We start from the raw sequence: 57,671 nt of genomic DNA, 5'->3' as shown, positions 1-57,671 counted from the left end.
CCGCTTCAGTTTCTGTGTTTTTCACGTACACATGACTTTTTGTATTTTCATCTTTTTCTCTGTACGATAGATAGGTGCCGTTTGGTGAAAATTGAAATGAGCTCGCCTTTGGTTTTGCAAAATAGTCTGCCACCGAATACTTATAATTTGTGGGATTCCAATTGGCAAGTTTAGCGAGGTCTTCGTCAGAGGTTGGTAAATCTGTGTTGCCTGGAAGGGTTTTCACTGTTTTTTCTAAGTTTAAGGGGAATTCCATACCGCCTTGGTGAAATGTTCCTGTTAACATGTTATCCTTCAATGTTGCTACATACTTTATACCAGCTTGATTGAATTTAATTGTAAGGGTATCAGCTGTAAAAGTGGTTTCGTCCATGGGTATTCCAGTGGCCCCTTGTGAAGGGCTATCCATAGTCGAAGACAGGTTGTCGGCTTCTGCCTTAATATCGAAAATTAATGGCATTTCCATGCCTTGAACAGATAATGTTCCTTTCCAAGACCCTGTCACATCTTGTGCACTTGAATGTGTAATCATGCCCAAAAATAAGAATAAAGCACTGCTCAATTTTAAAAGATAAGATTTCATTTTAATAGATATGTTTAAGATTAAACTAAAAATTTGTAATGGTTAGTTCATAAGAATAAAAAGGGAACGTTTTGTTACAGTTTTAAATGGCTTTTATGAATTTTTAACATTCTAAGATTAAAATTATTATCAACAATCCATTGGATAACTTTAGAGAAAACAACTTTAATAAACCCAAGAAAGGTGTTACTTTTGCAATTTACTAAACAGTACATATGTCGATTTCTAAAACTGAACTCTTAGAAAGAAAAACCGGAAAAGAGCTCTATAGCTATCAAAAAGGAGCTATAGATAAAATTTTTACCGCTTTTGAAGAGTCTCCAGCAGATTACCATTTACTATACCAATTGCCAACGGGTGGAGGAAAAACTGTAATATTTTCTGAAATTGTTAGGCAATATTTAAACACCAAAAAGAAAAAGGTTTTGGTAATGACACACCGTATAGAATTGTGTAAGCAAACCTCGAATATGCTAACAGAATTTGGTGTAATAAATAAAGTTATAGATAGTAAGGCAGACTTAAGCGACCAAGGTGAATATAGTTGTTTTGTAGCCATGGTTGAAACCTTAAATAATCGTTTGAACGATGATAAACTCGATATCTCTGATATTGGTTTAGTAATTATTGATGAGGCACATTATAACTCTTTCACTAAGTTATTTAAATTCTTTAGTCAGTCGTTTATACTAGGTGTCACTGCAACTCCATTGAGTTCTAGTATGGAATTGCCAATGACAGATAATTATGATGAGTTGATAGTTGGAGAGTCTATAGAATCTCTTATAAAGAGAGGATTTTTGGCACGTGCTGAAATGTTTAGTTACAATGTTGGTTTAACGAGTCTTGTAGTAGGCGCCAATGGCGATTATACGGTAAAGTCATCTGAAGATTTATATACCGATGATAATATGCTCACCAAGCTTTTGCGTGCTTACGAAGAACGCTCTAAAGGCAAAAAAACATTGATATTTAATAACGGAATTAATACATCATTGCATGTATATGATACGTTTAGAAGAGCCGGATATCCCATCGCACACCTAGATAATACTAATACTAAGAAGGAAAGGGCCATGATATTAAAATGGTTCAAGAAAACCCCTGATGCTATACTAACTTCCGTAAGTATTTTAACCACTGGTTTTGATGAGCCTACAGTGGAAAGTATCATTTTAAATCGTGCTACAAAATCTCTAACCTTGTATTATCAAATGATAGGTCGCGGCTCTCGTGTTTTAGAGAATAAAGATACATTTCAGGTAATCGATTTGGGGAATAATTTCCACAGGTTTGGCCCATGGGGCGATAACCTAGATTGGCAGCGTATTTTTAAATCGCCTAATTATTATTTAGATTCCTTGTTGAGCGACGAAGAGCTAGAAAGTAATTTTAGATATGAAATGCCAGATGCTTTGCGTGCAGAATTTGGTAATTCAGAAGAGGTGTACTTTGACATTCAAAAAACCTATGTAGATGCTATAAGAGCAGGAGAATCCACAAAGGTTGTTTTAGAGCGTTCTATCGCACAACATGCAAAAATTTGTATTGAAAACAGTGAGGATGTTTATGATGCTTTGGCGCTGGCCAAAAAATTGGGAGATGATATAGATTTTAGAATTAAACGTTATACCAAATGCATTAGCAAAAGTACCTTTAACTTTGTAGAATGGTTACGTGGCGATTATCGTAAAAAGTTAAATTCCTATTTACGAGTAAATTTTGATGAGGTGTTTGAAGAAATTCACGGATATGCGCCAAAAGAGTAACCTCTTAACCACTAAATTCATTGGAGCTTAAAAAGGCTATTGCATTCATGGTAGTAAGTACTTTATCATTTGCTTGTATGAATGGTATAGTGAAACATTTGGTGCACATGAATGCCTTCCAAATAGTGTTTTTCAGGTCGTTTAGTTGCCTCTTTTTTACTTTCGGCTATTTGCTTAAAAACAATATCCCTATATTGGGAAATAAAAAAGGTCTACTCATCGTCAGAGGGCTGGTAGGTGTTACTTCTATGACGCTATTTTTTATGTCAACTAAATACTTACCAATAGGCACTGCAGTTTCATTGCGCTATATGGGTCCAATTTTTGCAGCAATTTTTGCAGTAATTTTATTAAAAGAAGCTATTCGTCCTATACAATGGCTTTTCTTTATTATCGCTTTTTCTGGCGTTATAGTTTTAAAAGGATTTGATGCATCATTAAGTATTTATGGCCTATCATTAGTTTTTGTTTCTGCTGTTTTTGTTGGTTTGGTTTATGTAATTATTAATAAAATAGGCAAGAGCGACCACCCCGTTGTAGTTGTAAATTACTTTATGGTGATTTCGACAATAGTGGGAGGTTTGTTGGCACTCAATTATTGGGTGACTCCAAAAGGTTGGGAATGGCTAATGGTTTTTGGATTAGGCTTTTTTGGGTATTTCGGGCAGGTTTATATGACAAAGGCATTTCAAATAGTAAAAACGACTAAAATTGCTCCTTTTAAATATTTAGAAGTGGTTTTCACGTTATTGCTGGGTGTAGCTTTATTCAGTGAAATATATTCATTTTGGAGTCTTTTGGGAATCGCTTTAATAATAACAGGACTCGTTTTAAACGTTACCTATAAGTCTAAGCTAAAGGAATAGATTTTTTAAACAACCACCAATTTTTGTAATAACTAAATTTAGATGTATATCCTTTATTTTTAAAAGCTTTTCAACAAAAATTGGGTTATACTAAACTATTCGTAAAAGTATTTTTCTGTGAGTGTAGAATAGCGCTATTTGGTTATCTTTGTTTCTTAATTTTATGTTAAAGTTAACAAGTTGTTATAGGGTACTAATTCTATTAAAACGCTTTATTTCTTTTTCAAAAAACAAACTAAACAAACCAAACCAAAATGAAAATTGGTATTCTAAAAGAAACCCAAAAAGGCGAAAAGCGGGTTTCATTATCTCCAAATATTGCTAAACAATTAATTGCAAAAGGCTTTACGGTAATAGTTGAAGAATCAGCTGGAGAAGCATCTTCATACAAAGACGAGAATTTTACTGAAGTTGGTGCTAATATCGAAAAACGAGGTGTTGTATTTAAGGAAGCTGATGTTCTGATTAAGATTAATCCGTTTGATGAAGAGGATTTAAAATTAGTGGATAAAAGTCACGTTCTAATAAGTCAGCTCTATCATAAGTCGAACCCAAAACTCATTAAAGCTATAGCTGCTAAAGGTGCTTCAGCCTTTTCCATGGACGCGATGCCAAGAATTTCTAGAGCACAGGATATGGATGTATTGAGCTCTCAAAATAACCTTGCAGGTTATAAAGCTGTAATTCTTGGAGCTTATGAAATGACTAAGATTTTTCCGTTAATGATGACTGCCGCAGGTACTATCACGCCATCTAAAGTATTGATTTACGGGGTTGGTGTGGCTGGATTACAAGCAATAGCTACAGCAAAACGATTGGGAGCTGTTGTAGAGGCCACCGATATTAGAAGCGAAACAAAAGAGCAAGCAGAATCTTTAGGTGCTAAATTTATTTCAGTCGACAATCAAGGCGAGCAATCTGAAGGAGGTTATGCTACAGAGGCTTCAGAAGATTATGTAAGAAAGCAAAAGGAAGCTGTAAACAAATCATTATTTCAAGCAGATTTGGTAATTACAACTGCAAATATTCCAGGGAGAAAAGCGCCAACTTTAATCACGAAGGAACAGGTAGAACAGATGAAAAATGGTGCTGTTATTATCGATTTGGCTGCGGCACAAGGTGGTAACTGCGAGTTGAGCAAACTTAATGAAACGGTATTTGTAAACGGAGTAAAGGTAATTGGAACTACTATAGCACCTGAAAGTGTTTCTACCAACGCGAGTGAATTATATGCAAAGAACATCTATAATTTTTTAGTGCATTTAACTGAAGACGCCAAATTTAATTGGGATTTAGAAGAAGAAATAACTGATGAAACTCTAATTATTAAAGAAGGAACTATCCGAAAAAACTAAAATCATGAACGAATTCATTCAATTTATTAGTGATAATCTACAGATTGTTTACATACTTATTTTAGCCATTTTTGTTGGCATAGAGGTTATAAAAAGTATTCCTGCTGTTTTGCATACCCCATTAATGTCTGGCGCTAATGCCTTAAGTGGTGTTGTAATTGTAGGAGCAATATTAGTTATGCTTCATTCTAGTCCTGATGATTATTTAGCATTATCACTTGGGTTTATAGCTGTTGTATTTGGAATTATAAATGTTGTTGGAGGTTTTGCGGTTACCAACAGAATGTTACAAATGTTTAAAAAGAGAAAGTAATGAGTGTTTTATTAAGCGTAATTTATTTGATTGCTACAGTAACATTTATTGTAGGTTTAAAACGATTGGGTCATCCAGATACCGCTAAAAGCGGTAATATGGTTGCAGCTATTGGTATGGGGCTGGCAATACTTGGTACTATTTTTATTCATGATATAAAAGTCGCACCGTTTATCTACATTCTTATTGGGGTTGCCATTGCTTTGGGAGGTATTATTGGCTACTTAATAGCTATTAAGGTTGAAATGACAAAAATGCCAGAACTTGTATCCTTATTTAATGGCTTTGGAGGGGCTAGTGCTGCATTAATCGGGTTGGTAGAATTTAGTAAATCGGTTGACGACACGCTTCAAGCTACCACTATTGTATCCGGTATTATCATCGGTGCCATCACGTTCTCAGGTAGTTTAGTTGCTTGGGGAAAATTGAATGGCTCGCTAAAAAGTGTAGTGAAATTACCTCAGTATAATAGTATTAATAATATTTTCTTTTTAGCTATTATGGCCATTGCGGTATTTATGATAGTTACAGGAAACCACAGCCCTCTGTTTACATATGGTATTTTAGTTGGCGGACTTATTTACGGCGTATTGTTTGTGCTGCCTATTGGAGGTGCCGATATGCCTGTAGTGATTTCGTTATTAAATTCACTTACGGGTATCGCCGCAGCTATTACAGGAATTCTTTATGATAATATGGTTATGCTCGTTGGTGGTATTTTAGTAGGATCTGCTGGAATTATACTTACTGTAGCAATGTGTAAAGCCATGAATAGAACACTTGCTTCGGTGATATTTGGTGCTTTTGGCGGCGATGAGGCTGTTGTTGGGTCTGGTAAAACTCAAGGAACTATTAAGAAAACTACAGCCAGTGATGCTGCGATAATGATGAATTATGCTACTAATGTGATTATTGTTCCGGGCTATGGATTGGCAGTTGCCCAAGCGCAACATGTTATTCATGAATTAGAAGAAATTTTATCGAAAAAGGGGGTAAACGTAAAATATGCGGTACATCCTGTGGCAGGAAGAATGCCTGGGCATATGAATGTTTTATTAGCTGAATCTAATGTAGATTATGATTTATTGGTAGAAATGGATGATATTAACCCTCAATTCACGAATACCGATGTGGTTTTAGTCGTTGGGGCCAATGATGTAGTTAACCCAGCTGCACATAACGATCCTTCTAGCCCTATATATGGAATGCCTATATTAGATGTTGAAAATGCAAAACACATCGTTGTCAACAAACGAAGTATGAATGCTGGTTATGCAGGAATTCAAAATGAATTGTTTTTCAATTCTAAAACATCGATGTTATTCGGTGATGCTAAAGCTGCATTAACCGATTTGGTAAGTGAACTTAAAAACATGTAATGAGCTTTAAAAGTTGGGTTAATCAAAAGCGACGACTGGTAATGAATGCACTTACCAAGAGGGTAGGGAGTTCGTATTTAGAGCCAACGCTTGAGGTTGGTAAAAATATTATTATAAAAAAGGTTTTAATTATAAGACCAAATCATCGTCTAGGAAATCAGCTTTTAACCACACCACTAGTTCAAGAGGTAGAAAATACGTTTCCAGAATGTGAAATTGATTTGTTTGTAAAAGGCGGTGTAGCGTATCCAGTTTTTGAAAATTACCCATCTATCAATAAAATCTATCAACTACCTAGAAAACCTTTTAGCAATTTATTCAAGTACGTCATGTGTTGGGTTTCCATAAAACGAAAACGTTATGATATGGTAATTAATGGCGATAAGGATTCATCGTCTGGTAGATTGTTAACAAATCTAGCCAAAGCTCCACTTAAGGTTTTTGGTGATGTTCACAAGGATATACAGGCAAGGTATGACGATTACCTGCATATTTCTAAATATCCGGTGTACAATTTAAGATGGTATCTTTCTAAGTTGGGATATCCAGAAAATTATAATCCCCTCCCGGTTTTAAATTTAAAGCTCTCTGTTGATGAAATTTCAAATGGCAAACAAGTATTAAATAATTTAGTGAAAAATGAAAAACCAACCATTTGTATTTATACGAACGCTACAGGTAATAAATGCTACTCGGAAGAGTGGTGGGAATCATTCTATGCGAAACTAACTGATAATTTTGCCAAAGCATATAATATTATTGAAATGTTACCCATAGAAAACATTTCAAAAATAAACTTCAAGGCACCTAACTTTTATAGTAAAGATATTCGCGAAATGGGTGGCATTATTGCAAACACTTCAATTTTTATAGCTGCTGATAATGGCGTAATGCACCTAGCAAGCGCAGCGTTAACACCAACCGTTGGTTTATTTTCAAGAGATAATCAAGCTATTTATGGGCCTTATGGCAATGGTAGTTTAGCGCTTCATACCAAAGTGAAATCGCAAGAGGATTGTATAGCATCTATAAGTAGCATATTGAACGCACCCATTTAGTTGAGATGCATCTATCGCTATGAAACATTTAAATAAGTTTTCCTTTGTAAACCCAAAAGCATTTCCGTTTTTCTATGGATATATAATTCTTGTAGTTGGAAGCGCAGGTATTTTGGCGAGTATTCCAGGACAGACCGTTGGTGTTTCGGTTTTTACCGACCCCGTTAAAGATGCGCTAGGATTAACTAGGAATCAGTTTAGTAATGCCTATATGTTTGGTACTTTGTTAAGTGCTTTTTTTGTAGCCAGGGCAGGTGTTTTATTTGATAGATTTGGTGCAAGATACGTTGCTTTTTTTTCTGCCCTATTTCTCTGTTTCTCACTGTTATTATGTTCAAAATCTGTTCATATTAGTGAAGCCATACAATCTATTCTCAATGTTAAAAAATCATGGGGTATCCCTTTCGTAATAATCACGCTACTGTTTTTCGCTATTCGTTTTTTTGGTCAGGGCGTATTAACTATGTCTTCCAGAAATATGATAATGATATGGTTTGATCAACACAGGGGTAAAATAAATGCAATAAGTAGTATTACGGTATCCTTAGGTTTTTCAAGTGCGCCTATTTTCATTAATTATTTGGTGGATAATTATGGTTGGGAAGGTTCGTGGCAAATACTTGCACTTTGTCTTTTTATATTTAGTATAGTAGTAATTCAGTTTTATCGAAATAACCCTGAAGAATTAGGGTTAAAACCAGATGGGAAAATAAAAAAAACGAAGTCTAAAAAAGTAAGCAAAAAAGAAAAACATTTCACTTTAAAGGAAGCTAAACAAACGCGTGCGTTTTGGATGATTGGTTTAGCCTTGGCTTTTAATAGTTTTTTTGTAACAGGATTTACATTTCATGTGATTTCAATTTTTTCCAGTCAAGACTATACAAAACTTCAGGCCATTGCTGTGTTTTTGCCTATATCTGTTATAGCTATTATTGTATCAACAACATGTAATATTTTGAGCGATTATATAAGTCACATTGTGTATTTATACAGTATGTTATTTGCGGGCGTATTGGCTTCATTAGGTTTATTATTTTTAGGACAGCAATTTGGTGTATATCTTTTAATTTTTGGTTTAGGTGTATTTGGTGGTTTATTTGCTGTAGTAAATGCCGTAACATGGCCTAGATATTTCGGCAGAAAACACTTAGGCGCAATTACTGGGAAAGCGATGAGTTTTCTAGTAATAGCAAGTGCTATTGCTCCAAGTTTGTTTAGCTATTGCTATACTATTTTAGGCTCTTATTCCAACATAAGTTATCTTACTTTAGGTTTTTTACTGTTTTTAATCTTAGCATCTTTAAAAGTTAGGAGTCCGCAATAAGTCTATTTAAAATGGACTTCTTTGGGTTTGGTTGATTTTAACTATTATTTATAACAATTGTATTTCTCTATTTCGTAAATTGAAATAAAACTAAAGTTATGAAGCGTATAGGTTTGTTTTTAATCGTACTTATGGTCACAGTAATAGGCTGTAAATCTTCAAAAGAAATAATAGCACCATCTCAAACAAAGGCTTTTAATGATTTGGTAAATTCTCGAGAGTTTACAATTGAAAGCCAGTGGGCTTACCCTCAATTAACAAATGCAATGTCTCAGGTATTATCATCTCAATTGTTAGCAGCTGGAAACAGCGCTAGTGCCATAAATTTAATTGGAAACCCAAACTTTTTAACGATTAAGGGTGATAGTGTCACTTCATATTTACCATATTATGGCGAACGTCAAATGCAGATAGCCTATGACGGTAGAGATGGAGCAATACAGTTTAATGGGGTAATGGATGAGTATAGGATTGAAGAGGGAAAAAGCAACAGTAAAATTATTTCGTTTAAAGCTAAGAGCAATTTAGAAAATTTTAATGTTACAATTACATTATTCCCTAACTACAATAGTGAAATAGTTTTAAGAAGTACTTCACGATTTTTTATACGATATACTGGAGAAGTAGAGCCCATTTCTTCAGAAGACGAACAATCCTAGTTTAGAGTTTAATCTATTTTTTAAGGGCAATAGTGACGTTTTGACACAAAAATAATTACTACAAGTGTCATTTTGACGCATATAAAAAGGCTTTGGCCTTTGGCATTTCATTTGCTTATACTAGACTGAAGTTTAAAACGCTTCACTCGTTATTAAAACTAAAAGTATAACAAAAAAATTATAGAATTATGAGCACATTAATGAATATTCCAAAAAACGGACATGACACTAACAAAAAATTAAGCGTTTCACATGGTAATTGGTCTAACTGGATAGACGATTTATTTAATGTTAATCCATTTCAACCTGTATTAGCAAATACTATTACATCCGGAGTTGCTGTTCCTAAAGTTAATGTAAGAGAAACAAAGGATGATTATTTTGTAGATATGGCTGTTCCAGGAATGAAAAAAGACGATTTTAATATAGACGTAGATAAAGATGTATTATCTGTATCCGCTGAAGTAAAGGAAGAAACTGAGAACAACGAGGATAATTTTACCAGAAGAGAATTTGGCTATAGAAGTTTTAAAAGAACTTTTACCTTACCAGATTCCATCGATGATGATAAGATCAAGGCAAAATATGAAGATGGTATCTTAAGCATTCAGTTGCCAAAGCGTGAAGAAGCTAAGCCAAAACCAGCACGCACGATTAAAATTTCATAATGGAAATTATCTGAAGATAAAAAAAGGGGCCGTAGTGCCTCTTTTTTTATTTGTTTTGATTTACATAAAATGCATGCACCACACCGGGTAACCACCCAACTAAAGTAAGCAATACATTAATTAAAAATTTGCCGCTTAAACCATGTTTTAAAACAACAGCTAGCGGAGGCAAAAGTATGTTTAAGAGAATTGTGAGTATAGACATATAAATACATTTTTATTTTTTGTGAATTTAAAGCTTTTTCATCAATAGCCTTAACTGAAATCATTAAAACCATAACGCTTTAGATAACGTAATCTTAAAATAAGTCTCTCATTTTTTTCTAAAAAGGTAATAGTAAAGTGAACAACTAACATCTAATTTGTATTTTTATTAAAAATTGCACATTTTTTGAAATTAATCCGTTTTACAAAAAAAGGACTGTATTGTATCCCAGGAAGGTTCTATCTCGATCCGTGGTATCCTGTGGATTATGCTGTGATTTCTCATGGGCATGCAGATCATGCACGTTGGGGTATGAAACGGTACTTATGCCACCATCATTCAAAACCTATTTTACAACATCGCATCAATGCAGAAATCAATATTGAAAGTTTAGGGTATAATGAGCCCATAAATATTAATGGTGTTAAAGTAAGTTTTCATCCCGCTGGACATATTATTGGTTCTGCACAAATTCGTCTAGAATACAAGGGCTTTGTCCTTGTTTTTACAGGGGATTATAAAACAACTTCAGATGATGTCACCATTCCATTTGAACCTGTAAAATGTCATGAATTTATTACCGAAAGCACTTTTGGACTGCCTATTTATGAATGGCTACCAGATGCCGTTTTAAAACAACAGATGCGCAATTGGATAGCTACAAACCAAGCAAATAATAGAACGAGTGTGTTTTTTGGATATTCCCTTGGGAAAGCACAGCGTATCATGAAAATGCTAGATGGAGTTGATGATATATACGTACACAGTGCCATTCATAATTTGAATGAAGCTATAGAAAGCACAGATATAACTTTGCCAAAAACAAGCTTAATAACAGCTGATTTCAACAAAACCGATATTCAAAATAAAATCGTGATTTTACCACCAGCTTTATTAGGATCTCGCTTATTAAAACGTATTCCTAATGCAGCGACCGCTGTGTGTTCGGGCTGGATGCAAATACGCGGTAATAGACGATGGCGTGCCGTAGACGCAGGTTTTCCGGTGAGTGACCACGCGGATTGGAACGGTTTAATTGATGCTGTGAAAGCCACTGAGGCAAAAAAAGTATATGTTACCCATGGTTCTCAAGCTACATTCGCTAAATATTTAAATGAAATAGGCATTCCTGCAGCAGAAGTTAAAACCGAATATGGTGAGGAGCAACTAAATGATGCGGAAACAAAAGCTACAGCATGAGAGACTTTGTTGATTTAATTAACGCCATAGAAATCACCAATAAAACCAATGCGAAAATACAAGCATTGGTAGATTATTTTACAAAAGCCTCTGTTAAAGATAAGCTATGGCTCATTGCTATATTTACAGGTAAACGTCCACCACGGCCTGTAAAAACAACATTAATGAAACAGTGGTGCATGGAAATTATTGAACTTCCAGAATGGTTGTTTCTAGAAAGCTACAGCACCGTTGGAGATTTAGGGGAAACACTCGCGTTACTTTTGCCTGAACCAACGCATAGAATAGAGAAAACACTTGACGATTGGATGCAAGATATAATCGCGCTAAAATCAAAATCGGATGAAGTAAAAAAAGCATACGTGTTAAACGCATGGTCTGGTCTTAATATGCATGAGCGCTTTATTTTTAATAAACTCATTGGTGGTAGCTTTAGAATTGGGGTGTCAAAGAAAACGCTCGTCAACGCGCTTTCAAAACTTTCGGGTATCGACGCAAATCAACTCATGCACAGTATTATTGGGAATTGGGATATTAATACGATTTCTTTTGAAGCGCTTTTAAATGGCGACCATATCAATTATGATAATTCTAAACCTTATCCGTTTTGTTTAGCTTATGCTTTGGAAAAGGAGTTGATAGATTTAGGTCAACCTGAAGATTGGCAAGTAGAATACAAATGGGATGGCATTCGCGGACAGGTAGTAAAACGTAATGGAGAAATTTATATTTGGTCAAGAGGTGAGGAACTTGTAACACGTCAATTCCCTGAGATTGAAGCGGTAATGAAAACCTTCAAAGATGATTTCGTAGTAGATGGAGAAATACTTGCATTAAAGGATAGCAACGTTTTGTTATTCAATGATTTACAGAAACGATTAAATCGAAAAAATATTTCCAAAAAACTATTAAAGGAAGTGCCTATCGGATTTTATGCATATGATATTTTGGAGTTTAATGCTAAAGACATTAGAGCGCATCCACTAGAAAAAAGAAGAGCTATTTTAGAGCAGTTATTTTCAAGTATCGCACTGCCAAAAAATATTCAACTCTCTCAAATGATAACATTTGAAAAGTGGGACGCACTTCACAGAATTAGAGAAAATGCGCGTTCGATAAATTCTGAAGGTCTGATGTTAAAACAGAAGAGGTCTTCGTATCATGTTGGAAGAAAAAAAGGCGATTGGTGGAAATGGAAGGTAGACCCGCTAACAATTGACGCAGTTATGATTTACGCACAAAAGGGTAGTGGTAGGCGTAGTTCTAAATACACCGATTATACCTTTGCGGTTAAAAAAGAGGACGGTTTGGTAACAGTAGCTAAAGCCTATTCTGGATTAACGGATAAAGAAATTACCGAAATTTCAAGGTGGGTGAACAAAAACGCTATTGAAAAATTCGGACCAGTACGTACCGTAAAACCTGAGCTGGTGTTTGAAATCGCTTTTGAAGGTATTGCATTGAGTAATCGTCATAAATCTGGAGTTGCGTTACGTTTCCCCAGAATAAAACGTTGGCGGAAGGATAAAACTGCAGACGAAATTGACACCATCACTTCTGTTAAAAACTTAATACACGCGCAGTAATGGGAAAGTTTGAAGACAGCGACGGTTACAGGATTATTCAAAATTATTTTGATGAAAAGGAGCAACACCCGTTTCAATTTCAAACGAAGACTTGGAAAAAATATGCCAATGGGTTTAGTGGCGTTGTAGTTGCGCCAACAGGTTTTGGGAAAACATTTTCGGTGTTTTTGGCTGTGGTGATAGATTATTTAAATCACCCAGAGCAATATGACAAAGGGCTTAAATTATTATGGATTAGTCCGCTGCGTTCTTTAGCTAAGGATTTAGCTAAAGCTATGAAAATAGCAATAGATGAAATTGGTCTAGATTGGGACGTCCAGGTGCGAAACGGCGATACGCCTCAAAACATAAGAAGACAGCAGGAACGTTTAATGCCCGATGTTTTATTAACTACACCTGAAACCATGCACTTGCTGTTTTCCCAAAAGAAGAACTCCAGATGGTTTACTTCATTAAAATGCATAGCGGTTGATGAATGGCATGAACTTCTAGGAAATAAAAGAGGTGTGCTAACCGAATTGGCGGTCTCTAGATTAGCCACAATTGCCCCCAAAGCAAGCATTTGGGGTATAACAGCTACCATTGGTAATCTTCAAGAAGCTATGGATGTTTTAATACCATACCCTAATCATAAAACGGTAATGGTAAAAGCCAAGGAAAAGAAGAAAATAAAAGTGATTTCTGTTTTACCTGATGAAGTTGAAATATTACCATGGGCGGGACATTTAGGCAAATCCATGAGTTCTAAGATTGTGCCAATTATTCAAGAAAACAAAACCACACTTATTTTTACAAACACCCGTGGACAAAGTGAATTATGGTATCAAATTATACTGGAAGCAGCTCCAGAATTAGCAGGTCAGTTGGCCATACATCATGGTTCTATAGATTTAAAACTAAGGCATTGGATTGAAGACAACATTGCAGAAGGCAATTTAAAAGCGGTGATTTGTACGTCTTCTCTGGATTTAGGGGTTGATTTTAAACCTGTAGATTGTATCATCCAGATAGGATCAGCAAAAGGGATAGCCCGATTTATGCAACGTGCAGGCAGGAGTGGTCACTCACCTTATGAAATCTCAAAAATATATTGCGTACCAACACATTCCTTAGAATTAATTGAAGTTGCAGCTTTAAAAGAAGCTATAAAAAACGACCAGGTTGAAGCCCGTCAACCTATGGTGTTGTGCTACGATGTGATGGTGCAGTTTTTGGTCACTTTAGCTGTAGGAGAGGGATTTAAGACTGTAGAAGCATTTCAAATTTTAAAGCAAACACATGCCTTTTCATATCTTACTGAAGATGAGTTTCTTTGGGGCTTACAATTTATAACTCAAGGCGGCTCAACATTAAAAGCTTATGAAGAATTTCATAAGGTTGTTAAGGATAAAGATGGGGTTTACAAGGTAAAAAGCAGACGTATTAGTATGCTGCACCGCATGAATATAGGCGCCATTGTAAGCGATGTCATGCTTCGTGTAAAGTTTTTATCTGGTGGTTATATTGGGATGATTGAGGAATATTTTATTTCAAAACTGAAACCAAAATCTAGTTTTATTTTGGCGGGTAGGGTTTTAGAAATGGTGCATATAAAAGATATGACGGTATTTGTAAAACGCAGTAATGCTAAAAATGCCATAACCCCTAGTTGGTTAGGTGGTAGGTTGCCATTAACATCATATTTAAGTCATTTTTTAAGGATAAAACTAGGCGATGCGTTATCCCCCGGAACTAGAGAACGGGAACTAAAGTTTCTACATCCTTTAATTTCAAGGCAGTCATCGCATTCACATATTCCTGAATCGGACGAGTTTTTGGTCGAACTTATTGAAACCAAAGAGGGCCACCATTTATTTATGTATCCGTTTGAAGGGCGTTTGGTACATGAGGTTATTTCAGCATTAATTGCCCATAGGTTAAGTAAAATAAAACCATTAACCTATACTATCGCAATGAATGATTATGGGTTTGAATTATTGAGCGATCAACCATTTCCGTTAGATGAAAGTAATATACAGGTGTTGCTTTCTAAAGAACACCTCATGGAAGATGTTGCCGCGAGTATCAATGCTTCAGAAATGGCATCTCGAAAATTTAGGGATATTGCTGTTATCGCTGGATTGGTAGTACAATCCAGACCCGGAAGTAGGCAAAATAACAAAAGTTTACAATCCTCTTCTGGATTAATTTTCAGGGTTTTAGAAGACAATGAGCCACAAAATCTATTATTAAGACAAGCCTACACAGAAGTTTTTAATCAGCAGTTAGAAGAAGTAAGATTACAAGCCGCATTTGAACGAATTTCAAAAAGTAAAATTATTTTAAAGCGCGCTAAAACATTTACGCCGTTAAGTTTTCCGATAAAGGCAGATAGTTTGCGAAATTCTATGAGTTACGAAAGTTTAGAAAAACGCATTCAGAGAATGCAACAACAAGCAATGAAAGTTAATTGATATTAATGACCATAGCCACAGAACATATTATTTTACAAGGAGAAGAGCTTATACTTACAAATCAACGTGTTGTATTTTGGAGCAAAACAAAAACTTTAATTTTATCTGATTTGCACATTGGTAAAACTGCCCATTTTAGAAAAAGTGGGATTCCTATCTCTTCAGAAGTTCTTCACAAGGACTTAAAACGTTTAAAGGTGTTAATTTCTCATTTTCAGCCCAAAACACTACTTATTGTTGGCGATTTGTTTCATGCAGAATTTAATGAAGATGTAAAAACCTTTCAAAAGTGGATGCAGCAATTTAATGGTGTATCGATTACTCTGATAAAAGGTAATCATGATAAAAATTCGTTTGAATTATATGAAACTTTGAATATCGATATCAAACCTAATTATTTAGAGATAGCACCATTTACATTCACGCATGACGTAAAAGTCGTTAGTCAAAACGAATTCTACGTTTCAGGTCATAAGCACCCTGGAGTACTTTTAAAAGGTAAAGGGCGTCAACGGATAAAATTACCTTGCTTTCAAATTACTGAGCATCAACTTATTCTCCCAGCTTTTAGCGTATTCACTGGTTTAAATACCAAAACTACAACAAAAAACAGCAAGTGTATTGCATTTACTGAAGACTCAATATTTATGGCTAATGTTTTTTAAGTAGTATCGTTTAAACTAAAAAGAGTTATATAAACCTGACAATTCTCATATTCAAGTATTTAATTCAAAAGTATTTTTAAACACTTGAAAAATGTACACCATTCCTTAAACAGTATATGGAGAAAAGTGATAAGAATTCTTATAAAGAGAAGCGGAGAAAATCTAGTGAATTTGAAAAAAGGCAAGATTATTTAGAGCATGAATTATTAATCATGAAATTCCGTAGATGGAAAGTCCATTTACCGTTTAGAGATTTTCATATTGAATTTGAAGATTTAGTACCTGCTTTAGCTGCCACCATAGGCAAAGTGGTAATGGTAACTGCTATGGTAGCAGCATTTGCTGCACAATTTGGTCTTTCACCAGAATTTGTTGCAGAAAACGTGAGATACGAATTATTGATTGCTGGTGGTATTTTTGTAATTATTTTTTCAGCAATACTTAACCCAAGAGCAAACTTGGCTGGTACTCATGGCCCAATGATACCATTAATCCCAATAATTGCGGCAGCTGGAGGACATCCCTTGGCGTTAGGGATACTAATAGGTGTTTTTGGGCTCATATTAAGTATCACTAAAGGTGGCTCAAAATTAATGACATTAACAGGTGTTGGCGTACGAGGTGGTTTACTTATTTATCTTGGTGCCGTTGGTCTTATTGGGCAAATAACCAAATTAGAATCATGGGCTAGTAATTCTAATGCAAGTGCTGTTTCTTTTGTAGTAATAGGAGTTACAATTATTATTTACGCTTATTTGGCTCGAATTAAAAAACGCTGGTTGGCTATTCCGTTATGTTCTGCAATAGCTGGTATAATAGCTTATGCTATGGGAGTTAATTTTGAATTTACCACATCACCAGGACTTCCACATATGAATCCATTTTGGTGGTGGGGAGAAGATACAGGTTGGCAATTGGGTTGGCCAGATTTGGGGCATTTTATAGCTGTAATTCCTTTTGCAATTCTTGCAGTAGCCATGTGGTCTCCAGATTACTTAGGGCACCGTGTTTTTCAAGAATTAAATTACCCCAAAAAAGCAAAAGATGTACTAATGGATGTGGATGATACCATGACGGTATCTTCAATCAGGCAAATGGTAGGTACATTTTTAGGAGGTGGTAACATTGCTTCATCATGGGGTACATACATGATTCCAGCGGCTATAGCAAAACGGCCAATACCAGGCGGTGCCATACTTACGGCAATATTGTGTGTTCTAGCTTCAGTTTTTGGATACCCAATGGATTTAGCCATGTGGGAGCCCGTGCTTCGTGTAGCATTAATAGTTGGTGTGTTTTTACCATTACTTGAAGCGGGTATGCAAATGGTAAAAAAACAAAACGATTCTTTAAGTGCTGGAACTTGTATTTTTGCTTGCGCATTTGTAAACCCAGTTTTCGGATGGGCTTTAACTATGTTACTTGATAATTTGGGATTGATAGGAGATAAGGAAAGAGCTAAAGAATTATCATTAAAGGAAAGACTAATTATTCCAGGTGTTATGTTTCTTATTTGTGTTACTGCTTTGGCTTTAGTAGGTCAGCTTCCCGGGATTCCAGGTATGTTTTAGTTTTTAGCTAAGATGTAAAATTTTTTATTTCATCGGTGTTTTTTGCAGTTCATATATGTACTCGTTCAATGAACCTGTGATTTGTACTTTTCCCCGATTTTTTATTTAGGCGCTTAGGTACTTAATTAGTTTTGAGGAGATTAAAAAAGTAATGCCCCATGAAACGATTAATTACACTTCTATTTTTAACAGGTCTGTTTACCTTTGGTAACACATTAAATGCTCAAGAATTAGCGGATAATTATAAAAAGCGTCATGCTATTTTTGACTATACCGATAAACAATTAAATAATACAGATACCATTCCTGGTTTTGAAAATCAATCTCAAAAGTTGAAGATTACCGGAACCATTTATCAAAGTGATGGTATTACACCTGCAAAAAATGTGGTACTATACATTTGTCAAGCAGATGAAGAAGGCGATTATCATTCTGAAAAAATTAATGGTAAACGTACATTAAGACACCAAGGATGGATTAAAACAAACGCTGATGGCCAGTATACATTTTATACTTTTGTTCCGGGAACCCATTGGGGTACAAAGGATTTAATGCAGATTCACGGATATGTAAAAGAGCCCAATACCACAGAAGCATACGCCATTAACCATTTTGTTTTTGATAACGACCCATTCTTGAGAAAATCATGTCGTAAAAAAATAGCCAAACGTGGTATCAATAATATTTTGAAATTAGAGAAAAAAGACGGTCTGTTAATTGGTAAACGTAATATTGTATTACAAAATAGTCCACAAACTTTTTAGTGTTTATTATTTTACCAGAAATCCCCAAGCGTTATAACATATCATCTTGGGGATTTTTATTTAATTACTACAGATAATGCTACTTGAAAAGTAAACGTTTGTTTTTAACAATTATCTATTTCAAATTTTAATTTCCCATCTTTTTGAAATATTACAATTGGAATTTTTTCCAAAGTACATCGGGGCTCAATGGTAAATTGTATGGTGCCCATAACAGTGAAATCCTTATCGGTGATAACTTTTATTTTTTGTGTGTAGGTAGTATTTTCCCGTACCCAATTTACTTTTCCATTTACAAAAGGATGCTCATCATATTCCTCAACGCTTAGAGGGTATTCAATAAGCTTATCAATAAGGGTAATGTGTGGTGCGTCTTGAAATGTAACGGTGAATTTACCCTTAAAATCTCTTTTAGAATTTGGTGAGACAAAGTAGGCGCCGTTGTTCAGTTCTATATCAATAACTAAATTGTAATTGTTTTCTTTACTAGGTTGAAGTCTTAATTTAGTATTATACGGATTGGTGTTGTTGTTAAAATAGTTGAACGAGGTATAGAAATTAGTTTGAGGATCATAACTGGCACCGGCCTTTGAATATAAACTTGCCACTAATTTTTCTTTACTATTTTCGTTTTTAGGCATGCAACTCAAACACATTGCTGCAAATACTAACGTGATAACTGTTTTCATTTTTTGATGATTTAAAAATTAATACATCTCAAAACTAAAATAGTGGTATCATAAAAGTGTCAAAAAAATGTAAAAGAAGTGTAAACCATTGTAAAATATGATAAAATTGTATGTTCTTTGTATGGTATGATGAAAATAAAAACTTCAAAATTTATAAAAACCATGCTTTGCATTACGGTATTATATACCTGTCTCTCATGTAATGTAAACACTAATAAGAACGATAAGGTTATTAAGATAGCTCTTCGTGATGCCGGTGACAAACTGTTGTTGAGTAGTGGCGACAGTACATCTGTTGTGAAACCAATAATTGCTTTAGATAACAACACCTATCAACTAACTTTTGAAAAACCACTAGTAATTCAACCAGATACTTTGGTCAGTATTTTTAAAACAAGTTTTAAAAAAGCTCATATATCTGAACATTATATTACCGAAGTTTTGGAATGTAATAAAAATGAAGTAGCATATAGTTATGCCATTAGATTAGATGCAGAAGAGAGCTTAGTACCTTGCAGTGGAAGAGAACTGGTAAGTGGGTGTTATACCATACAAGTGCATTTTTTAGCACCAACTTTTAAAATACATAAAGCAGTCTATGTTCTAGTGCCAATTGTACTTTTAATATTGATTTTGGTTATTTATAAAATACAACCTAAAAACACTAAAAATAAAATGTCAGAGCCTTATACAGCTTTAGGCGACTTTATGTTTTATCCAGAACAAAATAAATTAATAAAAGAGGCTGTAGAAATAAAACTTTCTAAAAAAGAGTGTGAACTGCTGGATATTTTTGTAGCACAACCTAATACGGTTATAAAACGTGAAGAACTTACTAAACGCGTTTGGGAAGACAACGGTGTAATTGTTGGCAGAAGTTTAGATACTTACATTTCTAAACTACGAAAAAAACTGCAGGCTGATGCTAATATTAAACTTACCAATGTACATGGTGTAGGGTATAAGTTAGAAGTAGCGTAGGTGCTTATTTTTCTATAACCAATTGCTGCCCAATTCTTAACACAGAGTTTCGTTTTATGGTATTCACTTTACATAAAGACGCTATCGTCACATCATTACGTTTAGAAATCCCAGAAAGCGTATCTCCAGGTTTTACAATATATATAGAACGTTGTTTTATTAAACTGGCAATAGCCGCTTGCTCTGTTAATAGTGGTGTTATTTTACTTTGCTTTTTAGAGTTATGAGCAATAGGTTGTGTCCATTTTTTAGTTATCCAAAGTTCTTTGGCTCTAATGGTGTTTTCTTCATCAAATTTAAAAAGGTATTCCGGGTTTATAGATACACCCTTGTAATTTACAACCAAATGTAAATGACTACCCCGAGCATTTCCAGAAACACCACCTTTACCTAAATATGAGCCCCTGGCAACGGTGTCGTTCTCTTTAACACCATATTCCGATAGGTGAGCATACACCGTCTCTAAACCATTGTAATGTCGCACCACAACAGTCCTGCCATGACCGCGGGTATAACGAGACATTCTCACAACACCTTCAAACATTGAAAAAATACTATCACCAGTTACCAAATCGATATCTATACCTTTATGCGGTCTGCCACGGCGCCATCCATAACGAGAGGTTACTACTTTTTTTATACCTATAGGAGAGTGGTAGGTAGAGTCTTCAAAGGTTATTTTTAAAGGAAATTTTAAGTCCTCAGCGTATTTGTAGGGGTTGTAAACTGTACTTATCCAATATTCGCCCTTAACATCTACAGCTTTTATAGTGCTAGAATCTAATTTAGTAGTAATCGAGTCTTCAACAATATCAATAGTAATAGGCTGTAAGAAGTCATATTTTTGGGCATATGTACTAAAAGATAACAGTAAAAAAACGGCTACATTAAAGAATTTCATGTTATAACAGACGGGTCATTTTTTTTCGATGCGCAATTTAAAGAAAAATAACGTGAGTATTAAAACTCTATTGTGCATTAGGCTTTTTTAATAAAACAATAAGTAATAGCTATGAGAAGTTCATTTCTAAATTCTGTAAATATCGTTATATTTGAGTTGAAGAGATGAAACGTTCCATACAATTTTTCTTAGTATTATTGCTATTGCATGTTGTGTCATGCAAAAATCAAAGCAACCCTAAAACTGATGATAACACAGAAGTTTACAACCCTTTCGTCGCAAATTCCGTAGACAAAGATTTAGATGACATTAAAAAAGATGGTGTTTTAAAAGCTTTAGTGGTTTATAGTAGCACCAGTTATTTCTTGTACAAGGGCGAAGCTATGGGTTTTGAATATGAACTACTTCAACGTCTTGCAGATCATTTAGACTTAAAATTAGAGATAGTGGTTTCGCATAATTTAGATGCTGAATTTGAAGTCTTAAATAGGGGTGATGTAGATTTAGTGGCACATGGTATGACGGTAACAAACCAACGCAAATGGGAAGTAGACTTTACAGAATATTTATATATCACTAAGCAAGTTCTTGTGCAGAAAAAACCGGATAATTATAGAACATTATCATGGCAACGCCTAAACAAACAATTGATACATAGCCCTATGGAATTGATTAATGATACGGTTTCTATACGTAAAAACTCTGCGTATTATGAGCGCTTACTCAGTTTGTCTAATGAAATAGGAGGAAACATCATCATTGATACGCTAGACAGTCAATTATCAACAGGGGAAATAATTGATATGGTTGCAGAAGGTAAAATTAAGTATACCATTGCAGATGAAAATTTAGCAAAGATAAATGCTTCCGACAATCCTATTTTAAACATAGACGTACCCATTTCATTTTCTCAACGCATTGCATGGGTAGTACGAAAAAAATCACCAAAACTCAAAGCAGCCATTAATAAATGGATTGTTTCCCAGAGAAAGAAAACCGAGTACAATGTTATTTATAATAAGTATTTTAAAAATAAACGCTCATTTAAAAGACGCACACACAGCGATTATTATAGCTTAAAAAACAACCAAATTAGTCAGTATGACCATTTAATTAAACAGTATGCCAAATCATTAGGTTGGGATTGGCGATTATTAGCTTCCCAGGTATATCAAGAATCAAGGTTTCACCCAGGGGCCTCATCATGGGCCGGTGCCCGAGGTCTTATGCAAGTAATGCCAGCAACAGCAAGAGAATTAGGTATAAAGGACGTTACAAACCCTAATGAGAGTATGCGAGGTGGTACCAAATATTTAAAAACGATTTACAATAGATTTACCGATATTCCTGATGAGCTTAACCGCATTAAATTTACATTGGCAGCCTACAATTGTGGCTATAGTCATGTTTTAGACGCACAGCGTTTAGCTAAAGAAAATGGTTTGAATCCCAAAATATGGACAAACCATGTTGAAAAGATGATTAAAGCTCTTAGCTCACCTAGAAACTACAAAAAACCGTTTATTAAGTATGGTTATGTGCGGGGGTCTGAACCTGCTAATTATGTAAATCAGATCTTTGAGCGTTATGCGCTTTATACGGATTTTATTCAGGTAAAGTAAATGTTATCTTCGCTTTAAGTATACTGTATCACCCAAAGCGTTCAGTAGCATCAATATTCGTCGGTGTTACATGACTAATATCATAAAAAATGGTATCAGGTTTTCATAATTTTAGCTAATTCAAAAGTTATATTAATTATGAAAATTTCAACCCATTCATTTATTAAAACTACCTGTTATAGTTTCTTTATTCTTGCATTCTTATTTGTGTTCACATCTTGTAATAATGGCACTTCAAAAGCCAATAAGATTAAAACTGAATTAGAAGATACCGAGGATGCTGAGGACGCTGAAACGTTTAGCACCATCTATTGGAATGTAAAAGCCATTCAGCCTGATGGAAAAAGCTTAGATGTTAAAGCCTTTGACGATCAAGGAAAGGCTTACGAACTAAAGGCCATTCAAAACTCCGATCAGGATAACTTCTTAGATGTAAAAGTTATTATAGATGGCAAAAATCTACCAGTTAAAATGTTAGAGAGTAAAAATCAATTTGTACCTGTGGCCGCTATTAATCAAGATGGCGATAAGTATTACATTAAAGCTATAACTCCAGAAGGTAAAAAACTAGATGTTAAAGGCGTTGCAAGATTTGGCTACGTGGTTTTAATGAAAGCCATTACCAAAGATGGGAAATACTATGGCGTAAAGGCGATCTCACCAGACGGCAAATTAAATGATATCAAAGGCGTAAAAATTAATTACCAAGACAGAGAAATGTCTTTAAAAGGTGTGGGTATCCATGCACATGTAAAAGCAATGCATCCCGCAGTTAATGAAGATGATCTTAAAATACCTGCAAAGGCAAAAAAGAAAAAAATATACAAAAGCGATTTTAAAAGAATTATTTGGAATATTAAAGCGGTAACAACTAATGGAGAAAATCTAGATATAAAAGCCTTTGATGCTGATGGTAACAAATTTGATGTAAAAGCAACACAAGATTCTAAAGACCATAGTTTTATGAATATTAAAGCATTTGTGGACGGAGTAGAATTACCTGTAAAAATTTTACAGAGTACCGATGCATACGCACCCGTAAAAGCTATTGGAACAGATGGTACCATTTACGATATTAAAGCCTTAACTAAAGATAATTTAAGGCTAGATGTAAAAGGTGTAAGTAGATCTGGTAATATTATTAATGTAAAAGCTATAAATGAAAATGGCGAGTTCTTAGCTGTAAAAGCCTTTGCTCCAGACGGAAAACTTAACAATGTAAAAGGAATTAAGATTTTTCAAAGAGAAATAGAACTACGAGTAAAAGGAAACCCGGTATATGCGCATTTAAAGGCTATTAATTAAAATAGGATTATTGTATTATACAATGTGGTTATAGCTATCAATTAGGCTTTGGTTTGGTTGATAGCTATTTTTTATCGATCTAATTTGAGTTACAACAAATTTTTAAATTTATTTAGGTTGACCATCCTTTTCTTTCATTACATTTATATAATAAACCGTCTAAAATAAAACTTGAATGAAATTTGAGTATGCCCTTGGAATGCTTTTTCTTCTATTTCAGGTAGGTTCTGTTGTATATGCCCGATTGGTTCCGCAATGGTATTTTTGCTGGGCTCAATATGATGAACATACCAACTATGCTATTTCTTTAAAAATAAATGGTGAGTTACTTTCAAAAGAAGACATAACAAATAGATATGACACAGGTTATCATAATCTAGTCGGTTATATGTTTTTTCTTCCAATGCTTTGGAAAAACGAAAAAATTAAGGACTAAAATTGAAAAAAAAGGACTGTATATCGGTATTGATTCCTGATGGTCATTCCCATTTAGCAATACCTGTTATCAATTGTTTGGCAACTTCAAATCAGTATAAAATATATCTGCTTTCGAATCTAAAATACACGCCAATGCGTTTTTCGAGGTTAGTGAATCACTTTTCTTATGCTCCAAAAACTGAAAGTGATGAAGATTATATTAATACGATTGACGACACAGTGAAAAATCACGGTATTGATTTCATTTTGCCAGTTTCTGCGGGTAGCATTCGAAAACTAATACTATACAAGAGCAAATTAAAAGCAGCAAAAAAGTTAATGCTATTACCTGAGCTTCACAATTTTGATACAGCTAATGATAAAGGACTACTGTCTCAGCATTTACATACGTATGACATTCCACATCCTAAAGGGTACTTGTAACCAATATGGAGGAATTAAACAAAATGGAAACATTAAATTTTCCTGTAATAAGTAAGCCTACAATAGGGTTTGCTGGGGGTGAGCATATCCATATTTTTAAAAATAAGGATACTCTTAAAACCCATTTTAAAAATAACATTTTTTTAGGAACACACGTTATTCAAGAATATATAGAAGGGTACGATATTGATTGCAGCGTATTGTGTAAAGCAGGTGAAATTTTAGCATACACCATTCAAAAAGGTATTGTTAATGAAGCTTCTGATTTTTCACCTTCTTATGCTCATGTTTTTATTGAAGAACCCAAGTTGTTCTCCGTGGTAGAAAAGCTCATGAAAACGCTTAATTGGTCAGGTATTGCACATATTGATTTGAGATTTGACGTGAATGTACAACAATTCAAAGTTATTGAGATTAATCCTAGGTTTTGGTTGTCGCTTGAGGCTTCGTTACACGCGGGTATCAATTTTCCAGAATTATCTCATAAGTTGAGTATAGGGCAAACTTTGACAAGGCAAAAATTTAATGCATGTACTTATTATAGTCTAAAAGGTTTAAAATTAAAAGTAAAACAAGAAAAGAACGTTTTATTTAGGTGGCAATTTTTAAAAACACATTCCAGTTTAAAATTTTTCATTAAAGACCCTATTCCAACGATTTATAGGTTTTTTGCCCTAAGATTCGGGAAAAGAGAATCAGTACATGACTTCTCTAACTGATTGCAGTATTCTGGGTAATATTATTCTTTACATAATAGAATTTTGGTGATAAATATTTCACAGAAGTCATCGAAATTAATATGGTCATAACTTTTATTTTGGTCCTTAGACTTCGCTCAGGATAAACTATGGCAAGCGATGGATAATTACTCGCGTTATTTCGATGTTATAACATGGAACTACATCGACAATTATGTAAAATACTGCGTATACGACGCCTATTTGCTATAAATGTACTATAATTTATATTATGTAAAATAGAATTTTACGATATACCAAAAATACTTCCCTGCTGCTAATTTATAAATCTGTTTTATTTCAATACATTTGTGTTCCAAATTTATGGAAGACCTATTAGTTGGCATCATAAAGTATTTAGGGAATTTTTTTGAAAACATTATTTCCTTCTTTAAACCAAAACATAGAATTGTTGTTGGTTTTTGCATTTTACTAATTTGCTTTCTTATGGTTTACATACTTACAAAGAATAATTAAATAATATGAAAAATACAGCCTTAACAAAAATTCACGAAGCTCTTGGTGCTAAAATGGTACCTTTTGCGGGTTATAATATGCCTGTACAATATGAAGGCGTTACTATAGAACACGAAACCGTACGAAACGCCGTTGGTGTGTTTGATGTATCGCATATGGGTGAGTTTTTAATTGAAGGACCACATGCGCTTGAGCTCATTCAAAAAGTGTCGAGTAACGACGCTTCTAAACTTACTGTAGGAAAAGCACAATACAGTTGTTTACCCAACGATAACGGCGGTATTGTTGATGATTTAATTATCTATCGCGTTAAGGAGGAAACGTATCTTCTAGTGGTAAATGCCAGCAATATTGAAAAGGATTGGAACTGGATTCAGTCTAAAAACGACGTGGGCGCTACCATGCGCGATTTAAGTGAAGACTATTCCCTACTTGCCATTCAAGGCCCTAAAGCTATCGAAGCTATGCAATCGCTTACCAGCCACGATTTATCGGCAATCAAGTTTTATAATTTTGAGGTTGGTGATTTTGCAGGAATCGACCATGTAATTATTTCAGCTACAGGATATACAGGCAGCGGTGGTTTCGAGATCTATTGCAAGAATAGCGAAGTAGAACAAATTTGGACTAAAGTTTTGCAGGCTGGAGCTAATTTTGGTATTAAACCTATTGGGTTAGCGGCTCGCGACACATTGCGTTTAGAAATGGGCTATTGCCTTTACGGTAACGATATTGATGATACCACTTCTCCTATTGAAGCTGGCTTGGGCTGGATTACAAAATTCACAAAAGGTTTTACGAATTCTGAAGCGTTAAAAGCTGAAAAAGAACGCGGACCGGAGCGTAAATTAGTTGGTTTTGAATTAGATGACCGCGGTATTCCTCGTCATGGTTATGATATTGTAGATGGAAATGGAAACACCATCGGAAACGTTACTTCAGGTACCATGGCGCCATCAGTTGGCAAAGGTATTGGTTTGGGCTACGTCCCTCCTGTTTTTGCTAGCCCTGGCAGTAAAATCAATATTCAAATTAGAAAAAATGCAGTTCCTGCAACAGTTGTAAAGCTTCCATTTTATAAAGGATAATCTGTTTATTGGTGTAGTTAGCGAATGAAGGAGGCATATAAACATACAATTTTAATTCTTGGTGGCAGCGGCTTTTTAGGTGGCGCTATTTATAAGGAACTCTGCTCCTATTTTAGGACGTTCGCTACTTACAACACGTCAAATAAGCACCTGGAAAAGAACCATCATTTTTTTCAATATAATTTTGAAGAGGATGATGTTTATGAAATTCTAGACATTGTAAAACCTACCATTATAATTTCTGCACTTCGAGGTGATTTTTCAAAACAAGTCCTGTTGCATCAGCACCTCGCCGAATATGTGTATAGCAAGAATATAAAAATATTGTACTTGTCCTCCGCCAATGTGTTTGATGCCTATAGCAAATATCCAAGCTACGAGGAAGATAAAACCTTAAGCAATAGCATATATGGTCACTTCAAAATAAAAATAGAGAACATGCTATTGCGCTTGCCTAAAAAGCAGGCAGCTATTTTAAGGTTGCCTATGGTTTTCGGTAATCAATCCCCAAGAATTAACGAGATCCTTCAAAATATTAAGGAAAAGGAGCCTGTAGAAATTTTTCCTAGTTTGATAATGAACGTTGCTACCGATTTAAAATTAACGCAACAAATTCATTATATCATCAATAGAAATAAATATGGTGTATTTCACCTAGGAAGTACTGATTTGGTGCATCACGATGAATTTATAAAAGAAATTATCGCATCATTCGAATTAGACAAACAAGCAGTTTACAAACGGGTGTATACTACAAATAACGATAGGTATTTAGCGGTATTACCCAAGTTTAACACATTGCCTAAACATCTACAATCGCAAAGCCAGGATTTATTAAAAGAACTAAAATTATAATCTAAAATTGTTATTTTAGAAACATTACTATAAAAACACCGAATTATGAAAGCACTTTCAGAACAAGAAATAGAAGCCAAATTATTGCGATTTCCAGATTGGGAGTTTTACGATAATGCCATTCATGCCGAGTTTGAATTTGAGAATTTTAAAGACTGCTTTAGCGCTATGAGCCGTATTGCGTTTGAATGTGAAGCCCAGAACCATCACCCGAACTGGAGCAATGTTTATAACGTTCTTACCATATCATTATCTACGCACGATGCAGATGGCGTCACTATAAAAGATTTTAAATTAGCGGAAGCCATAGAACTTATTGTGGAACCAGTAGAAGATTAATTTCGATTTACAGCCTCGGCAACATTCAAACATTATTTTTAAATTTGCGTTGCTTAAAATAGAACTTTAGGCACCTTAAATACGTATAACTTATAACTTAATATTATGGGAAGAGCTTTTGAATTTAGGAAAGCAAGAAAAATGAAACGTTGGTCTGCCATGAGTAAAGCCTTTACACGTATTGGCAAAGATATTGTAATGGCTGTTAAAGAAGGTGGTCCCGATCCTGACAGTAATTCCCGGTTGCGTGCTGTAATACAGAACGCCAAATCTGTAAATATGCCTAAGGATAATATTGAACGTGCCATAAAACGTGCGAGCGATAAAAATCAAGGTGACTATAAAGAAGTGGTTTTTGAAGGCTATGCACCTCACGGTATTGCAGTTTTAGTGGAAACAGCTACTGATAACAACACAAGAACAGTAGCCAATGTGCGCAGTTATTTTAATAAATGCGATGGTAGTTTGGGTACGTCGGGTTCTGTGGTGTTTATGTTTGACCATACCTGTAATTTTAAGATTAAAGGTGAAGCACTCGACTTAGAGGAATTAGAATTGGAACTTATAGATTTTGGTGTTGAAGAAATTTTTGAAGATACCGACGAAGATGCAGATGGTAACGAAATAAACAGTGTTATAATTTATGCGCCGTTTGAGAGCTTCGGTAAAATTCAATCGTATTTAGAGGAAAACAATATTGAGATTTTATCATCAGGTTTTGAGCGTATTCCACAGGTTACAAAGCCACTATCGGCTGAACAAGCTGCCGATGTAGATAAACTACTTGAAAAATTAGAAGAAGACGATGATGTGCAGAACGTGTACCACACTATGGAAGAAACCACAGATTAGTTTTTTAACAGATATAGAATAAAAAATCCGAATCATAAAGATTCGGATTTTTTTTATGCCTCTAAAATAGATTTGATCGTATGGGCTCTGTGAATTTTACCTGATGCAGTTTCTTTAAACTTTCTTGTGAATAAGATATCTTTTGGTTTTTCAAATTTATCTAAAGCATCAAATAGCGTTTTATCCAAGTCCTGTTCTGAACCTTCCACTACCATTGTTACTTTTTCACCTAAAGTGTCATCTTCTATACCATAGATAAAAAATTGTCGACCATTCATTTTATCCTGAAGCTTCTCCTCTATCTGCTCTGGAAATACTTTTATGCCTCCAGTATTAATCATATTATCAATTCTACCAATCCATTCAAATTGGTTGTCAGAATGAATTTCAACTAAATCATTTGTTACAATAGTGTCATCAGAAAGCTTTGGTGCATCAATTACTAAACAGCCCCTATCATCAATAGATATATTTATACCAGGTAATGTGGTAAAATATTTATCCGATGCATCTCCAGTGAAGTTATTTAACTTTTTCACCGCAATATGAGACACCGTTTCCGTCATGCCATAGGTCTCATATATTTTGGGCTTTTTATCTTTTATTAATGTTTTGATATGATTTGAAACACGCCCACCTCCTACTATTACGGTTTTAATAGATTTTAAATACTTTGCAAAATTCTTGAGTTGCATTGGGGTAAATGCACAAAAATCATAATCCTTTTCGTAATCAATTCTAGGTAAAGACGATGGCACTACCATGTCTACTTCAAGCCCTAGAATTATAGCTCTCACCATCATCATTTTACCGGCTATGAAATTAGAAGGCAAACAGTTTAATACTTTTTTACCAGGTGTTAAATCAAAAAAATCACCTGTAGTAATGGCTGAATTAACCATTGCTTGTTTTTTGATTTTCAGAGTTTTAGGTTTACCTGTAGAACCTGATGTTCTTACTTTAATGGTGTCTTTATTGTCTAACCAATCTAAAAGAAACATTCCTAGCTCTTGTTGATAGGGATATCCTTCTTTTACAAAACTGTAGGCAACTTCCATTAAATCCTCATGATTGTAATGAAACCCTTCTAATTTAAATCTGTTATGTACTTTGGTGTAATCTGGCGTCATAAATATATATTACTTTTCTAAAATTTTATAGTCTTCTTTAGGTGGTTCACTAACTGGCCCGAATAACTTGTCCTTCCAATTGGTCCACTTGTACTTCTTGGCAAGAATAAATAAAAGTGTAGGAAATACTATAAAAACAGGAACAAAAATTTCGGTAAGTGCTATTTTTTCTGGTTCTGTTGTATTTAATAATATTGAGGGTGTTTGAAGCACGCCCCAACTCGTAGTAACCAAGAGCGCTGTAAACAAATTATTTGCTGCGTGAAATCCTAAAGCTAGTTCTAGGCCTTCATCCATTAATGTAATAATACCCAGGAAAAATCCTGTACCTATATAATACACCATAATAATGTACCCTAGTTGCTTTACTTCTGGGTTAAAGATATGCATTACACCAAAAAGTACCGACGTAATAATAAGTGGTAACCAACGGTTTTTAGCTATTGTACCTAAAAAATGCATTCCATATCCCCTAAAGGCATATTCCTCAAAACTCGTTTGTAACGGAAACATTAGAATGCCCATTACTAATAATATTAAAAAAGGTTTTAACTCAAAATTTAGAACATAATCTTCTGGCGTAATAAAAAAGAAATCTATAAGCACCAAGCTACTGCTAATTACACCCCAAAGGATAAAAATAAACCAGAACCTTTTCCAATCTACTTTAGCTCTTGTTGTTGTAAATTGAGTAAACGATAAGTTGTGCAAATACTTAAAACTTATAAAAACCCCTATTATTCCTATTGCAAAAGATAATAACATTAAAAACAGAAATAAATTCTGGCCTAATAAGGCTGCCATTCCTGGGATATCTGTTGGAAAATCTGCTAAACTCTCCACTTTTAAACCCAACCCTATAAGTAATGGCACAGAGCCTAAAACTTGCCACGCTATAAAAATAATTGCACCACCTACTATGTATCGCCATGCGTCTGTTAATCCTTTGTAAGCCTGTTCTATGTACATAATTTATAAATTAATTTTCCAGTTTTTTGTTTTGTTGTACTGCAAACGCCCGTTTTCAACATATAGGGGCGATTCAAAATTATTAGTAAACAAACTGCCTGTTCCTAAACCTTGTGGCATTTTATTCTTTGTTTTATAGGTGTATTGCGCAATTGCATTTAGGCCTATATTACTTTCTAAAGCACTGGTAATCCACCATCCTATTCCATTCTCTTCAGCACTCGTAATCCATTCGTCACTACCCTTAAAACCACCAACTAAAGTGGGCTTTAATATAATATATTGCGGACGAATAGTTTGTAGTAATTCTGTTTTTTTTGTTACATCAAAAACACCAATTAGTTCTTCATCTAAAGCAATGGGCAATGGTGTTTGTTCACAAAGTGAAGCCATATCATCAATTTGCCCTTGTTTTATAGGTTGTTCTATGGAATGTAAGTCCAATTCAGAGAGACGTTTAAGTTTTTCTAAGGCTTCATTCGGACTAAAAGCACCATTAGCATCAACACGTAATTCTATATCTTTTGAAGTAAATTGTTTTCTAATGGATTTCAAGAGATCGATTTCTTTTTGAAAATCTATGGCTCCTATTTTTAGTTTTATACAGTTGAAACCGGCTGCAATTTTATCTTTGATTTGCTGTTTCATAAATGCTTCACTTCCCATCCATATCAAACCGTTTATAGATACTGAGGCGTTGCCTCTTGTGAATTCCGAAGGGAATAAATCGAACTTGTCTTGACTTTGTAGTGATTTAAAAGCCATTTCTAATCCAAATTGAATACTTGGGAATTCTGTTAATTCAGAAATTAGAAATTCTAAACCCTTATTAATATTGGTGCATGCCCATTTTAGTTTACCTTCAAAATCTGGACGATCATCAATAGATAACCCTTTAAACATGCCACATTCACCTATCCCCTCTTTTCCTTTAGTTTGAATAATTAAAATCCAAGTCTCCTTGGTTTTTAAAATTCCTCTAGATGTGCCACTTGGCGTTTTAAAATTAAGAATATGTTTTTTGAAACTAGCAGTCATAATAACGCCGTAAAAATACATATCAAAAATGTAAAAAAGGACAACTTTAAATATTAAAGCTGCCCTTTTAAATTATTTTAATGAACTTATGTGGTAATTATATAAATTCTACTTTACCTGTTTCCATATTGTAAACTGCTGCAACTAGTTTTATTTGCCCTTCTTTTTCAAGTTCAGCTATTTTTGGCGATGCTTTTCGAATATCTTCTACAGTTTTTATTGCGTTATTCTTGATAACCCTATTAGTAAATGCTGTGTTTTTAGAGGATATATCTCCATCTTTTTCTGTTAAAGCTACAGATGGCTTTATCTCTTCTAATAAATTGTTTAAAGCATTCATATTCATGGAAGCTGCATCGGTATTATCTATAGCATGCTTTACTGCACCGCATGAGGTATGCCCTAAAACAATAATAAGCTTAGACCCAGCTACGGCTGAAGCAAATTCCATGGAACCAACAATATCTCTGTTCTCAATATTCCCTGCTACCCTAGCCACAAAAATATCCCCAATGCCTAAATCAAAAATATCCTCAACAGGTACTCTACTATCAACACAAGATAGTACAATAGCTTTTGGATATTGACCAATAGCAGCTTTACGACGTTGTTCTGAATGGTCTCTTTGCGTCAAATTATTATTTACAAAGTTCTCATTCCCTTTTTTTAGTCTGCCAATAATTTCATCTGGCGTCATACTTGCTTGTTCATCTGCAGTAAGCACACTCTTTATTGGTTTTTCAATATTTACCATAGTAGCATTTGTTTCAACTGCATCAGTTTTCTTATCTGAATTGCCACAGGATAATACAATACTTACTAAAACTGCAATACTTAAAATGTTTAATGATGTTTTCATAGCGCTATTTTTGTTTTAATTATAAATATTAAAAGTTGTGATGGAAACTAAATTGTAATTGTCCTTTGCCCCAGTTTACGGTTTTTTGATTCATCCAACCCAGCTGAATGCGCTGCCCTGGTTTTAAGACATACCCTAAGCCTAAATAGGTTCTATTTCTATCAAAAATCTGTACGTTATTGTTGTTACCAATATCTGTTTGGCCATTGATAAATATTTCATTGTAAAATGCTGAGTATATGGCATGTTTTACTAATGCCGCTTTATTTAGAGGAATATTTAAAAATACATTATAGCGGTATCTTGTTCTAAAATCTTGATTTTCTACAAAGCGTTGTTCGTACCTAAAACGATGCGCTATATAAAACCGTCCGCCTAATTTTTGTGAAAATAATGCCTCTTGGTAGATTCTATTTTCACTTGTGGTATCATTACTTCCACCAAATGTGCCTGTAGTAATATTGGCATATCCTAAAGTGAATAGTACTCCAGAATCTTTTGGCGTGTAAGTAAAACCTGTTCTAATTAAAAGTTGTTCTAAGTCTCCTAAAACATTCCAATTTCGATATTGTACGTCACCTTGAATACCAAAACTGCTTTTTTCAAATTGATTATTAAAGAAATACATATACCAAGCACCTATTTGTGATTGGTCTATTTGCGCATTACTTATCGTTATTGATAGTACGAAAGTTAAAAACGAAAGCTTTAATCTCATTATAAATAGTATTAATTACTAACATAAAAGTAATACTATTAAATATAAAATAAAATAACTAGTTATTGTTCTTTCTTATCCTACAATAAGGATTAAAAATACTTAGTATTAACCCGTTAATCATGCTAAGTTAAAAGTGACATAACTGTATTTGAACAAACAGAGTTTTGTGTATAGTACAGAAATGGGTAGTGTTGTTATAGCTCTATTGAGGCTCCAATATCTAAAAGCGTTAGTGATTTAGATGCTGTATCAAATTTAGCCTTTGCCTTAATTTGGTCTATTTCTATATACCCGAATGTATCGTAGTGATAGCCTAAGATACTATTACACTTTACAAAATCAGAAGCTATTAAGGCATCATCAACGCCCATTGTAAAATTATCACCGATGGGTAGTACTGCTAAATCCAAATCGAAGGCCTTACCAATTAATTTCATATCATAAGTGAGGGCGGTATCTCCAGCAATATAAATGGTTTTATTTTCGGTTTCTATAATGAATCCTCCTGGTTGTCCGCCATAAGAACCATCGGGAAAAGAAGAGGTGTGTATAGCGTTTACATATTTTACCTTACCAAAATCAAATTCCCATGAGCCACCATGATTCATAGGATGCCCTTTTAACCCTTTAGCCTCATAGTGCGTTACAATTTCATAATTAGAAACTATTACTGCCCCTGTGCGTTTCGCAATGGTCTCAACATCTAGAATATGGTCTTGATGTGCATGAGTTATTAAAATATAATCAGCTTTAAGTGATTCAATATTGATATGGCTTGCCTTTGGGTTTCCTGAAATAAAAGGATCCACAAGAATATTAAAATTCCCAACTTCTAATCCTAGGCTTGCATGTCCGTAAAATGTGATTTTCATTATAAATTACTTTTTTACTAAAATAATCAATTTGATGTAAAATTGAAACAATAGGCCTTATTACATGAGGTGCCCAATTGCCAAAAGTACTGACAATAAAAATGTAGAAAGTGCCACTTTTTTAAGCTCTGGGTCTAATGCTTTAGGTTCTTGGTTCCGTTTAACCGTTTTAATATGTCTTATCAATGGAATATACACTATGAAATATATTAAATTAAAAGGCGATGTATAGTATAAGATACCGAATAAAAGTGAAATAACTATTGCTGAAGCTATTAAGAAAACATGATATTTTTTTGCGTTTACTATACCCAGTTTTACAGCTAAGGTGATTTTGCCTGAGGCTTTATCTGATACGATGTCTCTCATGTTATTTAAATTAAGAACCGCTACTGACAAAAGCCCAATAGTTATTGCGGGCAAAAACACCACATGATGTATGGTTTTTGCATATAATACATAACAGCCAATAACGCTAACCAATCCAAAAAATATAAATACAAAAACATCGCCAAGTCCACGATAGCCATAAGCCTTACTGCCTATGGTATAACGAATTGCGGCAATAACAGAACCAATCCCCAAAGTAAAAAACAATAATGTTAATAGAAAATGTTGCGAACCAAATGCTGAAAAAATAAGAAGAAAAGAAAGTACTATACAGACTAAGATATTCAATTTAATGGCTTCAAACATCATGGCTGGTGTTATTTTACCGCTTTGTAGGGCACGTTCTGGCCCTATCCTGTTTTCATCGTCTGTCCCTTTTATGCCATCACCGTAATCGTTAGCTAAATTAGAAAGCACCTGTAAGCTTATGGTTGTTAAAATGGCAAGCATAAAAATTTGCCAGTCAAAACACCCATTATATTCAGCAAAACTTGATGCTATTATAATACCGGAAACTGACAGAGGCAATGTTCTTAGACGCATTGCTGAAATCCAAACAGAAACGTCTTTCATTATGGAATCCATTTTTTGTTGAAGTTAGGCTTGCGCTTTTCTAAAAATGCATCTCTACCTTCTTTAGCCTCATCGGTCATATAAGCTAGTCGTGTAGCCTCACCTGCAAAGACCTGCTGGCCCACCATACCATCATCGGTGAGATTCATGGCGAACTTTAACATTTTAATAGATGTTGGTGATTTTGCTAGAATTTCCTGAGCCCACTCATAAGCTGTACTTTCCAGTTTATCATGCGGTATTACCGCGTTCACCATGCCCATTTCAAAAGCTTCTTGGGCAGAGTAATTTCTTCCTAAAAAGAATATTTCACGTGCTTTTTTTTGTCCTACCATTTTCGCTAGGTATGCGGAACCATAACCGCCATCAAAACTAGTTACATCTGCATCGGTTTGTTTAAAAATGGCGTGTTCTTTACTTGCGAGGGTTAAATCGCAAACCACATGTAAACTGTGGCCACCACCGACTGCCCAACCGGGAACAACAGCTATTACTGCTTTAGGCATAAAGCGGATTAACCGCTGCACTTCTAAAATATTCAAACGGTGATATCCATCCTCACCAACATAACCTTGATGTCCCCTAGCCTTTTGGTCGCCACCGCTGCAGAACGAATACACACCATCTTTTGTTGAAGGGCCTTCAGCCGAAAGTAACACTACCCCAATAGAAGTGTCTTCATTAGCATCATAAAACGCATCATAAAGCTCACTTGTAGTTTTCGGTCTAAATGCGTTTCTTACATTTGGTCTATTGAACGCAATTCTTGCTACACCATCGCTTTTTTTATAAGTGATGTCTTCATATTCTTTTACGGTTATCCATTCTGGTGTGATCATACTTATAATATTTTGGTCAAAAATAAATTATATTTTGTAAAGCACCTTGGAGTTATTAAAATAATAATATGAAAAGAAAATATTGAAAGAATATTAAATCAGCTAGTGTATTTAAAACAAATTAATAAAAGTGAAAATTAAGTAGTTCTACTTATAGGCGTGTAGTATTTTATTCGCTAAATTTGTATTAAGGTCTATATAAAATTGTTTAAATTTGCACTTTAACGATTTTTTTAATACTTTCACCGAACTAAATCTAAATTGCCTATGTTATTAACAACTACTATTGTTATTTCTTGTTTGGTTTTAATTAATCTTCTGTTGCTTAAATTCAGTTGTAATAAAACTGTAAAAGCAAAAAAACAGGAAAATAAACCAATCGTCCTTAAGTCAAACAGGGTGCTTATAGAATTTAATGAAGACCTAGCGCCTACAGGAAGCTAGTATCTACCAATTAATAATATCTTTTTTGGTTTTTATCAACAAGGAATTAGTCTTGCTAAAATGTTTGTTCCCAAACCAATAGCCTCTATTGGCACTTAGTGGTGATGGATGGCCTGATGTGAGTATGTGATGTTTGCTCGTGTCAATTAATTTGGATTTTTGCTTTGCATAACCTCCCCAAAGTAAAAAAACAACATTTTCTTTTTTTGAACTTACAGCTTTAATCACCGCATCAGTAAAAGTCTCCCAACCTTTTTTCTGATGACTTCCAGCTTGGTGTGCCCTAACCGTTAATGTAGCATTTAATAGCAACACACCTTGTTTCGCCCAATGCGATAAATCACCGCTTTTAGGATAGGGATTTCCAATATCAGTTTCTATTTCCTTAAATATATTAACGAGCGAAGGCGGATGTGGAATGCCATCTTTCACCGAAAAACAAAGGCCATTTGCCTGATTAGGACCATGGTAAGGATCTTGGCCTATAATAACTACCTTTACATCATTAAAACCACAAAAATTAAAAGCATTAAATATATCTTTTCCTGGTGGGAAACATTGATGCGCTTTATATTCTTGCTTTACAAATGCTACCAAATCTTTAAAATAAGGCTTTTCAAATTCCTCTTTTAAATGTGTTTTCCAGCTATCGTGAATCGCTACATCCATCAATTTAAAATTCTTACCAATAACTCCTTTAACAAATCACCTTGAGGTACTGCATTTGCGCCAACACCTTTTCCTTTTACATCAAACTCCCTTAAAACAGCAATTACGGCACTTACTTTTCGCATTGGATAATTTCTTGCCGATGTAACATATTCATTAACAAAATAAGGGTTAATGCGAAGTGCAGTAGCTACACTTCTTGGAGATTTGTCTTTTAATCCATGATAATGCAAAAGCTGTGAAAAAAAGTTGAAGAGTAGCGATACTGTAACAACCATAGGGTTGTCTTTAGGGTTTTCAGCAAAATAATTAACTATTTTATGGGCTTTTAATGTATTGCGCTCTCCTATTGCCTTGCGTAACTCAAAATTATTGTAATCCTTACTAATGCCAATATTTTCCTCAATAACCTCTGGTGTTATTTGCCTGTCTTTTGGCAATATTATTTGTAATTTTTCTAGCTCGTTATTTATTTTACTTAAATCTGTACCCAAAAATTCAACAAGCATTTGTGCAGCTTTTGGGGTAATACTATAACCCTTGGGCGAAAGCACACGCCTTATCCAATCAGAAACTTGGTTTTCATACAGCTTTTTACTTTCGTAAATAATCCCTGTTTTTTTTAAGGCTTTATATAACGACTTCCGCTTATCGATTTTTTTATACTTATAATTAATTACCAAAATCGTCGTGGGTTGTGGCTGGTCTGCATAAGCTGCCAATTTTTCAATGGTACGCGATAAATCCTGGGCTTCTTTAATAATTACCACTTGGTATTCCGCCATCATTGGGTAGCGTTTGGCATTACTAACTATGTCTTCAATAGAGACATCTCTACCATATAGCACCATTTGATTAAAGCCACGCTCTTCTTCCGTTAAAACCGTATCTTCAATAAAATCTGATATTTTATCAATATAGTACGGCTCTTCTCCCATTAAAAAGTAAATGGGCTTTAATTTTCTGTTTTTTATATCAGTTACCAGTTCTTTTATCTCGTCCAAATCTCAATAAAATTTTCTGCGAAAAGTATTTAAAATACCATTATAATAATACATTTGCGATGTGCACAAATTAAATTTTCCCACATATAGGTTTCGATTCAAAAGTAGCGAAAATAAAGTTTTAATTTTCGACATCATTCGTAAAAAGTTTGTGGTTTTACAACCCGAAGAATGGGTGCGTCAAAATTGTATTCACTATTTACTTGAAGATAAAGGGTTTCCCAAATCGCTAATAAACGTAGAGAAAGAATTAAAAATTAACGATCTAAGGAAACGTTACGATATAGTAGTTTTTAAACCTGATGGAGATATCTATCTTATTGTGGAATGCAAAGCCCCACAAATAGATATTAACCAAACTGTCTTCGACCAAATTGCACGTTATAATTTGACCTTAAAGGCTGATTATTTGATGGTAACTAACGGATTAAATCATTATTATTGCCAAATGAATTTCGAAAAGGAACTCTATCAATTTTTAAGGGATATTCCAGCATATAAAAGATGAAAATAGCTGTTGTTGTTTTAAATTGGAATGGGAAAAAACTCTTGGCTCAGTTTTTACCTTCGGTTGTGGCCTATTCTGAAGGTGCTGCTATTTATGTAGCTGATAATGCCTCAACAGACGATTCCATTACTTTTTTAAGAGCGAACTTTCCTAGTATAAAAATCATTCAAAACAAAGAAAATGGTGGGTATGCCAAAGGCTATAACGACGCTTTAAAACATATTGAGGCAGATGTATTTTGTTTATTGAATAGTGATGTAGAAGTTACCAAAAATTGGTTGACACCTATTAAAGACACGTTTGAAGACAATCCTTCTGCAGCCATTGTCCAGCCTAAAATATTAAACTACAACAACAAAAGCTGTTTTGAGTATGCTGGTGCCGCAGGTGGATTTATTGATAAGTTTGGTTATCCCTATTGTAGAGGAAGAATTTTTAATACTTTGGAAAACGATACTGGGCAGTATAATGACATTGTTCCTATTTTTTGGGCTTCTGGGGCATGTTTGTTTATTCGAAGCAGCGTATACGATGAGTTGAATGGTTTTGACGAATCTTTTTTTGCGCATATGGAAGAAATAGATTTATGCTGGCGTACTAAAAATAAAGGGTATGATGTAATTTACAACGGACTGTCAAAAATATATCATGTTGGTGGCGCTACCTTAAGCAACAGTAATCCTAGAAAGACATTTTTAAATTTTAGGAATAGTTTGTTTGCTCTTGTGAAAAACGCACGAGGCAATACCTTCTTTTTAGTTTTTGTGAGATTAATGTTAGACGCAATTGCCGGAATTAAGTTTTTAGTGGAACTAAAACCAAAACACTTTATTGCTATTATCAAAGCACATTTTAGTTTTTATGCGCATCTACCCTACTTAATAGTAAAACGAAAAGCGATAGGTAATAAAATAAAATATTACCGTAAAACATCTATAGTTTGGCAATATTTCGTAAATAGAAAAAGGTTTTACAAAAGTTTATAACTCGGTTAGTAAAAGTTTTGTTAACAGTTCTAAAATCCCTTGTTTTTTATATACTTTTGTTCAAAATCAATTAGCAATTATTTAATCCGAAAAACCTATATTATTATTATGAAAAAATTATTATTGCTTAGTTTATCTGCATTATTTGTATTGAGTTCTTGCGTCTCTAAAAAAGAGTACTTAGCACTTGAAGAAAAGCAAAAAGAAACGCAAGATTTGTTAAACTCCGCTACAGTTAAATTGAATTCTTGTTTAGAAGAAAGAGCCTCTGCTACAGCTAAGGTATCTTTATTGGAAGGACAGGTTTCTGATTTGAAGAAGTACAATGATAATCTGCAAATCTTATCTGCTAAAGGCGCTAGTAATGTTGAAAAAACCTTAGAGAGCATTAAGGAGAAGGATTTAAAAATTACGCGTTTACAGGATGCATTAACTAAGAAGGATAGTGTTACCTTAGCATTAGTAACTAGCTTTAAACGTGAGGTTGGTATTAACGATCCAGACATTGAAGTAAACGTTGAAAAAGGCGTTGTATTTATCTCTATATCAGATAAGTTATTATTCCAAAGCGGAAGCTATAATGTAACTAGCAAAGCCAAAGAAGTGTTAGCAAAAGTAGCGAAAGTTGTAAAAGCAAAGCCTGATTTTGAATGTATGGTTGAAGGGCATACCGATAGTAGATCTTACCAAAAAGGTGTGTTGTTAGACAATTGGGACTTAAGTGTAAAGAGAGCAACATCTGTAGTTCGTGTTTTAGAAGATTTAGGTGTAAATTCTGGAAGATTAATAGCAGCAGGACGTAGTTCTTACGTACCATTAGTAGATAATGATACGGCTGAAAATAGAGCAACAAACAGACGTACTAGAATTGTTGTACTTCCAAAATTAGACCAGTTTTATGATTTGGTTGAAAAGGAAATGAAAAACCTTGAAGCTGGAGGTAACTAAGAAATTATTTTTATATAATAGTAAAAGCCCAATCATTAGATTGGGCTTTTTTATGTTTAATGATGAAATTGCCGTTGGAGTCAATATTACTTTTTATAAAATCTCTAAACTCCCTTTACCTTCCCTTATTATTATGGGTTCACCATCTGATAAATCTACTATGGTAGAGGGCTCATTACCACCATATCCACCATCTATCACCAAATCCACAAGATTTTCCCATTTTTCAAGTATTAATTCGGGGTCTGTAGTATATTCTAAGATTTCGTCTTCGTCTCGTATTGATGTTGAGATTATAGGGTTGCCTAGTTGTTTTACTATCTCTAAAGCAATGTTATTTTTAGGCACTCTTATGCCCACGGTCTTACGTTTTTTAAACGGATTGGGCAACGACTTGGAACCTGGAAGAATAAAAGTATATGCTCCTGGAAGGGCTCGTTTTAATATTTTAAATGTAGAAGTGTCAATCTGTTTTACGTAATCGCTAAGGTTGCTTAAATCATGGCAAACAAAGGAAAAGTTAGATTTCTCCAGCTTAACACCTTTTATTCTGGCTACCTTCTCCAACGCTTTAAGGTTGGTTATATCGCAACCTAAGCCATAAACAGTATCGGTTGGATAAATAATAAGCCCTCCTTTTTTAAGTACCTTTACTACCCTATCAATTTCCTTCGGATTAGGGTTTTCTTCGTATATTCTGATAAATTCCGCCATAATATTTATCTTGCGCCAGCGTTTACAAAGTAATTAAAAAAATTGTCATGAAAATAGTAAAGTTATATTTTGTTAGTGTTTTGTTAGTGTTTCTAAATATGGCTTGCTCTAATGAAACAACTGATAGTTCTGAAAATCCCAATGACACTTTAGATACTAGTAAGGCTTATGAAGAGCTCGATATTTTTTATGGAATAAACGAACGCCAAAAGTTCGATTTATATCTTCCTGCTAATAGAACATCGGCTACAAAAACGGTAATTTTGATACATGGTGGCGGTTGGACGTCTGGCAGTAAAGCTAATATGGAACCCATTAAGCAATTGGTAACACAAGAACTTACTGATGTTGCTGTTGTAAATATGAATTATAGATTAGCAGATGCAAATAATGCTCCATACCCTATGCAAATTGAGGATATTACTAGTGTGGTAGTATTTTTAAAAGAGCATAAAAGCAAATACTCTATTTCCGAAGATATTGGTTTTATTGGTACAAGTGCAGGTGCACATTTATCTTTATTATGGAGTTACGCCTTTGACACTAACGCTAAGGTTGATATGGTTTGCAGCATTGTTGGCCCTACTAACCTTACCGATCCAGAGTACGTAAATAATACAAATCCTGCGCTTCAAGAATTATTGGATGTTTTTGGTGTAGAACCAACTACAAGTTTTTTGGAAGAGGTAAGTCCGTTCCATCAAGTTACGGCATCTGCTCCTCCAACCATTATGTTTTACGGCGGGCAAGACCCTTTAGTTCCCACAACCCAAGGTATAGATATGCGAGATAAATTGCAGGCATTAAATGTTACGCACCAGTTTACATTGTATGAAAATGCGGGACACGGTTGGACGGGTTTAGAGCTTTTGGATACTTGGGGCAAACTTAAAGCTTTTATGTCGATACATTTGTAGTGAAACCATGTAACATTTTAGCTTTTATAGAGTCTTTATAGTATGAAAAGACTTTGGCTTATAGTATTTTTTTGTGTAGCAAGTATATGTTTTGCTAATACAAGTACTGAAGCCTACCCTCCGATTGTATTTCCAAAAGCCGAAGTTTTAAACCAGTTTACTACACGCATCCCGATTAAATTGGTAGATCATCTCATTGTTGTTGAAGCCCAACTACAAGACAATAAAGGCAATTTTATTATCGATACCGGTTCTAAGGCGTTAATTCTAAACAGTGTACATTTTGATAATCTTTATGAATTTAATAGAAAACAAAACAATGCATCAGGTGTGAATGCTGTTTTAGACCAATCCTTTGAAAAACAGATTGATGAGTTTTATCTTAATGGCTTTAAGTTTTACGATAAGGTTTCAGATGTCATTAATTTATCACATATTGAGAAAAGTAAAAAGATAAAAATCTTAGGGGTTATTGGATATAGTATTCTGAAAGACTATGAAATTTTTGTTGTTAATGGAAAATGGATTACCGACCCAGATCATCCTGTAGGGGAATATGATGGTGAGGGGTACATCAATTCGGTTTATATGATGAAGTGATTTTCATTTTTTAGTTGTTTTATGTTGCAGGGGCAGCATATGAGATACAAGAAGCTTGATCCTTATAGGAAAAAAGAGTTGTTCTATGTAAAAAAATGAAAATCAACAGGTTAAAACTTAAATAGGAATGCCACTTACTCTACTAGCGCAATAACTTTATTCTTTTTATACAAAGGAATGCGATAAGATAGGGTATAACCATAGCCTACACCAATACGAGTACTGTCGTAGGTTTTATTAAACCCTGGAATGTAAATATTTTGAAAATTATCGGGGTTGGTTTCAGTAAGTTTAACTTTAAGTTGCACATTCAAACCAAAATATAAATTAGTAAATAACTCAGCTTTAATTCCAAGAAGTATTTCAGTCCAAATAGCAGTTAAGCCGTCTTTTTCAATAGGTGTTTCCAGCCTTTTTTGTTCTCCCCAATATTGATCTGTACTGTAAATTAAATACTCGTTAATCGTATGATTAAATGAACTAAATCCCACACGCGATCCAAAATATACCATATTGTCCATATCTAACCAGTTTTGATAAAGGTTATAATCAATCCCAGCCTTAAAATAACTTCCTTTGGTAGTGGTATTTAAAAAATCTGTGATGATTATACGTTCCTCATTCCCAAGCTCTCCAGCGATATAAAGTTTTTTGGTGATGCGATAATCACCTACCAATTCTATACCTGTATAACCATCGTCTAGAAAAGAGCGTATTAATTTACCTGTATCCACACCTATACGTAAACCATATTTTAGCTTTACTACCGTAGAATCGTTTGTTTTTTTTGGAATACTATCATTCTGCGCTTGTACGTTTACCGAGCAAACCAAAATAAACAGCAGTATACTAATGCAATAAAATAAAATGTGCTTCTGCTTCATTTTCTACAACTTGATTATCATTTTCGGTTTGTATCGATCTTATCCATTCGTCATCATCTAGATCTTCTACATCCACTCTAATTTGTACGTTATTAAATATGGTTCTGTATCCACATGCTCTAGAGACAAAAACCTCTTCTCTTATATATGTTATGGTTATAATATCTTCGTTTCCTCCATTTGGATTACCATCATCATCTTCAGTATAATCACGATGTAATTTGTATTTGGTTACATCTTCATCTGTTCTAAGAGGTAATACCAAATTACTTGAAGTCACTACATTATAGTCATCTAAAACACCAATACCATTACCTTCATCATCAATACCTTCAATTCGTAATCCAAAAATATTTTTACTATCATCAGGTAAAGACACATCAAAGGCTTCCATGACCAATCTAGCTGTAGTTTGTGTTGTTTCAGGGCATAAATCATCACGTTCGCAACTTACCTGAGTTACTGCGACTATAAATACTAAGAGTATTATTGATAGTTTAATATATCTCATTTTCAAAATAGATTCCGAAACAAGTTCGGAATGACAAGTTTTTTATCTTTTTTCTAAAAGTACAACATTCTCCACATGAAATGTTTGTGGAAACATATCTACAGGCTGTACTTGGGTTACTTTGTACATATCGTTCATCAATGCCAAATCTCTCGCTTGTGTAGCACTATTGCAGCTTACATAAACAATCTTTTCTGCAGCGATATTTAGCAATTGTGCTACCACATCTTTGTGCATACCATCTCTTGGCGGATCGGTAATTATTACATCTGGCTTCCCGTGTGCCGTAATAAATTCATCATTAAATACTTTTTTCATGTCGCCAACAAAGAATTCAACGTTATTAATGTTATTTAATTGTGCGTTTTCTTTTGCAGCACTAATAGCATCAGGAACAGACTCTACACCTACTACTTTTTTAGCATTCTTTGAAACAAACTGGGCAATCGTACCAGTTCCTGTATATAAATCATACACCAGCTCGTTACCTGTTAAACCAGCAAAGTTCCTAGTAATTTTATATAGCTCATAAGCCTGCTCAGAATTTGTTTGATAGAATGATTTTGCATTTATTTTGAAACGTAAACCTTCCATTTCCTCGAAAATATGATCTTGCCCTTTGTAACAAATAACGTTTTGGTCGTAAATTGTGTCATTTCCCTTGCCATTGATGACGTATTGCAATGATGTTACCTCAGGAAATTCTTCAGCTATAAAATCTAAAAGTAATTCGCGTTTTTCAACATCTTCTTTAAAAAGCTGAATTAATACCATGATGTCTCCCGTACTTGATGTGCGAATCATCATTGTACGCAAAAACCCTGTTTGCTGTCTTGTATTGAAAAACTCTAAATTATGCGTAACAGCAAATTGCTTTACAGCATTTCTTATAGCATTCGATGGATCTCTTTGCAAATAACAAGTATCAATATCTAAAATCTTGTCCCACATACCAGGAATATGAAATCCTAGAGCATTTCTATCACCTAAATCATCATCAGATTGAATTTCTTCTTGCGTTAACCAACGGCTATTACTAAAAGAGAATTCCATTTTATTCCGGTAGAAATATTGCTGTTCAGAGCCTAATATTGGAGTAATTTCAGGTAATTCAACATGGCCAATTCTGGTTAAGTTATTTACAACTTCCTTCTGCTTATAAAACAATTGGTGCTCATACCCCATATCCTGCCATTTGCAGCCACCACAAGTCCCAAAATAGGCACACTGTGGAGTTACTCTTTTATCAGATAACTTATGAAAGTTAGTGGCTTTACCTTCATAGTAGGCCTTACGCTTTTTAAAGGTTTGCACATCTACTACATCACCCGGCACTGCATTTGGTAAAAAAATCACCTTACCATCAGGTGCTTTAGCAACGGTTTTTCCTTTTGCACCAGCATCAATGACCTCTAAATGTTCAAAAACTTTTCTTTTTGAATTCCTTCTTCTAGACATGTTGCAAAAATAACAATAGCGCGAAATAAAATACTTATTTTTTTAGGAAGTTTAAATGAGTACTGAAAAACCATGATTATTTATTAAATTGCACACCTATCTAGGGATGATTTCTCTCCCACGCTGCTTTTTCGAGTTCTTCGAAAGAATAAAGGTATAGAAGGAATGGTTGTTTTACTCGCTAAGCGAGATTAATTAGAAATGTTGCACCAATATTGGGTTCTAACAAGTGGCCTAATTGGTGGGCATTCAACTTTAAATTATAAAGAAATGGCTGTTTTAGAAAAATTAACATCAGAACAAGCAATGGCGCTAGAAGACAAGTATGGCGCTCACAATTACCATCCTTTGCCCGTGGTTTTAAGTCGTGGCGAAGGCGTTTATGTTTGGGATGCTGAAGGAAAAAGGTATTACGACTTTTTGTCGGCTTATTCCGCTGTAAACCAAGGGCACTGCCACCCAAAGATTGTAAATGCAATGATTGCGCAAGCCCAAACCTTAACGCTCACGTCAAGGGCATTTTACAACGATATGTTAGGTAAATACGAGAAGTATGCTACCGAACTTTTTGGGTTTGATAAACTATTACCCATGAATACTGGTGCAGAAGCTGTTGAAACCGCTTTAAAATTAGCAAGAAAATGGGCATATGAAGTAAAGGGTATAGATGAAAATGAAGCTGAGATAATTGTTTGTGAAAACAACTTTCATGGACGGACTACAACTATTATTTCGTTTTCAAACGATCCTGTAGCTCGAAAAAATTTTGGACCTTATACCAAAGGTTTTATTAAAATTGAATACGATAATTTACAAGCTCTAGAAAATGTTTTGAAAAGCAATTCTAATATTGCAGCATTTTTAGTAGAGCCTATTCAAGGCGAGGCAGGCGTTTATGTACCTAGCGAAGATTACTTAATTAAAGCGAAGGCCTTATGTGAAAAATACAGTGTATTGTTTATTGCCGACGAAGTACAAACAGGTATCGCGAGAACTGGAAGATTATTGGCAACTTGCGGTAATTGTAATTGCGCAGATAAAAACTGTAGTAGTAGCCCAGATGTAAAACCGGATATTTTAATTCTTGGGAAAGCGTTGAGCGGGGGTGCTTATCCGGTAAGTGCCGTCTTGGCTAATAATGATATTATGAATGTGATTAAGCCTGGAAATCATGGCAGTACTTTTGGCGGTAATCCTGTTGCTGCTGCCGTCGCCATGGCGGCTCTGGATGTTGTACAAAATGAAAATTTAGCTGAAAACGCCTATAATTTGGGACAACTTTTTAGGGATGAACTAAATAAATACATTACAAATAGCAATGTAGTTAATTTGGTAAGAGGAAAAGGTTTGCTTAATGCCATTGTTATTAACGACGACGAAAAAAGCAACAAAGCTTGGGACATATGCTTAGCACTTAGAGATAATGGCTTATTAGCAAAACCCACACACGGAAACATCATTCGGTTTGCTCCTCCATTGGTAATGACTAATGAACAATTATTAGATTGTGTATCTATTATTACTAAAACATTACAAGCTTTTGAAAATTAATTTACAATAAAAAACCAGAGCAGATGCTCTGGTTTTTTATTTATTAGAAGAGATAATTTACTGTCCCCCTCCCATTTCTTCAACTTTAGCTTTCATAGCCTTATACTTATCGGTTTCTCCAATAACGCTATAAATATTCATTAAAGTGGTTGCAGCACTTGTGCTTTTTGGGTTCATTTCTAAAGCTTTTGTTAAAAAAGGGATGGCCTCTTTATATAATTCTTGACGCTGTTTACGCAATTCTTCATAGCGTTTATCATCAGCTACAGAGGTGCCTAAGCTATTCATCTCCTTAATTATGCCTTCTTCTCTTCCTAATACCACTGCGGCGCTGTTAATGTAAGCATTAGTGTAATTTGGATTTAGTTCGATAGCTTTTTTATAGTAAGCGAGTGCTTGATCGGGTTGATCTGATTCTGCAGAAATTACACCTAAATTATATTGTAATTCAGCATTACCTGGATCCATTGTCGTAGCAACTTCCATAAGTTCTTTAAACTTTTCAGTATCTCCCATTTTATAGTAGATATTTGCTTCTGAAAGAATTAAATTTATGTCATTGGGAGCTTCTGCTTTAGCATCTTTAATTGCTTGAATTGCTTTATCGTTATCACCTTTAGATATGTAAATTAATGCAACATTCTTAACAATTTCTCCTCGTTTTGAATCCGATTTTTCATCGGTAGGGTTAGAGTGGGTTTTAGATGTTTTAACAGCTACATCTCTAAGTTGTTTGTTAGGAAAAGCGTCTTTTTCATTAGTCCCCTTGTTTACAGCATAGTATTTAGTCTCAATACCTGTATAATTTAAATCTTTCAACTTTTGGTAAAGCACTAATGCTCTGTCGTAATCTGGAGCATTTACAGCAGTTGCGGCAGCATAATAAAGATATGCGGTATCTTGCTTTCTCATATTATACACCTTTTCAAAATATTCTGAAGCTGCACCATATTTTTTACCTTCATAAGCCTTGTTGCCTTTTTCCAGTATTTTGTTAACCATATCATTTTTTAATTGGGTAACTTCAACCTTGTATCCGCTTTCAGCTTTATCTAGGTAATCTATTGCAGCATCCAGATCTGCGTTGGTGCCATTACCATTAGCATATAAGGTAACACCTTTTAAATAATTGTATTTGCTCATTAGTTTCTCATCTAATGAGGCAAGCATTGGTTCTACAACTGCTAAAGCAGCTTTAGCCTCAGCAAAATTATTATTCTTAATAGCTTTCTCGACAGCTTTTAACTCTTTCTTTTGGGCAAAAGAAAATGCACTTATAGAAATAGCCAAAGCTATAATAAATTGTTTTTTCATTTTTTAATTTAATTTGTTATTCATTATTGTTGTTCTCGTTATTATTATCAACAGTTGTGCCATCGTTTGTAGGTTCAGTATTCTCAATACTTTCTGTATCATCAACATCATCCTCATCGTGCATTACTTTTGCTACGGCCGCAATGGAATCTTGACCTTTAAGATTGATTAGTTTTACTCCCTGAGTGGCGCGTCCCATAACCCGTAAATCCTCAACTGCCATTCTTATAGCAATACCCGATTTGTTGATAATCATTAGGTCATCGTTATCTGTTACATTTTTAATAGATACTAAATTGCCAGTTTTATCAGTTATTGAAATGGTTTTTACACCTTTACCACCTCTATTTGTAATGCGATAATCATCTAAACTAGAACGCTTACCATAGCCATTTTCAGAAACTACAAGAATATTGCTTTCCATATCATCAACAGCTATCATTCCAATAACTTCATCGTTATCATTGGCAAGGGTAATTCCACGAACTCCTGAGGCGTTCCTGCCCATAGGCCTTGTTTTAGCCTCTTCAAAACGTATTGCCTTACCGGATTTTAACGCTAACATTACTTGGCTTTCACCAGTTGTTAATTTGGCTTCTAGTAATTCATCGTCCTCTTTTATCGTAATGGCATTAATACCATTAGTTCTAGGACGGGAATACTGCTCTAAAGATGTCTTTTTAACTTGCCCTTTTTTAGTTGCCATAATCACATAGTGACTATTGATATAATCGTCATCTTTTAAATCTTGTGTACAGATGAAAGCCATTACTTTATCATCTTGCTCAATATTTATAAGGTTTTGAATTGCTCTACCTTTAGATGTTTTTGCGCCTTCAGGAATTTCATATACGCGCATCCAGAAACATTTTCCTTTTTGCGTAAAGAATAACATATATTGATGGTTGGTGCCAACGAATAAATGCTCTAAGAAATCTTCATTCCGTGTAGTGGATGCTTTTTGTCCTACACCACCTCTATTTTGTGTTTTGTACTCGTTAAGCGATGTGCGTTTGATATAACCTGCATGTGAGATGGTAATCACCACTTTTTCATTAGGAATCATGTCCTCAATACTCAAATCACCACCAGCATATTCTATTACAGAACGTCTTTCGTCACCGTATTTATCACGAATTACTTCTAATTCGTCTTTAATGATAGCCATTCTACGTTCTTTCTTATCAAGAATATCCTTTAATTCGGCAATAGTTTTAATAATTTCATCGTACTCTGAACGCAGCTTATCTTGTTCCAGTCCTGTCAACTGGCGTAAACGCATCTCTACGATGGCGCGTGCCTGAATTTCTGAAAGTTCAAAACGCTTGATTAAGTTTGTACGTGCTTCATCTGCATTTGACGATGCCCGTATAATTTGAATCACTTCATCTATATTATCAGAGGCAATAATTAAGCCTTCTAAAATGTGAGCGCGTTCTTCTGCTTTTCGCAATTCGTAGGTGGTTCTTCTAACTACTACTTCATGCCGATGTTCAACAAAATAATGTATTAAATCCTTCAGATTTAAAAGCTGTGGTCTTCCATTAACTAAAGCAATGTTGTTAACACTAAATGAGGACTGTAGAGCTGTGTACTTGTATAATTTGTTTAATACAATATTTGGAATGGCATCACGCTTTAAAACGTACACGATGCGCATCCCTTTTCTATCAGATTCGTCACGAATTGTAGAGATACCTTCCAACTTTTTCTCATTAACCAAATCGGCAGTTTTTTTAATCATTTCTGCCTTATTAACTTGGTATGGAATTTCGTCGACAATTATACATTCTCGCCCGTTAACTTCCTCAATATTTGCTTTACCTCGAAGTACAATTCTTCCTCGACCGGTATGAAATGCATCCCTAACACCGTCATATCCATAAATAGTACCGCCTGTTGGAAAATCCGGAGCTTTAACGTGCTGCATTAGCGCGTCAATATCAATATCAGTATTATCGATATAAGCAATAATGCCATTAATAACCTCTGTTAGATTGTGAGGGGGCATATTTGTAGCCATACCTACGGCAATTCCAGAAGCGCCGTTTACTAAAAGCCCTGGTATTCTTGTAGGCAAAACGGTTGGCTCGTGTAGTGTATCATCAAAATTTAACTTATGATCTACGGTTTCCTTGTCGATATCCGCCAACATTTCTTCCGAAATCTTTTGCATTCTTGCTTCTGTATAACGCATTGCTGCAGGACTATCACCATCCACAGAACCAAAATTACCCTGGCCATCGACCAACATGTAACGCAAGCTCCATTCTTGAGCCATACGCACCATAGTATCATAAACCGATGTATCACCATGAGGGTGATATTTACCTAAAACCTCACCTACTATTCTTGCAGATTTCTTGTGTGCCGAATTGGCTCTAACCCCAAGTTCGTGCATACCATATAATACGCGTCTATGAACCGGTTTTAAGCCATCTCTTACATCTGGTAACGCACGTGACACAATGACCGACATTGAGTAATCAATGTACGCAGATTTCATTTCATCCTCAATGTTAATAGGTATCAGTTTTTCTCCTTCTGCCATATATAATTTAATTTAGTTTTTACGAATTTTTCAAAACATGCTAATATACGAATTTCATCAGTGAGAATAAGTGTTTTGCTCTTTCAATTTAGGACTTTTTATTAACAATTTAACCCCTTTTTTTCGTTAATAACTATGAGCCTGGAAACTTTGATTTTTTGATTATTTTTTCGTCAATTAGCACCACTACTTTATTTTCAGGTATGGTTTTTGCCATTAGTAAAAGTAATTTAGTATTTTTAGTGCAGAAAGGAATTTAGATATGGATGATAATTTTTCCCCTAGAGTAAAAGATGTAATTGCATATAGCAAAGAGGAAGCATTGCGCTTAGGCCATGATTTTATTGGTACCGAGCATCTCATGCTTGGATTGTTGCGTGATGGAAACGGTAAGGCTATTGATATATTAAATGCATTGGATGTGGATTTAAACCATTTGCGCCGAAAGGTTGAAATTTTAAGTCCTGCAAATCCAAATATAAGTGTAGCTTCCAACCAAAAGAAAAACTTGCATTTGACGCGACAAGCAGAACGTGCTTTAAAAACCACGTTTTTGGAAGCGAAGTTATTTCAAAGCACTTCTATAAATACGGCGCACTTGCTGTTGTGTATTCTTAGAAACGAAAATGATCCAACAACCAAACTACTTAATAAATTAAAAGTTGACTACGATAATGTTAAAGAACAATTTAAACAAATGATTACAAACGAAAATGATGAGTATATAGAACCTAAAGCTGAATCTTTTCAAGATGACGATTCAAATTTAGGCGAGGAATCTCAAAAGGACAATATATTTAACACGCCTTCAGGTAAGTCCAACAAAAAGTCTAAAACACCTGTTTTGGATAATTTTGGACGTGATTTAACGGTTTTAGCTGAAGAAGGTAAGCTTGACCCTGTTGTAGGTAGAGAAGCCGAAATACAGCGCGTGTCACAGATTTTAAGCAGAAGAAAGAAAAATAACCCACTTTTAATAGGTGAACCTGGTGTTGGTAAATCTGCCATTGCTGAAGGTTTAGCGCTAAGAATTGTAAAGCGAAAGGTATCACGAATTCTTTTCAACAAGCGCGTTGTAACTCTCGATTTAGCAAGTTTAGTAGCTGGTACAAAATATCGTGGACAATTTGAAGAGCGGATGAAAGCTGTTATGAACGAGCTCGAAAAGAATGATGATGTTATTTTATTTATAGATGAAATTCACACCATAGTTGGTGCTGGTGGCGCTACAGGGAGTTTAGATGCTTCAAACATGTTTAAACCAGCTTTGGCACGTGGGGAAATTCAATGTATAGGCGCTACAACTCTTGATGAATATAGACAGTATATTGAAAAAGATGGTGCTCTAGAGCGCCGTTTCCAAAAAGTAATTGTACAACCTACAACTGTTGAGGAAACCATTGAAATATTAAACAACATAAAAGGAAAATACGAAGAACATCATAATGTAGATTTTACGCCTGAGGCTGTTGAAGCTTGTGTGAAACTAACCAATAGGTATATGACGGACAGGTTTCTTCCAGATAAAGCTATTGATGCGTTAGATGAAGCTGGATCGCGTGTTCATATTACCAATATTGATGTGCCTCAACAAATCTTAGAGCTTGAAAAGCAACTTGAGCAAGTAAGGGAAACTAAAAATTCTGTGGTTAAAAAACAGAAATATGAAGAGGCTGCTAAACTTAGGGACGATGAAAAGCGTTTGGAGAAAGATTTAGCTATTGCCCAAGAAAAGTGGGAAGAAGAAACCAAATTGCATCGGGAGATTGTTACCGAAGACAATGTAGCTGACGTGGTTTCTATGATGACGGGAATACCTGTAAATAGAATTGCACAAACCGAGATTAATAAACTAGCCGAATTACCCAACTTAATAAAAGGTAAGGTTATAGGTCAAGACGAGGCTGTTGCTAAAGTGGTAAAAGCTATTCAGCGTAATCGCGCTGGCTTAAAAGATCCTAACAAACCCATTGGTTCGTTTATTTTCTTAGGGCAAACAGGTGTTGGTAAAACGCAGCTAGCCAAAGTATTGTCTCGTGAATTATTTGATAGCGAAGATTCTTTAATTAGAATTGATATGAGTGAGTATATGGAGAAGTTTGCCATTTCGCGTTTAGTGGGAGCACCTCCAGGATATGTTGGCTATGAAGAAGGTGGACAGTTAACCGAAAAAGTTCGCAGAAAACCATATTCTGTAATTCTTTTAGACGAAATTGAAAAAGCACATCCAGATGTGTTTAACATGTTGCTTCAAGTACTTGACGATGGACATTTAACTGATAGTTTGGGCAGAAAGATTGATTTTAGAAATACAATCATCATTATGACGTCTAACATTGGTGCTAGAAAATTAAAAGATTTCGGTACTGGGATTGGTTTTGGTACAGCTTCTCAAAAAGCACAAGAAGATGCTAATGCAGTTAAAGTTATTGAAAATGCACTTAAAAAATCGTTTGCTCCTGAATTCCTAAATAGAATTGATGACGTGGTAGTGTTTAATCCGCTTGAAAAAGAAGACATCAATTTAATTATTGATATTGAATTAGAAAAGCTCTTAGCAAGAATTAAAGGTTTGGGATATGATTTAAAATTAACTAAGCCGGCTAAAAATTATATTGCCGATAAAGGGTTTGATAAACAATACGGTGCAAGACCACTAAAGCGGGCTATTCAGAAATATATTGAAGACGCTTTAGCAGAAGAGATTGTGGCATCTAATTTACGTGAAGGCGATAAGATTATTATCGATTTAGATAAGAAAACGGATGAATTAAGTATAGAGATTGAGAAGGCTGAAAATACTACCGAATCTTAAAAATAATATTGAGTTTGAAAAAGTCCTTTTGTCTATGCAGAAGGGCTTTTTTTATGACGTTGATTTTGGTACTCGAAATAATAAAACGATTCCCATTAAGAAGAATACAAACAAAAATAAAATTGCGGAGCGCATGGTGTATAGCTCATCTACCACTGCAAAAATGGACATACCAATAACGATACCGATTTTTTCCGCAACATCATAAAAACTAAAATATGAGGCTGTGTCAGTAGTATCAGGTAAAAATTTAGAATATGTAGATCTTCCTAAGGATTGCACGCCACCCATTACAAACCCAACCATCGTAGCTGCGATATAAAATTGAACTGGTGTTTTCATAAAGTAGGCATAAAAGCATAATGCCATCCAAATAAAATTAATAACAATTAAAGCTTTAATATTTCCAAACCTTTCAGATAGTTTAGAGGTTAATATAGCGCCTAAAACTGCAACAAGCTGAATTGCCAAAATGCTTCCTATTAAACCAATAGTTTTTTCTCCATCACTTTCCCATAAAATCTCCTTTTCACCGAAGTAAACAGCCATGAGCATTATAGTTTGTACCGCCATACTAAATACAAAAAACGCATTTAAATAGCGCTTTAACCTTAAATTTCCTTTTAATTCAGCCCAAACAGATTTTAATTCACGAAAGCCATTAAACACGACCGCTTTGGTTACTTTATGCCCCTTTGAACTTCCTTTTGGCAAATAATAAAATGTATACTGACTAAATAGAATCCACCATAAACCAACAGTGATAAACGAAATTTTCATAGCCTGAAGCGAAGCTACGTTTTTTGCTTTTTCTAACGCTTCTGCAATTTCGGTCTCGTTTCCATTTAATTTGATATCCTCAGAAATACTAATGTCAAAACCAAACCAATTAGGAAACAGTACCATTACTAAATTGAAAATCAACAATATAACACTTCCAATATATCCCCAAGAAAAACCTTTCGCACTAATGGCATCCTGTTGTTCAGGATAAGCTATATCTGGTAAATAGGAATTATAAAACACCAAACTCCCCCAATACCCTAACAATCCCATAAAATAAAATAGGATGCTGATATGTATATGATCTAAATTAAAAAAGTATAAGCCAATACACCCTAAACCTCCTAAATAACAAAAGAATTTCATGAAGTTCTTCTTGTTGCCTACATAATCTGCAATACCAGACAATAAAGGTGACAAAAATGCAACCACCAAAAAGGTGAACGCCGTAACTATTGATATAAGAACAGTTTGTTTCATTTCAAAACCAAAAGCTGATACTAATTGTTCTTTAGTATCAAAAAGGCTAGAATAAAACAGTGGAAAAATGGAAGATGCAATTGTTAACGTATATACAGAATTTGCCCAATCGTAAAATGCCCATGCATTTAAAAGTTTTTTGCTTCCCTTTTCAAGTTGAATCATAAAAAAAGTCACGCATTAGTTGCGTGACTTCGAAAATAAACAATTATTTTATTCTATATCTTAATAATTCCTAAATGTTGTAACACCATACTTTTTGGCCTCTTCCTTAGCTTTAGGCGCCCACTTCGTTAAATTTGCAATTCTGGTATCATTTGATGGATGTGTGCTCATAAATTCTGGTGGTGCTTGCCCACCACTTTTACTCTTCATACGCTTCCATAATTCAGCAGCCTCCGATGGATTATAACCAGCAATTGCCATAAGGTAAGTGCCTATTAAGTCGGCTTCTGTTTCATGGCTTCTACTAAAAGGAAGCATCACTCCTACTTGAGATCCAATACCATAAGCTTGATTAAATATTGCCCTAGTTTGATCATCCTGAATGGCTACATTCCCTGCAACTGCTCCTACTTGTTGCAATATGCCTGCACTCATGCGCTGCTGACCATGATTTGCCAAAGCATGGGCCACTTCATGCCCCATAATAGCGGCAACACCGGCTTCATTTTCTGCGATTGGTAAAATACCAGTGTAAAACACAATTTTGCCACCTGGCATGCACCAAGCATTCACTGTTTCATCTTGTACTAAGTTATACTCCCATTTATAGTCTTTTAAATAGCCATGATGCCCGTTTGCGTTTAGGTAGCGTTCTGCAGCTACAGCAATACGTTGTCCAACACGTTTTATCATTTCTGCATCTTTAGTTCCCGTAACGACGTTATTTTCGTTTAGAAATTGATTATACTGTGAAAATGACGTAGGGAATAGCTGGGAATTAGACACTAATGCCATTGTTTTTTTACCTGTGAAAGGGTTTGTGGCACATGCGATAAGCATTAGCGCCATAACAAATCCTATAAAAAACTTATGTTGTTTCATGATAACGTTAAATTTAAAGTTAAAAATACAAAATCAATACTTATAATTTTAAGACACGTATTATATTTATTGGTCACTCAAGGTATTTGTTACAAACATAATTTAATTAATAAATATAAATTAATGTTTTCTGAATATTATTTGACGCATTCAAAAAATACTATGTGTTATTAAAAGTGGCTTTTATCGACTTAACAATAAAAAAACAATGCTATGAATAAATTTTTGTTACTAATTCTATTTTCCTTTTTTTTCAATTGTAATTCTAATGCCCAAAAAGACGCAAAAAAAGATAAGGAAAAAACTTATGAGGTTTCTAAAACTGATGAGGAATGGAAAGAACAACTTACGGATATGGAATATTACGTATTGCGAAAAGAAGGCACCGAGCGTGCTTTTTCGAGTCCGCTAAATAAAAACTATAAAGAGGGAATTTACGTTTGCAAAGGTTGCGATACCCCGCTTTTTAAAAGTAAACATAAATACGATTCCGGCAGTGGATGGCCTAGTTTTGATAGGGAAATAAAAGGCAACGTGGCTTTTTCTACCGACTATAATTTAGGGTATGCTAGAACTGAGGAGCATTGTGCTACTTGTGGTGGACATTTAGGACATGTTTTTAATGACGGCCCTAGAGAAACTACTGGAAAAAGGCATTGTATAAACGGAGTGGCTCTTAAGTTTATACCAAAAGAATAATCAAAAGGTAACTATAAGGTTCCAAAAATAAGAGCAGGTAATTATATTTTGAAGTTTTTAGCGAAATGGAAAGTTACTTAACAAGTATTATCAAGCAGTTTCAATATTATAAATCTTTAGGAGATAAAACCTTTAAGAATTTAAGCTTTGAAGAAATGCAAAAGGAGTTCGCTAAGGATTCCAATTCTATTTCAATAATTGTAAAGCATTTAGCCGGCAATATGTTAAGTCGTTGGACTAATTTTTTAACTGAGGATGGTGAAAAAGAGTGG

Annotated in this window: 55 protein-coding genes and 1 pseudogene (2 of these 56 running past the window's edge); 34 read left to right on the top strand and 22 right to left on the bottom strand. The window is 34.6% G+C overall.

Annotated elements, in window-relative coordinates:
- Positions 1–532: the 5' portion of a S9 family peptidase gene (locus tag BMY39_RS07500; RefSeq protein WP_092579148.1), read on the bottom strand. The gene continues 1,724 nt to the left of window position 1, outside the view; only the first 532 of its 2,256 coding nucleotides appear in the window; its start codon is at positions 530–532; its stop codon lies beyond the left edge, outside the window.
- A gap of 266 nt (positions 533–798) precedes the next feature.
- On the opposite strand from BMY39_RS07500, the gene BMY39_RS07495 reads away from it, so the two are divergent.
- From BMY39_RS07495 to BMY39_RS07455, 9 genes are all read left to right on the top strand, one after another.
- The gene (locus BMY39_RS07495; protein ID WP_092578195.1) at positions 799–2,352 is read left to right on the top strand and encodes a DEAD/DEAH box helicase; all 1,554 of its coding nucleotides are present in this window, start codon (positions 799–801) and stop codon (positions 2,350–2,352) included.
- 20 nt (positions 2,353–2,372) lie between these two features.
- Positions 2,373–3,218 carry a DMT family transporter gene (locus tag BMY39_RS07490; RefSeq protein WP_245738209.1) on the top strand — a complete coding sequence of 282 codons (846 nt, stop codon included), beginning with the start codon at positions 2,373–2,375 and terminating at the stop codon, positions 3,216–3,218.
- Between the two features lie 254 nt (positions 3,219–3,472).
- Entirely contained in the window at positions 3,473–4,573 is a 1,101-nt protein-coding gene (locus BMY39_RS07485) for a Re/Si-specific NAD(P)(+) transhydrogenase subunit alpha (protein ID WP_092578191.1), read from the top strand.
- Between the two features lie 4 nt (positions 4,574–4,577).
- Entirely contained in the window at positions 4,578–4,886 is a 309-nt protein-coding gene (locus tag BMY39_RS07480) for an NAD(P) transhydrogenase subunit alpha part 2 (RefSeq protein WP_092578189.1), read from the top strand.
- Complete coding sequence (locus BMY39_RS07475) at positions 4,886–6,265, top strand: NAD(P)(+) transhydrogenase (Re/Si-specific) subunit beta (RefSeq protein WP_092578187.1); 1,380 nt, start codon at positions 4,886–4,888, stop codon at positions 6,263–6,265. Before BMY39_RS07480 ends, BMY39_RS07475 begins: the two co-directional genes overlap by 1 nt.
- The gene (locus BMY39_RS07470; protein WP_092578185.1) at positions 6,265–7,323 is read left to right on the top strand and encodes a glycosyltransferase family 9 protein; all 1,059 of its coding nucleotides are present in this window, start codon (positions 6,265–6,267) and stop codon (positions 7,321–7,323) included. The genes BMY39_RS07475 and BMY39_RS07470 overlap by 1 nt, the downstream gene beginning before the upstream one ends.
- A gap of 19 nt (positions 7,324–7,342) precedes the next feature.
- The gene (locus BMY39_RS07465; protein WP_092578183.1) at positions 7,343–8,647 is read left to right on the top strand and encodes an MFS transporter; all 1,305 of its coding nucleotides are present in this window, start codon (positions 7,343–7,345) and stop codon (positions 8,645–8,647) included.
- Between the two features lie 98 nt (positions 8,648–8,745).
- Positions 8,746–9,306 carry a DUF4251 domain-containing protein gene (locus BMY39_RS07460; RefSeq protein ID WP_092578181.1) on the top strand — a complete coding sequence of 187 codons (561 nt, stop codon included), beginning with the start codon at positions 8,746–8,748 and terminating at the stop codon, positions 9,304–9,306.
- A gap of 188 nt (positions 9,307–9,494) precedes the next feature.
- The gene (locus tag BMY39_RS07455; RefSeq protein ID WP_092578179.1) at positions 9,495–9,974 is read left to right on the top strand and encodes an Hsp20/alpha crystallin family protein; all 480 of its coding nucleotides are present in this window, start codon (positions 9,495–9,497) and stop codon (positions 9,972–9,974) included.
- 46 nt (positions 9,975–10,020) lie between these two features.
- Here BMY39_RS07455 and BMY39_RS07450 read toward each other — a convergent pair whose 3' ends face one another.
- On the bottom strand, positions 10,021–10,179 hold the full coding sequence (locus tag BMY39_RS07450) for a YqaE/Pmp3 family membrane protein (RefSeq protein WP_092578177.1): 159 nt from the start codon (positions 10,177–10,179) through the stop codon (positions 10,021–10,023).
- A gap of 186 nt (positions 10,180–10,365) precedes the next feature.
- Between BMY39_RS07450 and BMY39_RS07445 the strand changes: the two genes are divergently transcribed.
- From BMY39_RS07445 to BMY39_RS07420, 6 genes are all read left to right on the top strand, one after another.
- On the top strand, positions 10,366–11,379 hold the full coding sequence (locus BMY39_RS07445) for a ligase-associated DNA damage response exonuclease (RefSeq protein WP_092578175.1): 1,014 nt from the start codon (positions 10,366–10,368) through the stop codon (positions 11,377–11,379).
- Positions 11,376–12,965, top strand: a complete 1,590-nt coding sequence (locus BMY39_RS07440; protein WP_092578173.1) for an ATP-dependent DNA ligase — start codon at positions 11,376–11,378, stop codon at positions 12,963–12,965. Before BMY39_RS07445 ends, BMY39_RS07440 begins: the two co-directional genes overlap by 4 nt.
- On the top strand, positions 12,965–15,418 hold the full coding sequence (locus tag BMY39_RS07435) for a ligase-associated DNA damage response DEXH box helicase (RefSeq protein WP_092578171.1): 2,454 nt from the start codon (positions 12,965–12,967) through the stop codon (positions 15,416–15,418). The genes BMY39_RS07440 and BMY39_RS07435 overlap by 1 nt, the downstream gene beginning before the upstream one ends.
- A gap of 5 nt (positions 15,419–15,423) precedes the next feature.
- Positions 15,424–16,083 (top strand): ligase-associated DNA damage response endonuclease PdeM, encoded by a 660-nt coding sequence (pdeM, locus tag BMY39_RS07430; protein ID WP_092578169.1) that lies wholly within the window; start codon positions 15,424–15,426, stop codon positions 16,081–16,083.
- Positions 16,084–16,199: 116 nt separating this feature from the next.
- Complete coding sequence (locus tag BMY39_RS07425; RefSeq protein WP_092578167.1) at positions 16,200–17,654, top strand: DUF3360 family protein; 1,455 nt, start codon at positions 16,200–16,202, stop codon at positions 17,652–17,654.
- A gap of 158 nt (positions 17,655–17,812) precedes the next feature.
- The gene (locus tag BMY39_RS07420; RefSeq protein ID WP_092578165.1) at positions 17,813–18,418 is read left to right on the top strand and encodes a peptidase associated/transthyretin-like domain-containing protein; all 606 of its coding nucleotides are present in this window, start codon (positions 17,813–17,815) and stop codon (positions 18,416–18,418) included.
- Positions 18,419–18,522: 104 nt separating this feature from the next.
- On the opposite strand, the gene BMY39_RS07415 is transcribed toward BMY39_RS07420, so the two are convergent.
- Positions 18,523–19,107, bottom strand: a complete 585-nt coding sequence (locus tag BMY39_RS07415) for a hypothetical protein (RefSeq protein WP_143064751.1) — start codon at positions 19,105–19,107, stop codon at positions 18,523–18,525.
- Positions 19,108–19,233: 126 nt separating this feature from the next.
- Between BMY39_RS07415 and BMY39_RS07410 the strand changes: the two genes are divergently transcribed.
- Entirely contained in the window at positions 19,234–20,088 is an 855-nt protein-coding gene (locus BMY39_RS07410) for a winged helix-turn-helix domain-containing protein (protein WP_092578161.1), read from the top strand.
- 4 nt (positions 20,089–20,092) lie between these two features.
- Here BMY39_RS07410 and BMY39_RS07405 read toward each other — a convergent pair whose 3' ends face one another.
- The gene (locus BMY39_RS07405) at positions 20,093–20,989 is read right to left on the bottom strand and encodes a M23 family metallopeptidase (RefSeq protein ID WP_092578159.1); all 897 of its coding nucleotides are present in this window, start codon (positions 20,987–20,989) and stop codon (positions 20,093–20,095) included.
- Between the two features lie 164 nt (positions 20,990–21,153).
- Here BMY39_RS07405 and BMY39_RS07400 point away from each other — a divergent pair, with 164 nt between their 5' ends.
- The 9 genes from BMY39_RS07400 to BMY39_RS07355 all read left to right on the top strand — a co-directional run bounded on the left by BMY39_RS07400 (position 21,154) and on the right by BMY39_RS07355 (position 29,125).
- Positions 21,154–22,611: an MltF family protein gene (locus BMY39_RS07400; protein ID WP_092578157.1), complete on the top strand. Its 1,458-nt coding sequence runs from the start codon at positions 21,154–21,156 to the stop codon at positions 22,609–22,611.
- 138 nt (positions 22,612–22,749) lie between these two features.
- Positions 22,750–23,916, top strand: coding sequence for a DUF7486 family protein (locus BMY39_RS07395; protein WP_092578155.1), 1,167 nt, complete (start codon positions 22,750–22,752; stop codon positions 23,914–23,916).
- A 175-nt stretch (positions 23,917–24,091) separates the two neighbouring features.
- A complete protein-coding gene (locus tag BMY39_RS07390; RefSeq protein WP_092578153.1) occupies positions 24,092–24,352 on the top strand; it encodes a hypothetical protein in 261 nt (86 codons plus the stop codon).
- Positions 24,353–24,354: 2 nt separating this feature from the next.
- Positions 24,355–24,777: a hypothetical protein gene (locus BMY39_RS07385; protein WP_092578151.1), complete on the top strand. Its 423-nt coding sequence runs from the start codon at positions 24,355–24,357 to the stop codon at positions 24,775–24,777.
- A gap of 23 nt (positions 24,778–24,800) precedes the next feature.
- Positions 24,801–25,496, top strand: coding sequence for an ATP-grasp domain-containing protein (locus BMY39_RS07380; protein ID WP_177176565.1), 696 nt, complete (start codon positions 24,801–24,803; stop codon positions 25,494–25,496).
- A gap of 500 nt (positions 25,497–25,996) precedes the next feature.
- Positions 25,997–27,079 carry a glycine cleavage system aminomethyltransferase GcvT gene (gcvT, locus tag BMY39_RS07370; RefSeq protein ID WP_092578145.1) on the top strand — a complete coding sequence of 361 codons (1,083 nt, stop codon included), beginning with the start codon at positions 25,997–25,999 and terminating at the stop codon, positions 27,077–27,079.
- A 24-nt stretch (positions 27,080–27,103) separates the two neighbouring features.
- The gene (locus BMY39_RS07365) at positions 27,104–27,934 is read left to right on the top strand and encodes a sugar nucleotide-binding protein (RefSeq protein WP_092578143.1); all 831 of its coding nucleotides are present in this window, start codon (positions 27,104–27,106) and stop codon (positions 27,932–27,934) included.
- A 45-nt stretch (positions 27,935–27,979) separates the two neighbouring features.
- A complete protein-coding gene (locus BMY39_RS07360; RefSeq protein ID WP_092578142.1) occupies positions 27,980–28,273 on the top strand; it encodes a 4a-hydroxytetrahydrobiopterin dehydratase in 294 nt (97 codons plus the stop codon).
- Between the two features lie 105 nt (positions 28,274–28,378).
- Positions 28,379–29,125, top strand: a complete 747-nt coding sequence (locus BMY39_RS07355) for a YebC/PmpR family DNA-binding transcriptional regulator (protein ID WP_092578140.1) — start codon at positions 28,379–28,381, stop codon at positions 29,123–29,125.
- A 53-nt stretch (positions 29,126–29,178) separates the two neighbouring features.
- On the opposite strand, the gene BMY39_RS07350 is transcribed toward BMY39_RS07355, so the two are convergent.
- The 10 genes from BMY39_RS07350 to holA form a co-directional block, all read right to left on the bottom strand.
- Entirely contained in the window at positions 29,179–30,255 is a 1,077-nt protein-coding gene (locus tag BMY39_RS07350) for an AMP-binding protein (RefSeq protein ID WP_092578138.1), read from the bottom strand.
- Positions 30,256–30,264: 9 nt separating this feature from the next.
- The gene (locus tag BMY39_RS07345; RefSeq protein WP_092578136.1) at positions 30,265–31,224 is read right to left on the bottom strand and encodes a CPBP family intramembrane glutamic endopeptidase; all 960 of its coding nucleotides are present in this window, start codon (positions 31,222–31,224) and stop codon (positions 30,265–30,267) included.
- Between the two features lie 3 nt (positions 31,225–31,227).
- A complete protein-coding gene (locus tag BMY39_RS07340) occupies positions 31,228–32,262 on the bottom strand; it encodes an o-succinylbenzoate synthase (RefSeq protein WP_177176564.1) in 1,035 nt (344 codons plus the stop codon).
- A 97-nt stretch (positions 32,263–32,359) separates the two neighbouring features.
- Positions 32,360–33,121 carry a carbonic anhydrase family protein gene (locus BMY39_RS07335; RefSeq protein WP_092578134.1) on the bottom strand — a complete coding sequence of 254 codons (762 nt, stop codon included), beginning with the start codon at positions 33,119–33,121 and terminating at the stop codon, positions 32,360–32,362.
- 28 nt (positions 33,122–33,149) lie between these two features.
- Positions 33,150–33,839: a DUF2490 domain-containing protein gene (locus BMY39_RS07330; protein WP_092578132.1), complete on the bottom strand. Its 690-nt coding sequence runs from the start codon at positions 33,837–33,839 to the stop codon at positions 33,150–33,152.
- A 197-nt stretch (positions 33,840–34,036) separates the two neighbouring features.
- A complete protein-coding gene (locus tag BMY39_RS07325; RefSeq protein ID WP_092578130.1) occupies positions 34,037–34,714 on the bottom strand; it encodes a metal-dependent hydrolase in 678 nt (225 codons plus the stop codon).
- A gap of 60 nt (positions 34,715–34,774) precedes the next feature.
- The gene (menA, locus tag BMY39_RS07320; RefSeq protein ID WP_245738207.1) at positions 34,775–35,689 is read right to left on the bottom strand and encodes a 1,4-dihydroxy-2-naphthoate octaprenyltransferase; all 915 of its coding nucleotides are present in this window, start codon (positions 35,687–35,689) and stop codon (positions 34,775–34,777) included.
- Positions 35,677–36,516: a 1,4-dihydroxy-2-naphthoyl-CoA synthase gene (locus tag BMY39_RS07315; RefSeq protein WP_092578128.1), complete on the bottom strand. Its 840-nt coding sequence runs from the start codon at positions 36,514–36,516 to the stop codon at positions 35,677–35,679. Before BMY39_RS07315 ends, menA begins: the two co-directional genes overlap by 13 nt.
- A gap of 447 nt (positions 36,517–36,963) precedes the next feature.
- Positions 36,964–37,629: a uracil-DNA glycosylase gene (ung, locus tag BMY39_RS07310; protein ID WP_092578126.1), complete on the bottom strand. Its 666-nt coding sequence runs from the start codon at positions 37,627–37,629 to the stop codon at positions 36,964–36,966.
- A complete protein-coding gene (gene holA / locus BMY39_RS07305; protein WP_092578124.1) occupies positions 37,629–38,633 on the bottom strand; it encodes a DNA polymerase III subunit delta in 1,005 nt (334 codons plus the stop codon). Before holA ends, ung begins: the two co-directional genes overlap by 1 nt.
- Positions 38,634–38,694: 61 nt before the next feature.
- Here holA and BMY39_RS07300 point away from each other — a divergent pair, with 61 nt between their 5' ends.
- The 3 genes from BMY39_RS07300 (at position 38,695) to BMY39_RS07290 (ending at position 41,075) form a co-directional block, all read left to right on the top strand.
- Positions 38,695–39,141 carry a type I restriction enzyme HsdR N-terminal domain-containing protein gene (locus BMY39_RS07300; RefSeq protein WP_092578122.1) on the top strand — a complete coding sequence of 149 codons (447 nt, stop codon included), beginning with the start codon at positions 38,695–38,697 and terminating at the stop codon, positions 39,139–39,141.
- On the top strand, positions 39,138–40,127 hold the full coding sequence (locus BMY39_RS07295) for a glycosyltransferase family 2 protein (protein ID WP_092578120.1): 990 nt from the start codon (positions 39,138–39,140) through the stop codon (positions 40,125–40,127). Before BMY39_RS07300 ends, BMY39_RS07295 begins: the two co-directional genes overlap by 4 nt.
- 108 nt (positions 40,128–40,235) lie before the next feature.
- The gene (locus BMY39_RS07290) at positions 40,236–41,075 is read left to right on the top strand and encodes an OmpA/MotB family protein (protein ID WP_092578118.1); all 840 of its coding nucleotides are present in this window, start codon (positions 40,236–40,238) and stop codon (positions 41,073–41,075) included.
- A 93-nt stretch (positions 41,076–41,168) separates the two neighbouring features.
- On the opposite strand, the gene BMY39_RS07285 is transcribed toward BMY39_RS07290, so the two are convergent.
- Entirely contained in the window at positions 41,169–41,789 is a 621-nt protein-coding gene (locus BMY39_RS07285; protein WP_092578116.1) for an L-threonylcarbamoyladenylate synthase, read from the bottom strand.
- Between the two features lie 23 nt (positions 41,790–41,812).
- On the opposite strand from BMY39_RS07285, the pseudogene BMY39_RS07280 reads away from it, so the two are divergent.
- Together BMY39_RS07280 and BMY39_RS07275 are read left to right on the top strand one after the other, a co-directional pair.
- A pseudogene (locus BMY39_RS07280) lies at positions 41,813–42,706 on the top strand (alpha/beta hydrolase fold domain-containing protein); the annotation flags it as partial.
- 42 nt (positions 42,707–42,748) lie between these two features.
- Positions 42,749–43,306 carry an early set domain-containing protein gene (locus tag BMY39_RS07275; protein ID WP_092578112.1) on the top strand — a complete coding sequence of 186 codons (558 nt, stop codon included), beginning with the start codon at positions 42,749–42,751 and terminating at the stop codon, positions 43,304–43,306.
- A gap of 134 nt (positions 43,307–43,440) precedes the next feature.
- On the opposite strand, the gene BMY39_RS07270 is transcribed toward BMY39_RS07275, so the two are convergent.
- The 3 genes from BMY39_RS07270 to rlmD are packed head-to-tail and all read right to left on the bottom strand — an operon-like array spanning position 43,441 to position 46,159.
- Positions 43,441–44,190 (bottom strand): DUF6048 family protein, encoded by a 750-nt coding sequence (locus BMY39_RS07270; RefSeq protein ID WP_092578110.1) that lies wholly within the window; start codon positions 44,188–44,190, stop codon positions 43,441–43,443.
- Positions 44,156–44,701 carry a DUF6452 family protein gene (locus BMY39_RS07265; RefSeq protein WP_092578108.1) on the bottom strand — a complete coding sequence of 182 codons (546 nt, stop codon included), beginning with the start codon at positions 44,699–44,701 and terminating at the stop codon, positions 44,156–44,158. Before BMY39_RS07265 ends, BMY39_RS07270 begins: the two co-directional genes overlap by 35 nt.
- 42 nt (positions 44,702–44,743) lie before the next feature.
- Entirely contained in the window at positions 44,744–46,159 is a 1,416-nt protein-coding gene (gene rlmD / locus BMY39_RS07260) for a 23S rRNA (uracil(1939)-C(5))-methyltransferase RlmD (protein ID WP_092578106.1), read from the bottom strand.
- Positions 46,160–46,429: 270 nt separating this feature from the next.
- Here rlmD and rocD point away from each other — a divergent pair, with 270 nt between their 5' ends.
- Positions 46,430–47,710: an ornithine--oxo-acid transaminase gene (gene rocD, locus BMY39_RS07255; RefSeq protein ID WP_092579143.1), complete on the top strand. Its 1,281-nt coding sequence runs from the start codon at positions 46,430–46,432 to the stop codon at positions 47,708–47,710.
- A 57-nt stretch (positions 47,711–47,767) separates the two neighbouring features.
- Here the strand turns inward: rocD and BMY39_RS07250 are convergent, their stop codons facing one another.
- Positions 47,768–49,024: a tetratricopeptide repeat protein gene (locus BMY39_RS07250; protein ID WP_092578104.1), complete on the bottom strand. Its 1,257-nt coding sequence runs from the start codon at positions 49,022–49,024 to the stop codon at positions 47,768–47,770.
- A 16-nt stretch (positions 49,025–49,040) separates the two neighbouring features.
- Positions 49,041–51,575 carry a DNA gyrase subunit A gene (gyrA, locus tag BMY39_RS07245; protein WP_092578100.1) on the bottom strand — a complete coding sequence of 845 codons (2,535 nt, stop codon included), beginning with the start codon at positions 51,573–51,575 and terminating at the stop codon, positions 49,041–49,043.
- A 262-nt stretch (positions 51,576–51,837) separates the two neighbouring features.
- Here gyrA and BMY39_RS07240 point away from each other — a divergent pair, with 262 nt between their 5' ends.
- The gene (locus BMY39_RS07240; protein ID WP_092578096.1) at positions 51,838–54,390 is read left to right on the top strand and encodes an ATP-dependent Clp protease ATP-binding subunit; all 2,553 of its coding nucleotides are present in this window, start codon (positions 51,838–51,840) and stop codon (positions 54,388–54,390) included.
- Between the two features lie 51 nt (positions 54,391–54,441).
- Here the strand turns inward: BMY39_RS07240 and BMY39_RS07235 are convergent, their stop codons facing one another.
- Positions 54,442–55,818, bottom strand: coding sequence for an MFS transporter (locus BMY39_RS07235; RefSeq protein WP_092578091.1), 1,377 nt, complete (start codon positions 55,816–55,818; stop codon positions 54,442–54,444).
- A 60-nt stretch (positions 55,819–55,878) separates the two neighbouring features.
- A complete protein-coding gene (locus BMY39_RS07230; RefSeq protein ID WP_092578087.1) occupies positions 55,879–56,700 on the bottom strand; it encodes a M48 family metallopeptidase in 822 nt (273 codons plus the stop codon).
- A gap of 213 nt (positions 56,701–56,913) precedes the next feature.
- On the opposite strand from BMY39_RS07230, the gene msrB reads away from it, so the two are divergent.
- A complete protein-coding gene (gene msrB, locus BMY39_RS07225) occupies positions 56,914–57,399 on the top strand; it encodes a peptide-methionine (R)-S-oxide reductase MsrB (RefSeq protein ID WP_092578083.1) in 486 nt (161 codons plus the stop codon).
- 65 nt (positions 57,400–57,464) lie between these two features.
- Positions 57,465–57,671: the start of a DUF1572 family protein gene (locus BMY39_RS07220; protein WP_092578080.1), read on the top strand. The gene runs 345 nt beyond the window's last position; only the first 207 of its 552 coding nucleotides appear in the window; it begins with the start codon at positions 57,465–57,467; its stop codon lies off the right edge, out of view.

The organism is Hyunsoonleella jejuensis (assembly GCF_900111025.1).
GTDB classification, from domain to species: Bacteria; Bacteroidota; Bacteroidia; order Flavobacteriales; family Flavobacteriaceae; genus Jejuia; species Jejuia jejuensis.
Note: the sequence above shows the minus strand (reverse complement) of the source record. Positions and strands in the feature narration are given on the sequence as shown.

Bases quoted from the DNA above. Each gene is read 5' to 3' on its own strand.
- BMY39_RS07460 (WP_092578181.1), top strand. From the start codon at position 8,746: ATGAAGCGTATAGGTTTGTTTTTAATCGTACTTATGGTCACAGTAATA.
- BMY39_RS07265 (WP_092578108.1), bottom strand. From the start codon at position 44,701: ATGAGATATATTAAACTATCAATAATACTCTTAGTATTTATAGTCGCA.
- BMY39_RS07350 (WP_092578138.1), bottom strand. From the start codon at position 30,255: ATGACGCCAGATTACACCAAAGTACATAACAGATTTAAATTAGAAGGG.
- BMY39_RS07315 (WP_092578128.1), bottom strand. From the start codon at position 36,516: ATGATCACACCAGAATGGATAACCGTAAAAGAATATGAAGACATCACT.
- BMY39_RS07420 (WP_092578165.1), top strand. From the start codon at position 17,813: ATGAAACGATTAATTACACTTCTATTTTTAACAGGTCTGTTTACCTTT.
- BMY39_RS07455 (WP_092578179.1), top strand. From the start codon at position 9,495: ATGAGCACATTAATGAATATTCCAAAAAACGGACATGACACTAACAAA.
- BMY39_RS07465 (WP_092578183.1), top strand. From the start codon at position 7,343: ATGAAACATTTAAATAAGTTTTCCTTTGTAAACCCAAAAGCATTTCCG.
- BMY39_RS07240 (WP_092578096.1), top strand. From the start codon at position 51,838: ATGGATGATAATTTTTCCCCTAGAGTAAAAGATGTAATTGCATATAGC.
- BMY39_RS07335 (WP_092578134.1), bottom strand. From the start codon at position 33,121: ATGAAAACATCATTAAACATTTTAAGTATTGCAGTTTTAGTAAGTATT.
- rocD (WP_092579143.1), top strand. From the start codon at position 46,430: ATGGCTGTTTTAGAAAAATTAACATCAGAACAAGCAATGGCGCTAGAA.
- pdeM (WP_092578169.1), top strand. From the start codon at position 15,424: ATGACCATAGCCACAGAACATATTATTTTACAAGGAGAAGAGCTTATA.
- BMY39_RS07285 (WP_092578116.1), bottom strand. From the start codon at position 41,789: ATGGCGGAATTTATCAGAATATACGAAGAAAACCCTAATCCGAAGGAA.
- BMY39_RS07275 (WP_092578112.1), top strand. From the start codon at position 42,749: ATGAAAAGACTTTGGCTTATAGTATTTTTTTGTGTAGCAAGTATATGT.
- BMY39_RS07480 (WP_092578189.1), top strand. From the start codon at position 4,578: ATGAACGAATTCATTCAATTTATTAGTGATAATCTACAGATTGTTTAC.
- BMY39_RS07295 (WP_092578120.1), top strand. From the start codon at position 39,138: ATGAAAATAGCTGTTGTTGTTTTAAATTGGAATGGGAAAAAACTCTTG.
- BMY39_RS07485 (WP_092578191.1), top strand. From the start codon at position 3,473: ATGAAAATTGGTATTCTAAAAGAAACCCAAAAAGGCGAAAAGCGGGTT.
- BMY39_RS07400 (WP_092578157.1), top strand. From the start codon at position 21,154: ATGAAACGTTCCATACAATTTTTCTTAGTATTATTGCTATTGCATGTT.
- gyrA (WP_092578100.1), bottom strand. From the start codon at position 51,575: ATGGCAGAAGGAGAAAAACTGATACCTATTAACATTGAGGATGAAATG.
- ung (WP_092578126.1), bottom strand. From the start codon at position 37,629: ATGGATGTAGCGATTCACGATAGCTGGAAAACACATTTAAAAGAGGAA.
- rlmD (WP_092578106.1), bottom strand. From the start codon at position 46,159: ATGTCTAGAAGAAGGAATTCAAAAAGAAAAGTTTTTGAACATTTAGAG.
- BMY39_RS07390 (WP_092578153.1), top strand. From the start codon at position 24,092: ATGAAATTTGAGTATGCCCTTGGAATGCTTTTTCTTCTATTTCAGGTA.
- BMY39_RS07230 (WP_092578087.1), bottom strand. From the start codon at position 56,700: ATGAAACAACATAAGTTTTTTATAGGATTTGTTATGGCGCTAATGCTT.
- BMY39_RS07250 (WP_092578104.1), bottom strand. From the start codon at position 49,024: ATGAAAAAACAATTTATTATAGCTTTGGCTATTTCTATAAGTGCATTT.
- gcvT (WP_092578145.1), top strand. From the start codon at position 25,997: ATGAAAAATACAGCCTTAACAAAAATTCACGAAGCTCTTGGTGCTAAA.
- BMY39_RS07340 (WP_177176564.1), bottom strand. From the start codon at position 32,262: ATGACTGCTAGTTTCAAAAAACATATTCTTAATTTTAAAACGCCAAGT.
- BMY39_RS07365 (WP_092578143.1), top strand. From the start codon at position 27,104: ATGAAGGAGGCATATAAACATACAATTTTAATTCTTGGTGGCAGCGGC.
- BMY39_RS07425 (WP_092578167.1), top strand. From the start codon at position 16,200: ATGGAGAAAAGTGATAAGAATTCTTATAAAGAGAAGCGGAGAAAATCT.
- BMY39_RS07405 (WP_092578159.1), bottom strand. From the start codon at position 20,989: ATGAAATTCTTTAATGTAGCCGTTTTTTTACTGTTATCTTTTAGTACA.
- BMY39_RS07360 (WP_092578142.1), top strand. From the start codon at position 27,980: ATGAAAGCACTTTCAGAACAAGAAATAGAAGCCAAATTATTGCGATTT.
- msrB (WP_092578083.1), top strand. From the start codon at position 56,914: ATGAATAAATTTTTGTTACTAATTCTATTTTCCTTTTTTTTCAATTGT.
- BMY39_RS07355 (WP_092578140.1), top strand. From the start codon at position 28,379: ATGGGAAGAGCTTTTGAATTTAGGAAAGCAAGAAAAATGAAACGTTGG.
- BMY39_RS07410 (WP_092578161.1), top strand. From the start codon at position 19,234: ATGATGAAAATAAAAACTTCAAAATTTATAAAAACCATGCTTTGCATT.
- BMY39_RS07435 (WP_092578171.1), top strand. From the start codon at position 12,965: ATGGGAAAGTTTGAAGACAGCGACGGTTACAGGATTATTCAAAATTAT.
- BMY39_RS07495 (WP_092578195.1), top strand. From the start codon at position 799: ATGTCGATTTCTAAAACTGAACTCTTAGAAAGAAAAACCGGAAAAGAG.
- BMY39_RS07290 (WP_092578118.1), top strand. From the start codon at position 40,236: ATGAAAAAATTATTATTGCTTAGTTTATCTGCATTATTTGTATTGAGT.
- BMY39_RS07235 (WP_092578091.1), bottom strand. From the start codon at position 55,818: ATGATTCAACTTGAAAAGGGAAGCAAAAAACTTTTAAATGCATGGGCA.
- BMY39_RS07345 (WP_092578136.1), bottom strand. From the start codon at position 31,224: ATGTACATAGAACAGGCTTACAAAGGATTAACAGACGCATGGCGATAC.
- BMY39_RS07270 (WP_092578110.1), bottom strand. From the start codon at position 44,190: ATGAAGCAGAAGCACATTTTATTTTATTGCATTAGTATACTGCTGTTT.
- BMY39_RS07325 (WP_092578130.1), bottom strand. From the start codon at position 34,714: ATGAAAATCACATTTTACGGACATGCAAGCCTAGGATTAGAAGTTGGG.
- BMY39_RS07330 (WP_092578132.1), bottom strand. From the start codon at position 33,839: ATGAGATTAAAGCTTTCGTTTTTAACTTTCGTACTATCAATAACGATA.
- BMY39_RS07440 (WP_092578173.1), top strand. From the start codon at position 11,376: ATGAGAGACTTTGTTGATTTAATTAACGCCATAGAAATCACCAATAAA.
- BMY39_RS07380 (WP_177176565.1), top strand. From the start codon at position 24,801: ATGGAAACATTAAATTTTCCTGTAATAAGTAAGCCTACAATAGGGTTT.
- menA (WP_245738207.1), bottom strand. From the start codon at position 35,689: ATGGATTCCATAATGAAAGACGTTTCTGTTTGGATTTCAGCAATGCGT.
- BMY39_RS07470 (WP_092578185.1), top strand. From the start codon at position 6,265: ATGAGCTTTAAAAGTTGGGTTAATCAAAAGCGACGACTGGTAATGAAT.
- BMY39_RS07475 (WP_092578187.1), top strand. From the start codon at position 4,886: ATGAGTGTTTTATTAAGCGTAATTTATTTGATTGCTACAGTAACATTT.
- BMY39_RS07450 (WP_092578177.1), bottom strand. From the start codon at position 10,179: ATGTCTATACTCACAATTCTCTTAAACATACTTTTGCCTCCGCTAGCT.
- BMY39_RS07395 (WP_092578155.1), top strand. From the start codon at position 22,750: ATGAAAATTTCAACCCATTCATTTATTAAAACTACCTGTTATAGTTTC.
- BMY39_RS07415 (WP_143064751.1), bottom strand. From the start codon at position 19,107: ATGAAAACAGTTATCACGTTAGTATTTGCAGCAATGTGTTTGAGTTGC.